At 72.1% G+C, this 57,063-nt stretch carries 51 protein-coding genes and 1 tRNA gene (2 of these 52 running past the window's edge); 24 read left to right on the plus strand and 28 right to left on the minus strand.

The features are described from left to right. The 8 genes from B5D66_RS12390 to B5D66_RS12425 all read left to right on the plus strand — a co-directional run. On the plus strand, positions 1–797 hold the 3' end of the coding sequence (locus B5D66_RS12390) for a YhgE/Pip domain-containing protein (protein WP_078761853.1). The gene continues 1,315 nt to the left of window position 1, outside the view; only the last 797 of its 2,112 coding nucleotides appear in the window; its start codon lies off the left edge, out of view; its stop codon occupies positions 795–797. A gap of 172 nt (positions 798–969) precedes the next feature. Beyond that, positions 970–2,127 carry a glycerol dehydrogenase gene (locus tag B5D66_RS12395; RefSeq protein WP_078761854.1) on the plus strand — a complete coding sequence of 386 codons (1,158 nt, stop codon included), beginning with the start codon at positions 970–972 and terminating at the stop codon, positions 2,125–2,127. 595 nt (positions 2,128–2,722) lie between these two features. Continuing rightward, on the plus strand, positions 2,723–3,499 hold the full coding sequence (locus B5D66_RS12400) for an ANTAR domain-containing response regulator (RefSeq protein WP_078761855.1): 777 nt from the start codon (positions 2,723–2,725) through the stop codon (positions 3,497–3,499). A gap of 153 nt (positions 3,500–3,652) precedes the next feature. Continuing rightward, on the plus strand, positions 3,653–4,393 hold the full coding sequence (locus B5D66_RS12405) for a GAF and ANTAR domain-containing protein (protein WP_159457258.1): 741 nt from the start codon (positions 3,653–3,655) through the stop codon (positions 4,391–4,393). Positions 4,394–4,508: 115 nt separating this feature from the next. Further along, the gene (locus tag B5D66_RS12410) at positions 4,509–4,781 is read left to right on the plus strand and encodes a GlsB/YeaQ/YmgE family stress response membrane protein (protein ID WP_078761857.1); all 273 of its coding nucleotides are present in this window, start codon (positions 4,509–4,511) and stop codon (positions 4,779–4,781) included. Between the two features lie 190 nt (positions 4,782–4,971). Continuing rightward, a complete protein-coding gene (locus B5D66_RS12415) occupies positions 4,972–5,232 on the plus strand; it encodes a GlsB/YeaQ/YmgE family stress response membrane protein (RefSeq protein ID WP_078761858.1) in 261 nt (86 codons plus the stop codon). Between the two features lie 557 nt (positions 5,233–5,789). Further along, positions 5,790–7,091, plus strand: coding sequence for an ATP-binding protein (locus tag B5D66_RS12420; protein WP_235000955.1), 1,302 nt, complete (start codon positions 5,790–5,792; stop codon positions 7,089–7,091). A gap of 134 nt (positions 7,092–7,225) precedes the next feature. Continuing rightward, positions 7,226–8,485 carry a tetratricopeptide repeat protein gene (locus tag B5D66_RS12425; RefSeq protein ID WP_159457259.1) on the plus strand — a complete coding sequence of 420 codons (1,260 nt, stop codon included), beginning with the start codon at positions 7,226–7,228 and terminating at the stop codon, positions 8,483–8,485. 212 nt (positions 8,486–8,697) lie between these two features. On the opposite strand, the gene B5D66_RS12430 is transcribed toward B5D66_RS12425, so the two are convergent. After that, complete coding sequence (locus tag B5D66_RS12430) at positions 8,698–9,588, minus strand: NAD(P)-dependent oxidoreductase (protein WP_078761861.1); 891 nt, start codon at positions 9,586–9,588, stop codon at positions 8,698–8,700. Positions 9,589–9,703: 115 nt separating this feature from the next. On the opposite strand from B5D66_RS12430, the gene B5D66_RS12435 reads away from it, so the two are divergent. Then, entirely contained in the window at positions 9,704–10,003 is a 300-nt protein-coding gene (locus B5D66_RS12435; RefSeq protein ID WP_078761862.1) for an NIPSNAP family protein, read from the plus strand. Positions 10,004–10,490: 487 nt separating this feature from the next. Here B5D66_RS12435 and B5D66_RS12440 read toward each other — a convergent pair whose 3' ends face one another. The 7 genes from B5D66_RS12440 to B5D66_RS12470 form a co-directional block, all read right to left on the minus strand. Next, positions 10,491–10,727 (minus strand): hypothetical protein, encoded by a 237-nt coding sequence (locus B5D66_RS12440; RefSeq protein ID WP_078761863.1) that lies wholly within the window; start codon positions 10,725–10,727, stop codon positions 10,491–10,493. Between the two features lie 143 nt (positions 10,728–10,870). After that, positions 10,871–12,331: an aldehyde dehydrogenase family protein gene (locus B5D66_RS12445; RefSeq protein ID WP_235000956.1), complete on the minus strand. Its 1,461-nt coding sequence runs from the start codon at positions 12,329–12,331 to the stop codon at positions 10,871–10,873. After that, entirely contained in the window at positions 12,324–13,247 is a 924-nt protein-coding gene (locus B5D66_RS12450) for a Rieske (2Fe-2S) protein (protein WP_078762066.1), read from the minus strand. The genes B5D66_RS12445 and B5D66_RS12450 overlap by 8 nt, the downstream gene beginning before the upstream one ends. A gap of 70 nt (positions 13,248–13,317) precedes the next feature. Continuing rightward, positions 13,318–13,551 carry a hypothetical protein gene (locus tag B5D66_RS12455; protein WP_078761865.1) on the minus strand — a complete coding sequence of 78 codons (234 nt, stop codon included), beginning with the start codon at positions 13,549–13,551 and terminating at the stop codon, positions 13,318–13,320. 37 nt (positions 13,552–13,588) lie between these two features. Beyond that, positions 13,589–13,846 (minus strand): DUF6343 family protein, encoded by a 258-nt coding sequence (locus B5D66_RS12460; RefSeq protein ID WP_078761866.1) that lies wholly within the window; start codon positions 13,844–13,846, stop codon positions 13,589–13,591. 59 nt (positions 13,847–13,905) lie between these two features. Further along, positions 13,906–14,646: a helix-turn-helix transcriptional regulator gene (locus tag B5D66_RS12465; protein ID WP_235000957.1), complete on the minus strand. Its 741-nt coding sequence runs from the start codon at positions 14,644–14,646 to the stop codon at positions 13,906–13,908. Beyond that, the gene (locus tag B5D66_RS12470) at positions 14,639–16,162 is read right to left on the minus strand and encodes a sensor histidine kinase (RefSeq protein ID WP_078761867.1); all 1,524 of its coding nucleotides are present in this window, start codon (positions 16,160–16,162) and stop codon (positions 14,639–14,641) included. Before B5D66_RS12470 ends, B5D66_RS12465 begins: the two co-directional genes overlap by 8 nt. Before the next feature lie 919 nt (positions 16,163–17,081). Between B5D66_RS12470 and B5D66_RS12475 the strand changes: the two genes are divergently transcribed. Continuing rightward, positions 17,082–17,639 (plus strand): hypothetical protein, encoded by a 558-nt coding sequence (locus B5D66_RS12475; protein ID WP_078761868.1) that lies wholly within the window; start codon positions 17,082–17,084, stop codon positions 17,637–17,639. Positions 17,640–17,652: 13 nt separating this feature from the next. On the opposite strand, the gene B5D66_RS12480 is transcribed toward B5D66_RS12475, so the two are convergent. The 5 genes from B5D66_RS12480 to B5D66_RS12500 all read right to left on the minus strand — a co-directional run bounded on the left by B5D66_RS12480 (position 17,653) and on the right by B5D66_RS12500 (position 22,953). After that, positions 17,653–18,057, minus strand: coding sequence for a hypothetical protein (locus B5D66_RS12480; protein WP_078761869.1), 405 nt, complete (start codon positions 18,055–18,057; stop codon positions 17,653–17,655). A gap of 185 nt (positions 18,058–18,242) precedes the next feature. Next, complete coding sequence (locus B5D66_RS12485) at positions 18,243–19,064, minus strand: carbohydrate ABC transporter permease (protein ID WP_200813627.1); 822 nt, start codon at positions 19,062–19,064, stop codon at positions 18,243–18,245. Positions 19,065–19,099: 35 nt separating this feature from the next. Next, complete coding sequence (locus B5D66_RS12490) at positions 19,100–20,032, minus strand: carbohydrate ABC transporter permease (protein ID WP_078761870.1); 933 nt, start codon at positions 20,030–20,032, stop codon at positions 19,100–19,102. Between the two features lie 14 nt (positions 20,033–20,046). Then, positions 20,047–21,312, minus strand: a complete 1,266-nt coding sequence (locus B5D66_RS12495; protein WP_078761871.1) for an ABC transporter substrate-binding protein — start codon at positions 21,310–21,312, stop codon at positions 20,047–20,049. A gap of 153 nt (positions 21,313–21,465) precedes the next feature. Continuing rightward, positions 21,466–22,953: a hypothetical protein gene (locus tag B5D66_RS12500; protein WP_078761872.1), complete on the minus strand. Its 1,488-nt coding sequence runs from the start codon at positions 22,951–22,953 to the stop codon at positions 21,466–21,468. Between the two features lie 419 nt (positions 22,954–23,372). On the opposite strand from B5D66_RS12500, the gene B5D66_RS12505 reads away from it, so the two are divergent. The 4 genes from B5D66_RS12505 to B5D66_RS12520 all read left to right on the plus strand — a co-directional run bounded on the left by B5D66_RS12505 (position 23,373) and on the right by B5D66_RS12520 (position 27,226). Continuing rightward, positions 23,373–24,599 (plus strand): LCP family protein, encoded by a 1,227-nt coding sequence (locus tag B5D66_RS12505; protein ID WP_078761873.1) that lies wholly within the window; start codon positions 23,373–23,375, stop codon positions 24,597–24,599. A gap of 124 nt (positions 24,600–24,723) precedes the next feature. Then, positions 24,724–25,518 carry a nucleotidyltransferase family protein gene (locus B5D66_RS12510; RefSeq protein WP_159457260.1) on the plus strand — a complete coding sequence of 265 codons (795 nt, stop codon included), beginning with the start codon at positions 24,724–24,726 and terminating at the stop codon, positions 25,516–25,518. Positions 25,519–25,542: 24 nt separating this feature from the next. Then, a complete protein-coding gene (locus tag B5D66_RS12515; protein WP_144390102.1) occupies positions 25,543–25,773 on the plus strand; it encodes a hypothetical protein in 231 nt (76 codons plus the stop codon). 631 nt (positions 25,774–26,404) lie between these two features. Then, entirely contained in the window at positions 26,405–27,226 is an 822-nt protein-coding gene (locus B5D66_RS12520; protein ID WP_078762069.1) for a hypothetical protein, read from the plus strand. Positions 27,227–27,682: 456 nt separating this feature from the next. On the opposite strand, the gene B5D66_RS12525 is transcribed toward B5D66_RS12520, so the two are convergent. Both B5D66_RS12525 and B5D66_RS12530 read right to left on the minus strand, forming a co-directional pair. Beyond that, complete coding sequence (locus tag B5D66_RS12525) at positions 27,683–28,432, minus strand: hypothetical protein (protein WP_078761876.1); 750 nt, start codon at positions 28,430–28,432, stop codon at positions 27,683–27,685. A 316-nt stretch (positions 28,433–28,748) separates the two neighbouring features. Continuing rightward, complete coding sequence (locus B5D66_RS12530; RefSeq protein ID WP_078761877.1) at positions 28,749–29,570, minus strand: hypothetical protein; 822 nt, start codon at positions 29,568–29,570, stop codon at positions 28,749–28,751. 608 nt (positions 29,571–30,178) lie between these two features. Here B5D66_RS12530 and B5D66_RS12535 point away from each other — a divergent pair. Then, complete coding sequence (locus B5D66_RS12535; RefSeq protein ID WP_078762070.1) at positions 30,179–31,849, plus strand: sensor histidine kinase; 1,671 nt, start codon at positions 30,179–30,181, stop codon at positions 31,847–31,849. On the opposite strand, the gene B5D66_RS12540 is transcribed toward B5D66_RS12535, so the two are convergent. From B5D66_RS12540 to B5D66_RS12555, 4 genes are all read right to left on the minus strand, one after another. Further along, positions 31,846–32,253: a pyridoxamine 5'-phosphate oxidase family protein gene (locus B5D66_RS12540; RefSeq protein WP_078761878.1), complete on the minus strand. Its 408-nt coding sequence runs from the start codon at positions 32,251–32,253 to the stop codon at positions 31,846–31,848. The genes B5D66_RS12535 and B5D66_RS12540 overlap by 4 nt on opposite strands. Positions 32,254–32,312: 59 nt before the next feature. Then, positions 32,313–32,975 (minus strand): response regulator, encoded by a 663-nt coding sequence (locus B5D66_RS12545; protein ID WP_078761879.1) that lies wholly within the window; start codon positions 32,973–32,975, stop codon positions 32,313–32,315. A gap of 656 nt (positions 32,976–33,631) precedes the next feature. Continuing rightward, complete coding sequence (locus B5D66_RS12550; protein ID WP_078761880.1) at positions 33,632–35,116, minus strand: amidase; 1,485 nt, start codon at positions 35,114–35,116, stop codon at positions 33,632–33,634. 55 nt (positions 35,117–35,171) lie between these two features. Further along, positions 35,172–36,152, minus strand: a complete 981-nt coding sequence (locus B5D66_RS12555; RefSeq protein WP_078761881.1) for a D-2-hydroxyacid dehydrogenase — start codon at positions 36,150–36,152, stop codon at positions 35,172–35,174. Between the two features lie 408 nt (positions 36,153–36,560). Here B5D66_RS12555 and B5D66_RS12560 point away from each other — a divergent pair, with 408 nt between their 5' ends. The 4 genes from B5D66_RS12560 to B5D66_RS12575 all read left to right on the plus strand — a co-directional run bounded on the left by B5D66_RS12560 (position 36,561) and on the right by B5D66_RS12575 (position 39,582). Further along, positions 36,561–37,043, plus strand: coding sequence for a DUF3830 family protein (locus tag B5D66_RS12560; protein ID WP_200813628.1), 483 nt, complete (start codon positions 36,561–36,563; stop codon positions 37,041–37,043). Positions 37,044–37,103: 60 nt separating this feature from the next. Beyond that, complete coding sequence (locus B5D66_RS12565) at positions 37,104–38,054, plus strand: maleate cis-trans isomerase family protein (RefSeq protein WP_235000958.1); 951 nt, start codon at positions 37,104–37,106, stop codon at positions 38,052–38,054. 28 nt (positions 38,055–38,082) lie between these two features. Next, positions 38,083–38,832: a maleate cis-trans isomerase family protein gene (locus B5D66_RS12570; protein ID WP_078761883.1), complete on the plus strand. Its 750-nt coding sequence runs from the start codon at positions 38,083–38,085 to the stop codon at positions 38,830–38,832. A 69-nt stretch (positions 38,833–38,901) separates the two neighbouring features. Then, positions 38,902–39,582, plus strand: a complete 681-nt coding sequence (locus B5D66_RS12575; protein ID WP_078761884.1) for a GntR family transcriptional regulator — start codon at positions 38,902–38,904, stop codon at positions 39,580–39,582. Positions 39,583–39,624: 42 nt separating this feature from the next. Here the strand turns inward: B5D66_RS12575 and B5D66_RS12580 are convergent, their stop codons facing one another. Further along, positions 39,625–41,094: an NAD-dependent succinate-semialdehyde dehydrogenase gene (locus B5D66_RS12580; protein ID WP_078761885.1), complete on the minus strand. Its 1,470-nt coding sequence runs from the start codon at positions 41,092–41,094 to the stop codon at positions 39,625–39,627. A gap of 193 nt (positions 41,095–41,287) precedes the next feature. On the opposite strand from B5D66_RS12580, the gene B5D66_RS12585 reads away from it, so the two are divergent. Both B5D66_RS12585 and B5D66_RS12590 read left to right on the plus strand, forming a co-directional pair. Next, complete coding sequence (locus B5D66_RS12585; protein WP_078761886.1) at positions 41,288–42,553, plus strand: aspartate aminotransferase family protein; 1,266 nt, start codon at positions 41,288–41,290, stop codon at positions 42,551–42,553. Positions 42,554–42,867: 314 nt separating this feature from the next. Further along, positions 42,868–42,940, plus strand: a tRNA-Arg gene (locus B5D66_RS12590). A 130-nt stretch (positions 42,941–43,070) separates the two neighbouring features. Here the strand turns inward: B5D66_RS12590 and B5D66_RS12595 are convergent. From B5D66_RS12595 to B5D66_RS26110, 3 genes are all read right to left on the minus strand, one after another. Then, positions 43,071–44,282, minus strand: coding sequence for a tyrosine-type recombinase/integrase (locus tag B5D66_RS12595; RefSeq protein WP_078761887.1), 1,212 nt, complete (start codon positions 44,280–44,282; stop codon positions 43,071–43,073). A gap of 603 nt (positions 44,283–44,885) precedes the next feature. Beyond that, complete coding sequence (locus B5D66_RS12605) at positions 44,886–45,284, minus strand: hypothetical protein (RefSeq protein WP_078761889.1); 399 nt, start codon at positions 45,282–45,284, stop codon at positions 44,886–44,888. Beyond that, positions 45,281–45,421 carry a hypothetical protein gene (locus tag B5D66_RS26110; protein WP_235000959.1) on the minus strand — a complete coding sequence of 47 codons (141 nt, stop codon included), beginning with the start codon at positions 45,419–45,421 and terminating at the stop codon, positions 45,281–45,283. Before B5D66_RS26110 ends, B5D66_RS12605 begins: the two co-directional genes overlap by 4 nt. A gap of 258 nt (positions 45,422–45,679) precedes the next feature. Here B5D66_RS26110 and B5D66_RS12615 point away from each other — a divergent pair, with 258 nt between their 5' ends. Beyond that, the gene (locus tag B5D66_RS12615; RefSeq protein ID WP_078761891.1) at positions 45,680–46,891 is read left to right on the plus strand and encodes an NsdA family TPR-like regulatory protein; all 1,212 of its coding nucleotides are present in this window, start codon (positions 45,680–45,682) and stop codon (positions 46,889–46,891) included. A gap of 1,176 nt (positions 46,892–48,067) precedes the next feature. On the opposite strand, the gene B5D66_RS12620 is transcribed toward B5D66_RS12615, so the two are convergent. From B5D66_RS12620 to B5D66_RS12640, 5 genes are all read right to left on the minus strand, one after another. Further along, positions 48,068–49,546, minus strand: a complete 1,479-nt coding sequence (locus B5D66_RS12620; RefSeq protein WP_144390103.1) for a hypothetical protein — start codon at positions 49,544–49,546, stop codon at positions 48,068–48,070. 116 nt (positions 49,547–49,662) lie between these two features. Then, positions 49,663–50,418, minus strand: a complete 756-nt coding sequence (locus B5D66_RS12625) for an ABC transporter ATP-binding protein (protein ID WP_078761893.1) — start codon at positions 50,416–50,418, stop codon at positions 49,663–49,665. A 9-nt stretch (positions 50,419–50,427) separates the two neighbouring features. Next, positions 50,428–51,306, minus strand: a complete 879-nt coding sequence (locus B5D66_RS12630) for an alpha/beta hydrolase (protein WP_078761894.1) — start codon at positions 51,304–51,306, stop codon at positions 50,428–50,430. Positions 51,307–51,309: 3 nt separating this feature from the next. Further along, entirely contained in the window at positions 51,310–54,003 is a 2,694-nt protein-coding gene (locus tag B5D66_RS12635; RefSeq protein ID WP_078761895.1) for a helix-turn-helix transcriptional regulator, read from the minus strand. 150 nt (positions 54,004–54,153) lie between these two features. After that, positions 54,154–54,543 carry an integrase core domain-containing protein gene (locus B5D66_RS12640; RefSeq protein WP_078761896.1) on the minus strand — a complete coding sequence of 130 codons (390 nt, stop codon included), beginning with the start codon at positions 54,541–54,543 and terminating at the stop codon, positions 54,154–54,156. 682 nt (positions 54,544–55,225) lie between these two features. Here B5D66_RS12640 and B5D66_RS12645 point away from each other — a divergent pair. Both B5D66_RS12645 and B5D66_RS12650 read left to right on the plus strand, forming a co-directional pair. Then, on the plus strand, positions 55,226–56,065 hold the full coding sequence (locus B5D66_RS12645; protein WP_078761897.1) for a type II CAAX endopeptidase family protein: 840 nt from the start codon (positions 55,226–55,228) through the stop codon (positions 56,063–56,065). After that, positions 56,062–57,063 carry the 5' portion of a sensor histidine kinase gene (locus tag B5D66_RS12650; protein WP_078761898.1) on the plus strand. Its footprint extends 159 nt past the window's final position, so the window shows 1,002 of its 1,161 coding nt (coding positions 1–1,002); its start codon is at positions 56,062–56,064; its stop codon lies beyond the right edge, outside the window. The genes B5D66_RS12645 and B5D66_RS12650 overlap by 4 nt, the downstream gene beginning before the upstream one ends.

A 57,063-nucleotide genomic window follows, 5' to 3' on the forward strand; every position in this document is an offset into this window, starting at 1 on the left:
CGCTGGAGGAGGGCGCGGTCCGGCTCGACGACGGTATCGGCGAGCTCAGCGACGGTTCCGCGACGCTGTCCGACGGCCTGGCCGACGGGGTCGAGCAGGTGCCCACCTACGACGACGCCTCCCGGGCCGAGCACGGCGACATGATGAGCTCGCCGGTGCGGCTGAGCAGCGACATCGACAACGAGGCCCCCGACTACGGCACCGGGTTCGCCCCGTTCTTCCTCCCGTTGTCGCTGTGGGTCGGCGCGATGGTGACCTACATGGTGCTGCCCGCGGTGTCCGGTCGGGCGTTGGCGGCCAACGCCCCCGCGTGGCGGATCGCCCTGGCGAACTGGTCGCCGGCGTTGGTCATCGGTGTCGCCCAGACGCTGGTGATGCTGGCGGCGCTGCGTGTCGGTCTCGGGTTGGACGCCGCCCGCTGGCCCGGCCTGGTCGGCGTGCTCGCGCTCACCGCCGCGACCTTCACCGCCGTCGTGTACTGGGCGAACGTGCGGTTCAACGCCGCTGGCCGGATCGTCGCGCTGGTCCTGCTGATGTTGCAGCTCACCTCGGCGGGCGGAACCTACCCGATCGAGACCAGTCACGGCTTCTTCCAGGCGATCGCGCCGTTCCTGCCGATGAGCTGGGTGGTCGCGGCGACCCGGCACCTGATCTCGGGCGGGGACCTCACCGTGGTGTGGCAGGCGTGCGGGGTGCTCGGCGCCTACCTGGCGGGAGCCCTGTTGCTGACATGGCGGTCGGTGGCCGGAAGGCGGGTCTGGACGATGGCGAGGTTGCATCCGGACCTGAAGCTGTAGCGTCGCGCGGCCGCGGTTCCCGGCCGACGGGTGAGGTTCGCCATGGCCGCCGCCCGCCGGGCCCGGAGTTTAGCCGCGCGGCACGTGGTCAGCCGGGCGGGTGAGGGCCGCCGTCGTCCGCGACGTTCGACGGCGGCCGAGTGCTATCCGTCCGACGACGAAGAGGTGTGTGATGGCCGGGACGAACTCGAAACCGACGACCCGCTCGCTGATCTCCCCGGCCCGTTACGTGCAGGGCCCCGGGGCCATCGCCGAACTCGGCTCCCATGTCGCGCGGATCGGCGCCAATCCGCTGCTGTTGTCCGATGACGTGGTGCGTGGATTGACCGAGTCCGCGATCACCTCCTCCTTCGAGGAGGCGGGACTGCCGGTGCGGTTCGAGGAGTTCGGTGGTATGCCCACCGCGGCGGAGGCCCGCCGGGTCGCCGAGATCATCGACAAGCACGGCGTCGACGTGGTCGTCGGGTTGGGGGGCGGAGCGGCGATCGACACCGCCAAGGCGGCCGGGGACAACGCGGGGATCCGCTGGGTGAGCGTGCCCACGGCGGCCTCCACCGACGCGCCCACCTCGGCGTTGTCGGTGGTCTACACCGAGGAGGGCGCGTTCGAGTCCTACCGCTTCTACACGCGCAACCCCGACCTGGTCCTCATCGACACCCGGCTCGTCGCGAACGCGCCGGCCCGGTTCCTCATCGCCGGTGTCGGGGACGCGCTGGCCACCTGGATCGAGGCGCGGGCGGTGCAGCGCGGCAACGGCCCGACCATGGCCGGGGGACGCGCCACCCGGGCCGGGACGACGCTGGCGCGGCTGTCGTGGGACATCCTGTGGGAGCACGCCCTCCCCGCGATCGAGGCGGTGCGGGCGAACCTGGTCACCCCCTCCGTCGAGGCGGTGGTCGAGGCGAACACGCTGCTGTCGGGGCTGGGGTTCGAATCGGCGGGTCTGGCCGCGGCGCACGCGATCCACGACGGTCTGACCGCGGTGCCGCACACGCACGGGCTGGCCCACGGTGAGAAGGTCAACATCGGGTCGATCACCCAGCTCATCCTGGAGGGCGCGCCGACCGCCGAGATCCGTGAGTTCATCGAGTTCACGACGCGGGTGGGGCTGCCGACCACGCTGACCGAGGTGGGCCTGGGCGACGTGGAGGACGACGTGCTGCGCACCGTGGTGGAGGCGGCGACCGCGCCGGAGGAGACCATCCACAACATGCCGTTCGAGGTGGTGGCCGAGGACGTGTTGGACGCGCTCAAGGCGGTGGAGCCGCTGGCGCGCTCGGTGCGGGCCGCGGCCGGCCTGCCCGAGCCGAAGGCGCCGAAACGGCACTGAGGACCGGCGTCCCCCGCCGCCGCGCCGTGGCGGGGAGACGCCGCCCTTCCGTGCCGACGTCCCCCGCACCGCCGTCCCGTCCGGTCACCCGTTTCCACGGGTGACCGTTTCCGGCCGCCCGGCCGAACGGGACGCGTCCCTGAAAGCTCGGCAAACCACACAGATGCCGTCGAAGTCTTCTTTCGCCCGAAACGGCATCACCACTCCAGATCCGGAGGTCTCGCCGCGAATCCCTGTCCTCACAGGGCTCCCGGCTCTTCTAGACTCTTTTCTTCAAGGTCCGGAAGCGTGGCCTTACTACTTCGGTGACCCTTGATCGTCCCGGACACCGGACGGCCTGTGAACCGACGGGTCGCGCACCGATGCCCGGGGATCCACGATCAGCCGACCTCATCAGCATCCCGATGGGGCGTTTCGCCGTGCGCAAGTGTCCTCCCCTACAGGGGGTGCGATCGCCTGCGCGGCGGGCAGGGACGGGTCACCGAGGAAGGCCACCGGCGGGACACGGACACGTCCCGCCGCGGCCTGGTGGGCGGGAACCGTCCGTCCGCCGTCGACCATAGGTGCCCGCGCGCCGTGGAGATCTCCGGACCCGATGAAGAACAGCCGAGCGAACGACCGTTCAGCAGCCACGGAAGGCGTCGCCCTTCCCTCAACAGAAGAACTGGTTACCGACCCCCGCCCCAACGGCGTGGGCGACACCACCGCGTTCGCCCGCCGCCTGGTCACCCTGGCGGAGGAGGTCGGCACGAGCGGCAGCGTCGAGGAGGCCGCACAGCGGGTCGTCGACGCGCTGGTCGGCAGTCTGTCCCTGTGCGACCACGCCTTCCTCTCCGCGCGTACCGGGAAGAACAGTTCCCCTGTGACCGCCTACAGCGACGACGTGGCCAAGCAGCTCGGCGACTCCCAGGTCTTCCTGGGCTCCGCGCCCCGCCTGCACGTCACGTTGGCGGACCCGGGATCCTACAGCCTCACCGACCACAGTGACGACTCGTGGAACGGCTTCCTGGAACGCGCGGCGGCGTTGAACATCCGCAGCCTGTACGCGGCCCGCCTGGCCAGCGCCGAGCGACGCATCGGCCTGATCACGATGTACTCGACGTCCCTCGAATCGTTCGACCGGCACGAGCCGGGCCTGATCACGGTCGCCATCGACCACATCGCGATCGAGCTCCAGCACCGCATCGAGGTGGCCAACCTCAACCGGGCGCTGAGCACCCGCAGCCTGATCGGGACGGCGCTGGGCATCCTCATGGAACGGCACGGCATCTCCGAACCCGAGGCGTGGAAGCTGCTGAGCAAGACCTCGCAGGAGCTCAACATCCGGTTGGTCGACATCTGCCGCCGTCTGGTCAACGGCTCCGAGGGGTGAGCGGCGACGACGATGGCCCCTGGACCGGATTGAACGTCCTGTTCAGGGGCAAGGGGGCCTATGACAGGGCTTCGCGCTCCTCCGGCACCGCCCCCGCTCGTGTCCACGGACGCCGGGCGTCACCGCGGAGCCACCGACCGGCCGAGGAGCGTCATGACCGACTCTTTTCCGCGGCTCCCCTCCCCGGGGGAGATCTATGATCTCCTGGTCTCGCTGGAGACCGTGGAGGAGCAGCTGAACGAACTCGCGCGGCTGTCGGTGCGCGTCCTGCCCGAACAGGTGCACTGCGGTATCACGATGCGTCACCGCGGCCGGACACCGGTGACGGTCGCCAGCAGCGACGCGGTCGCGCTCCAGCTGGACGAACTCCAGTACGGCTACGACGACGGGCCGTGCCTGCGCTCGCTGCGCACGGGCGAGCGCATCGTCGTCCAGGACATGGCCTCCGACCCTCGCTGGGGCGAGTACGGGATGCAGGCCGTGGCCAACGGGGTCCTGTCCGCCATGGCGGTCCCCGTGGAGGCGAACGGTGAGCGGCTGGCCGCGTTCAACTTCTACGGCGACAAGCCCCACATGTTCGACGATGACCGCATCACCGCGATCGAGTCCTTCGCCCAGCAGGCCACGGGCATGCTGCGGCTGTTGCGCCGCTTCTCCGACCAGGAGCACACGACCGGGCAGTTGCGCCAGGCGCTGATCTCGCGCGCCGTGATCGATCAGGCGATCGGGATCGTGATGGCCCAGGCCCGTTGTGACGCCGACGCCGCGTTCGAGATCCTGCGGCGGGCCTCCCAGCAGCGCAACCGCAAGCTCCGCGACGTGGCCGCGGACATGATCACCGCGATCACCGGCGAGCCTCCGAGGATGGGGCGGGAGTTCGTCGAGCCCGCGTAGAGGCGGATGACCGAGAGCGGCCCCAAAACAACGACATATCACCTGAGATGGGGTTATTTGCTGGTCATCGGGAAGAAATCGTACAAGGCTCTCTAGGAGAGATAGAGGTGCGACTGTGGAGATCACCGGCATCATCAGCGCGCTCGTCATCGGCCTGGTCATCGGCGCCCTCGCCCGGCTCATCCTGCCGGGCAAGCAGAACATCCCGATCTGGCTGACCATCCTCGTCGGGATCGTCGCCGCGTTCATCGGCACCGCCATAGCGGGGTTCTTCGGCTACGCCGAGACCCCGGGGATCGACTGGTGGGAGCTGATCACGCAGCTCGTCCTGGCGGTCATCGGCGTCTACCTGGTGGCCGGCGTCTACGCGGGACGCTCCAGGAGATAGACGGGACATCCATACGCGACCGAGGGCCCGGCGTCCACACGCCGGGCCCTCGCCCGTGCGGGACCACCGAGAGCGAACACCCCTTTCCCGACCTGCCGATTCGCCCACTTTTCCGGATGAGAAGTTGATTCGTCCCGCGTGCGGGCAGGGGTCGTGTCGACAAGGAAACGAGCGACCGGAAGGCAGGGACATGGAGATCGGCGGCATCATCAGCGGACTGATCATCGGTCTCATCGTCGGTGCGCTGGGACGGCTGGTCGTGCCGGGGAAACAGGACATCCCGATCTGGCTGACCATCGTCATCGGTATCGTCGCGGCCCTCATCGGCGCGGCGATCAGCGGTGGCCTCTCGTTCTGGCTGACGCTCGTCATCCAGGTGGTCCTCGCCGCTGTAGGCGTCTACCTCGCCGCGCTGATCCGCGGCCGGGGACGCGGGCACGCGCACGCCTGACGCGCACGACGACGTGGACGAGGACCCGGGCGCTCGACCCGGGTCCTCGTCATGTCGGGGCGTGGACCGGCCGGAACCGGGCGCGGGCGAGGTCGAGCCCCGATGCTCCCATCCCCGGGCGCGCGGGTCGGCGGTGGTGAACCACCCCTCAACCGGGCCGTACCGGGAGGCGGCGCCGGACCCGGCCGGTCCCGGGCCGCGCACCCCGTGTCCTGGCGGGATCTCGCGCGGTCGCGGCCGGCGGAGCCGGCGTGGAAGGACCGCGCCGCCGCGCCTGGACGGCGGGTGACATCGGCACCGCCGTGGCGGTGGCGGCCGCGATACCCGCCACCGACGCCGACCGTCTTACGGAACCGCGCGGCGCTCCTCGCGACGGAACCCGGCAGAGGAGAAGGCGACATCGGGATCCACGACCTTCCGGTCTCCCCCACGCATGGGCTTCGGCGGCCGGGAAGGTCCGCGCTATCACAGCCCCGGCCCCGCCTCTCGCGGCTTCCCCACCCACCACATCGGATTTTCGGCGCATCAAACATGTAACCGGCACACTTCCCGGTAATGTGCCGTCTCGTCAGCACGGCGAGTACGGCAGGACGAGCATGGACATCAGCCCGGCGCTCCTCGCGAGCATTCGCGCCGCCGCCGAGGCAGCGCCCGACAACGTGGAACTACGGGTCCACCTCGGGGAGCTTCTGCTGACCAGCGGGGACACGGCCGCCGCCATCACCGAGGCGGGCCGCGCCCTCATGGTCGACCCGCACTCGGAACAGGCTCGCTCCCTCATGGCCCGGGCCCTGGACGTCCCTCCACCTCCGGCGTCCCCCGCCCCCTCCGGCACCGGCCCCCTCTCCTCGGGATCGGACCGGGCCGCCCCCGAGGAGCCTCCCGCGCCGTCCGCCGGATTCGACTGGGCCGCCGCCGAAGAGGAGGTGCGGGGCATCGCCGAGCCGCGATTCCGCTCCCCCTCCCCCGGTGATCCCGTCCTCCCCGTCCACGACGTCGAACGCCCCACCCTCACCCTCGCCGACGTGGGCGGCATGGAGCACGTCAAACAGCGCCTGGAAGCCGCCTTCCTCGCCCCGATGCGCAACCCCGAACTGCGCCGCCTCTACGCCAAGAGCCTGCGCGGAGGACTGCTGCTGTACGGCCCGCCCGGCTGCGGCAAGACGTTCCTGGCCCGCGCGCTCGCCGGCGAGCTCGGCGCGCACTTCCTCTCCGTGGGCATCTCCGACGTCCTCGACATGTGGGTCGGCAGTTCGGAGCGCAACATCTCGGCGTTCTTCGACCAGGCCAGGCGCACGGCCCCCTGCGTGCTGTTCATCGACGAGCTCGACGCGCTCGGCCGTCGTCGTGGCGCCTCCTCCGGCCCCGGCTCCACCGTCCACCAGCTGCTCACCGAGCTCGACGCCGTGGACAGGGACAACGAGGGCCTGTTCGTCCTCGCCGCCACCAACCAGCCCTGGGACGTCGACCCCGCCCTGCGGCGCCCCGGACGCTTCGACCGCACGGTCCTGGTCCTTCCGCCCGACGCGCCCGCGCGCCGCGCGATCCTGGAATACCACCTGCGTGACCGGCCGATCGAGGGCATCGACCTCGCGAACCTGGTCGAACGCACCGACGGCTTCTCGGGGGCCGACCTCGCCCACGTGTGCGACACCGCCGCCGAACGCGCCCTGGTGGACTCGGCCCACAGCGGCGAGGTGCGGATGGTGAACATGGCCGACTTCGAGGCCGCGCTGGGCGACGTCCGTCCCTCCACGGGGCCGTGGTTCGACGCGGCACGCGGCGTGGCGCTGTTCGCCAACGAGGGCGGCGCCTACGACGACCTCGTCGCCTACCTACGGGGGCGCGGGCGGGGGTGACCCGTCTCCCGGCCCCGACGGCGCCGGACGCGCCCATGGCCGGGAGGCGCGGCGGTGGCGGCGGCCGGCTGAGACGGGCGGAGCGCGCCCTGCGACCACGCGCGGAACACCAGGCCGAGGAGAGGAGAGCCACCATGGACCCCACCGAGGATCCGCGCTCGCGGCGTCTCTCGGCACTGGTGCGGCTGCGCCGCCCCGAACAGGCCGAACGGGCCGCCCGCGAACTCCTCGCGGAGGCGCCCGACCACCCGCTCGCCCTGTTCGCCCTCGCCTGGGCCCAGCACACCCTCGGCGACCTCGACGGCGCGGCGCGTTCCGCCCAGCACCTCGTGACCGCCCACCCCGACCTGCCCTACGGATACGGCTGGTACGCCGCGTTGCTCGTGGACGGGCACGGACACCACGCGGAGGCGTTGCGCTACGCGCGGCACGCGGCCGGCCTGGCCCCCGACGACCCGTGGGCGCTGCGCGTCCTCGCGCTCGCGGCCATGGAGGTTCCCGGGTGCGGCGAGGAGGCGCTGGCCGCGGCCACCGAGGCCCTGCGTCTGGACCCTGATGCCCCCGACGGCCACGACACGCTACGGGCGGTCCACTGCTCCGCGGGCGAGTGGGGGAAGGCCGTGGAGGCGGCCCGGGCGGCCGTCGCCCTGGCCCCGGGCGACCCGGGGCTGCGGTTCCGGCTCGGCCAGGCGCTGCTGCGCCTCGACCGCCACGCCGAGGCCGGTGAGGCCCTTCTCTCGGCGCTGCGCGAGGCCCCCCTCAAGTGGACCCGCGCCACCTGGGGGACCCTGCTGAGCGTCGGCGTCCCCGAACCGCTGCGCGGCCTCTACCTCGACACCTGCGCGGCCCTGGGGCTGCCCGACCTCACCGTGCCCCACGCCGCCGGCGACGACCCCGACCTCGCCCAGGAACAGCTGGACGTCGCGTTCCGCCTGGCCTCCGCCGGATCGGCCCGTCGGGCCCGCGAGATCCTGGACGCCCTGGTCCACGACCAGCCGCACAACCCCGACGCCCGCGGCTGCCTGGGGGTGCTGCTGGAGGAGGCCGGCGAGCACGAGCGCGCCGCCGAACTCCTGCTCCCCCTGGTCAGGTCCGGCCACCACGACGTCGACGTCCACTCCTCAACGGTCCACGCGCTCTACGGCCTGGGGCGGCCCGGCGACGCCGCCGAGGTCGCGCGGGCCGCGTCCGAGCTGTTCCCCTCCGTCGATCTCTTCCCGTACCTGGACGCGGTGCTCCGCAACGAGTTGGGGGACCGGCGCGCGGCCCTGGCCGCCGCCGAACTCACCCTGTCCCGCAACCCCGACCATCCCGACGCGCCCGCCGAGCGCGCGATCGCGCTGCGCTCCCTCACCTGCGCGGCCGAGGAGGGGACGCCGCGCGGGACGCCGTGACCCCCGCAGGACGACGGAGGCGCCCACGCCCCGGGGCCGGCCCGATCCGGTGAAGCCGCGGACCGGTCCCGCGGCGGTTCCCCGCCGTCACGCCGGCCACGCCCTCACCCGCGCTCCCCGTGTCCGCGCCGTACGGACCGGCCGCGCCCCACGACCCGGGAGAAACCGGAGCTGACCGGCCCTCGGCCGGCCCGCCCGCGCGGGTGCCGGGTTCAACGCTCCCCGTCGAAGCTCGCCAGGTACGCGGCGGCCATGTCCCGTCCTCCGTGCCCCTCCCGTACCGCCCGTTCGAACCGCCGCGCGGTCGCCTCGGCGACGTCGAGGCGTATCCCCTCCCTTTCGGCCGCGTCCAGGATCAGCCGCGCGTCCTTCGCCGCGTTGGCCACCGAGAAGTCGGGGGTGAAGTCCTCTTCGAGGATGGCCTCCGCCTTGGCCCTGAGGTATCCCGCGTCCAGCGGGCCTCCGGCGACCGTTCCGAGGAAGTACTGGGCCTCCACGCCGAGGGCCCGGGCCAGGGCCAGGGTCTCCCCGGTGGCCGTGTTCAGGGCGAGCACCCAGTTGTTGACGACGAGCTTGAGCCGGCTGGCCGCGCCGGGGCCCCCGTCCAGCCAGACCGTCTCGGAGCCGATCGCGTCGAAGACCGCGACGAGCCGGTCACGGACGTCGGCGTCGCAGGCCGCGAGGACCTTCAGCCCTCCCGCCTCGGCCGGTCCGCGGGTCCCGACCACGGGCGCGTCCACGAACGCCATCCCCCGCTCGGCGGCCAGGTCGGCGAGGCGCGTGGCCGCCTCGGGGCCCACCGTGGTGGTCTGCGCCCACACCTTTCCCTCCAGGGAGACCCCGATGCCGCGCATCACCTCCTCCACGGCGGGACCGTCGGTGAGCATGGTGAGGACGATGTCGGCGGTCCGTACCGCGGCGGCGGGGTCCTCGGCGACGGTGATCCCCGCCTCCGCGAGCGATTCGGCCTTGGCGCGGGTGCGGTTCCACACGTGCACCGCCAGTCCCGCCGCGGCGATGTTGCGCGCCATGGGAGCGCCCATGACGCCGGTGCCGAGGACCGCGACGGTCGGGGCGGGCAACTTGTCGACTGATACGTGCATGCCCGCACGCTAACCCGGCTTCCGGCCGCTAACCGGAGGCACCACAGCGAACAGCCCCCGCTCGAATCCGGAACGTGCTGTAGCCGAAGGACTCCGACCATCCCTGGGGGCTCTCATGCCGGTCATCACGCAGCACCGTGTCTCCACCGTCCGCGACGGCCTGCTGGACGAGTGGGTCGAGCGGTGGCGCGCCGAGGTGGTTCCGCTGCGTCTGGAATTCGGTTTCACCATCGACGGAGCATGGATCGATCGGGATCGGAACCAATTCGTGTGGGCACTGTCCTATGACGGCCCCGAGAGCTTCGAGGAACGCAACCGCCGATACTGGGAGTCCGCCGAGCGGAAGGCGATGCGGCTGAACCCCGGGGACTACCTTCTCTCCACCGAGAAACGCGAGGTGATCCGCGTCTACTGATCCTCCTCGGGGGAACGGGGGGCGTCACCGTTCGCCGTTCCGGCGACGATCGCGGCCACCGATCCCGGCTCGAAACGCGCCCTTCGCGGGACGTTCACGGGGTGGTCCGACGCGCTCCGCCCTTGGCGGCGCGGGGATATATCGACATGGCGCACCGCCGTCCGGCGGTTCACGACGCCGGAACCTCGGGACGGGGACGCTTTCTCACGCGCCGATCGAGAAGCCGCGGACGCGGGCCTTCCCGCCGAAGTCCCCTCGTCCCGTCTTCCACCGCCCCGACTCCTCCAAGCCCGAAAACACGCACGGACAGAACGGTCCAGGCCGTGACCGCACCCCTCCGGCCACGCGGGGGCCGCGCGGCTCCCCGGGGGCGCCCGCGTCTCGTCCACCCGGCGACGGCGGGTGCCGCGCGCCGGTGGCGGCATCGGAGTGCCCCTGCCCCGCCGGGCGGGTGACGCCCCGTCCCGCGCCGGGCCGTGCGGGACGATCACCCGGGGAGGTCGTCGAGGGGGTCGAGGCGGACGGCGATGTGGCCGCCACGGGCGAAACGGCAGAGCACCGCCTGCACGGCGGCGGCGACCCGGGGGAGGGCGTGTCGGTGGCGGGCGCGGATATGGAGTTCGAGGGCGTCCCCACGGCCGAGGGGATGGGGGACCACGGCCACCACCTCGGGGATCCTGAGCACCCGTTGGGCGATGTCGCGCGGAATGACCGCCTGGCGCATGGGGATTCTCCTGTCCTGACACGGCGCGTGGCCGCCCCGACCGGGACGGCCACGCGTGAAGACAACGGGGAAGGGTCATGGCTCACCCTCATCATCCCGTGCCATGCGTCACACGTCTGCGCGGGTCCCCCGGGTCCGGACGGCTACCCCGGGTGCTTCGCGGGCTCGATGTGGACGACCTTGACCGTCGTCATCTCGTCCAGCAGCTCGGGACCGTACCCGAACCCCTGGCCGCTGACGCCCCTCGGCTGCGCCGCACCTCCCGGCGCTCCCCCGAAGACGGCGTTCACCTTGACGGTGCCCACCCGGAGCTCCCGCCAGGCCCGCTGCGCGTGTTCCATGGACGGGGTGAGGACGGTGGCGGCGAGCCCGTGGCGGTCGTCGCCGGCCTCGTCGAGCGCCTGGTCGAAGGAGTCCACCACGCGCACCGCCGCGACCGGACCGAACGTCTCCTCGCGCATCACCGTCATCGCCGGGGTGCAGCCGGTGAGGACCGTCGCCGGGTAGTAGGCGCCGGGGCCGTCCGGCATCTCGCCCCCGATGAGGCGGGTCGCGCCCGCGCGCACCGCCTGCTCGACGTGGGCGTGGACGGCGTCGCGGTGCCGCCGGTCCACGAGCGGCCCCAGCTCGACCTCGCCGGCCGCGGCCGACTCCGGGACGCGCCGCGCGGCTTCGGCGACAAGGGCCTCGACGAAGCGGTCGGCGAGCGCGCGGTGCACGTAGATGCGCTCCACGGAGGTGCAGATCTGTCCGCTGTTGGCGAAGCTGCCGATGGCGGCCTGGTGTGCGGCCCACTCCGGGTCGACGCCCTCGTCGACGATGAGCGGGTCGTTACCGCCGTTCTCCAGCAGCGCCTTGGCGCCGGTGTGCGCGGTGGCCTGCCGGATGGAGTCCCCGGTGGCGGTCCCCCCGACGTGGGCGACCACGTCGGCACGCGGGTCCGCGGCGAGCGCCGCCCCGACAGCGCCGTCACCGGTGAGTCCGTTGAGCACCCCCTCGGGCAGGCCCGCGGCGACGATCTCGGCGAACAGCGCGCCGGTGTGCGGGGCGCGCTCGCTGGCCTTGTACAGGACGGTGTTGCCGGTGGCCAACGCGGCGCCGACGATGCCGCAGCTCACGGCGACCGGATCGTTCCACGGGGTCAACGCGACCACGACACCGCGGGGTTCGGCGACCATCAGATCGGTGGCCGACCAGTCCCCGACGAGGCTGCGGCCACGGTGCAGCGGCCCCAGTTCGGCGTACTGCTCGAGCGTCCCCGCACCGGCGGTGACGCCCTCGCGCGCCTCCGCGACGGGACGGCCCGTCTCGCGGGCGTTGAGCACCGCGAGGTTGTCGACGTTCTCCCGCAACGCCGCTGCCGCGGCGCGCAGCGCGGCCCCCCGCTCGGTGGCGGGGGTACGCGCCCAGCCGGGAGCGGCCCGGCGGGCGCGTTCGAACGCCGTGTCGATGTCGGCGCGCGTCGCCATGGGGACACGGCCGACGGTGGAGCCGTCGCGCGGGTTCAGGATCGTCAGGTCACCGCCACCGACCGGATCGCGGCCGGACCGGACCTGCGGCACCCGGACCTGGGGCGCGGCCGGGGCGTGTGCCTGCTCAACCACGCGCGCTCCCCTTCGCGCGCGTCTTCTCCGCGGCGGCCTCCTCCGCGCGCTGCGCGGGTACCGCCACCCCCGCATCGGCCCGCCGCACGCTGACGATGCCGTCGCGTACGCGCGTGCGCAGCACCGGCTGCGAGGTGGTGGCCGGGCCGTTGACGACCGACCCGTCGGTGACGCGGAAGGTGCTGCCGTGCCACGGGCAGGTGACACACCCGTCGGCGTACTCGCCCTGCGAGAGCGGACCGCCCATGTGGACGCACTCGTCGGCCATGACGTGGACGTCGCTGCCGGTGCGGACGATGACCAACGGGATGTCACCGAGGACACCGTGGACCGGCCGCCCCTCGGGGAACTCCGACAGGGTGCCGATGTCGTGCCAGCCGTCGGGGATCCGGTCGGGAACGTGGTCGGCATGGTTGGCGCCGCCCGACAGCGCGTAGGAGATGTGCGCGCCGAGCAGGCCGCTGACGCTGACCACTCCCAGTCCGGCCATCCCCAGCGCCTTGCCGAGCCCGTGCCGCCCGCTGTGGCGGGCCAGGGACGACGCGCCGTACAGCATGGTCGCGACGGTGTTGAGACCCGCGTGGACGACGCCGACCCGCTTGTGCCGTTGCTGCTGTTGCGACCAGTCGGTCGAGCCGGCCAGCGCGGCGGGCAGGCTGGCGACCAGCCCGACGTCGACGAGCCGCCGCGCGGCCCGCTCCGAGCCGGGCGTGAAGTCGAGTACCGCCGCCGACAGCCACGCGCCGATCGGAACCTGTACGAGGAGGGGGTGCAGCGGGTGCCCCAGCTGCACCCCGTGTAGTACGTCGCGCACCCCGCCCTCGGGGATGCGGTCGGTGACCCGTTGCATGGCGGTGACCGCCCGGTCCAGGCCGGTGGCCCGCTCGATCCGGTGGATCCGTTCTCCCAGTCTCATGGGCGGGCGGCTACCCGCGAGTCCCGCGTTGAATCCCATGGCGCGCTCGTCCGGGCGGCGACGTGCCAGGTCAGGGTCTGGGGACGTGGTCGTGGGCGGAGCCTCCGGTCGAGGGCCCCTCGTCGCGGGAGCGGGCCCGCTCGTCGTCGTCCTCGCGCGGGATGTCGGTGGGCACCCCGGTCCCGGTCACCTGACGTCCCTCCTCGCGGGGACGCTGGCCCTCCTGTTCCTCGTCGTCGCGCAACAGTGGCGCGACATCGCGGTCGTGGGTGGTACGCGGCTCGTGGCCGAGCGGTTCGGACACGACGGCTCTCCTTTCCGGGGAACGGTGGACGCGGCGCCTACTCGAACAGCGAGTCGTACCCGGAACCCCGCCGGCGCCGGCGGACGATGACGACGCAGATGTCGACGACGCCGATGATCGCGAGCACCCCCAGCAGGACCGCGAGGATCATAAACCCGTTGACCAGGGCCAGGACCCCCAGCGCCACGCACATCACCACACCGAGGATGGCCAGCGCCAGCCGTAGGTTGAGAGCGCTTCGGGGGCGTTCCGGGGTTCCCCTCGCCGGCCGTCCCGGCCGTTCGCCGCCGCGCATCGGTCCTCCCATGTCCGGTCGGGGCCACGCGGTGGGCGTGGCCCTCCGTTCCCTTCCGGCTATCCGGACAGGGGACCGCCAAACCCACCCCCCGGATCGGTCCACCCGGGCAGGGAGCGGACCAGCGCGACCGCCTCCAGCTGTGAGGAGACCTCCAGTTTGGTGAGGATGGAACGGATCTGGGAGCGCACGGTGGCGATGGAGACGACCGAGTCCCGCGCGATCACCGCGGCTCGTCGGCCGGCCACCAACTCGTTGAGGACCTCACGCTCCCGAGCGGTGAGCCGCCCGAGCAGTTCCCGCCCCGTCCGCCGGTGCGTCCGCGCCCGTCGGTGGATATCGAGCAGGTGCTCGCGTTCCTGGGCCGAGATGACGGGGCGGCCCGCGACGGCGTCGACGATCATCCGGACCAGGTCGGGGAAGGGCGCCGACTTGGAGATCCAGCCCACGGCCCCCGCGGCGATGGCCGCGGCGATACGGGTCTTCTCGGTCGTCCCGGTCAGGATCAGCACGATCCAGCCCTCCGCGCGGAGGTCCTCCGCCATGAGCATCCCGTCCACCGGGACGCCGTCGGCGCCGCTGCCCAGGTCGAGGTCGAGCAGCAGAAGACCGGCCGGACCATCCGCTGCGGCGGCGCGCACGGAGTCGGGGTCGAGCGAGCGCGGCCGAAAGGCGGTGATGCCCTGCGCGCGCAGGGCGAGCTCCATCGTCGTGCTGAGCAGTTCGTGGTCGTCGACGATGAGGACGCGGGACGCCGAAACGGTGTTGCGCGCCGCGCCCCCGGAACCGGGGTCAGGCACCGGCACGGTCACCTCCGAGCGTGTGCGGGCGTTCGCCCCGTGCCGTCCCGTGCGCCAGAGGCGCCCATCCCTGACGCACGGGACGGGCGGGCAGATCGACGAGGACGGTGCAGCCCGGTTCCTCGGGAGGGGCCGAGACCAGCCGTAACCGTCCCCCGTGGGCGGACAGCAGCTCGCGGCACAGGTGCAGGCCGATGCCCTGCCCGGGCGAGCCCTCCCGTTTGACGCCGCGGCGCAGCACCTCTTCCTGCTGTCCCGGGGGCACTCCGGGACCGTCGTCGTGGACGCGGATCCTGATCTGATCTCCGGTCCGGTAGGCCGTCACGGTCACGCGCGCGCCGGGGGCGTGCCGCTCGCAGTTGGCGAGCACGTTGGTGACCACCTGGGCGATGACCCGGTGGGGGGCCGTCGAGGCGAGGTCCTCCTCCACCGACAGGTCGATCCGCATGCCGGTGGTACGCCGGATCAAGACGAGCTGCCGTAACAGGCCGGCCAGTCTGACGGGCTCCTCCGGCCGGGAGGACACCCCCTCGTCGAGCAGGGCGCGCATGCGGCCGAGTTCGGCCGACAGCGCGGCGCGCAGCGCCGCCCGGTCCAGTTCGACGTCCCCGCCCTCGCCGAGCGCGAGCAGGTGGGCGACCCCGTCCACCCCGGCCAGCGCGTTACGCAGCTCGTGGACCTGCTCCGACATGCGTTCGCGGGTCTGGGACGCCTCGGCCCGGGCGTCGCGTAACTGTTCGCGGTCGAGGGTGATCTGGCGGTGGACGAGGAAGGCGACCCGCAGGACGACACAGAGGATGAGGAGGAGGCCCACCAGGCGCATCCCGGGAACCAGCAGGACCGAGGAGACGATCGGCTCCCCCAGCAGCAGCCGGGGAGCGTGCCCGCTGATGATGGCGATCACGCCGACGCCCGTCCAGGCGGATACGGGACGGTAGCGGATCAGCCCCGAGGCGATCATGAGGAGCCCGGCGTCGACCCACAGCAGCGATACCGCCGCCCCCATGAGCGGTGACGTGACCAGGGGTGCGGCCACCTCGGGCGCCGAGGCGGCGGCGAGCACCGCGACCAGGGTGCAGCCGAGCGCGATGGCGACCCCGCGCGAACCCCCCGCCGGGGTCCGAAACCCCGGAAGTCTCCAGGGACGCGGCCGGTCGTAGGGGGAGGCCGAGGCGAGGAGGAGCAGCGCGGTACACAGGCCGGCGGCGTGCCGGGCCGTCGCCAGCAGGACGGTCGCGGTGTCTCCCCCGTCACCGGCGGCGGTCGCGGGCACGACGACGAGCGCGTAGACCGCCATCGCCGCCGAGATCCGGCGCAGCGGCGGGTGTCCGCTGATGCGCGCGGTCAGTTCCGCGAGGAAGGAGGTGGCGACCGCGGTCCCGGAGGCGAACATGGCCAGGGTGGCGGGCACGTCGCCGCTGACCCTCTCGGTCCCGGTTTCGACCTGCTGGAGGACCATCGCCGTGGCGGCGACGGCGGGAAGCGCGAGGGAGATTTCGAAGACGAGTTTTCGCACGTTGCTCGGGGCTCTTTCGGCGGAGGGAACGCGATCGGGGGCGCCGGGCCGGTGGGCATGGGCCGGTCGCCCCCGCAGAGCTCGCCGGACGGACGGAGCCGGGGGGAGGACCTCCGTGGAGGAGGCGGGAGGGAAACCGGTCTGTGACGGAAATAGCGGAGACCGCCGTGACGTAACCCGAGGAAAGACGGAAAAAGAAATCGGTTGGATGGGGATTTGGTCCCCTTTTCGGCGCTCGTCCATCGCTATTCTTTTTCGTTGGCGAAACGTCATTGAACGATGACATAGCGCGATCATCCATACGGTTCCCCTCGCCCTCGGGCTCGCTCCGTCCGGGTTCCTCTCGTAGCAGTCACTCCAGGCCACGTCACATGGCGTTGCCCGCCGGGCGGCGACACGGGACCCGCTCTTCAGGTCCGTCTCCAGCGTCCGGCGGGGGCACGCAGGAGGCACCCTACGGAATCACCTCGCCGGACAGGAGAGTTTTCCGGGAAACACGCTCACCGAATTCCACGCCGGGGCGGTCGGGGCCGGGAATTCGTTCCCGCCTTCCCACGCCGTCCCACCGTCGCGAGGATCGGGGAATGGGCGTCCAACCGCCTCTGCCGTCGGCCATGGACGGCGGCGACGTCATCGACTTTGAGGATGACGTGGCGGCATGGCCACGGGCAGAGTGGGGGGTGCCGGCCGGGAGGACGGACGGGGTGAAGAGCGCAGCGGGACGGACGTCGTCTCCCCGCCCCGCGCGCCACGCCCCTCGGCCCGCGGCGCGACGTTACGCGGACGGTCCCTCGCCGCGCAGAGGGCCGGATTCTCCGTTGTCCGCCGCGGGCCGCCCCGGCCCGGTAGCCTCTCGACACGGCCATATCGGGCCTGTCACAGCCGCTGCGTTCCTGTTCGAAAGGACCACAGTTCTCCCGTGGCCATCGTTCCCAAGGTCCTCGCCGCCATCGGGGCCGCCGCCGTGGCCGGGATCGCCGCCGCCGTGACCGGTGCGACATACGCCTACTTCGCGCACGCCGACCGGGACGGCGCCCCCCTGGTGACCACCTCCGAGGGACGTTCCGCCCTGTCCCGGCCCGTCATACGCCTGAGCGGCGCCACCCCGGTCGGACTGACCGATCCATGGGGCGACATGTGGTACAGGGTGCGGATCGTCAACGCGGGCCCCTCGCGCGCCGAGATCGACGCCATCGGGATCGCCGGTCCCGTCGTGGACGGTCCGCTCCCGGCGGAGTCTCCCCTGGAGGTCCGCGCCCTCCTCAAACCCGCGTCATGGCGGCCCGGCTCCTGGGACTCCCCCGCCTGGGAGCCGCTGACCCCGGGCCCCCTGGAGAACGTGCCCGGGCCCCGCGCGCTGGGGCCGGGCGAGACGGCCCACCTGTACTTCCAGTTGCGGCCGGCCGGCGACGGAGCACCGGAGCCGGCCGCGGACACCACGGCGTCACTACGTTTCCGGGTGTCACTGGAGGACTGAGCGCCCCCGCGACTCAGTCCCGTGGAACCCGCTTCTTCGGCGGCGTGTCCTCGTCCACGGCGTGACGGCGCCGGGGGTCGAGCCTCGACGACGAGATGTCCGCCGCCTCCTCCGACCCGGACTCGAACACCAGGGGGTCGGGGGCCGGCCTGATCAGCAGCTCGGTGTCGTCGTCGAAGGCGATCTCGATACCGGCGTCGGTCTCGGTGATGACGGTGGATCGTTTGAGGCGCTTTCCGGCGACCTTGCCCGCCGCGATGATGCGTTGGCGGTCGCGCGCGGTCAACGCGCCCATGACAACGCACTCGTGGGCACCGAGACCGCTGGTGATGCGATCGACCAGGTCACGCTGCGGCTCGGCGCCATGGATGTGGGGAAGGCGGACGGGATCGGGTCCGGCCGGTTCGGGAAGGGGCATGAGGGGTCCGCTCCGACGGGCGGAGACCAGATGCGCGTCCCTGGTGTGGGGAGACACCGGTACGGCACGGCTCCGACGAAAAACAAGGAATTTCTCGCGATGCGCGGTAAACCTTATAAGCGATTTCGCGTCCCCAGCAGGCCGTTACTGCGATACGTATCCGACGTGTTACGAACAGTTCTCCTCTACCGTCGGATCCCCGCCTCCGTCGCGCCGTAGACGATGTGCCGCTGAAGCAGGACGAAGACCAGGACCAACGGGGCCACCGACACCGCGGCCGAGGCGAACAGGCCCTGGAGGTCGGCCGTCTGGGCGGTGAGATGGGTGGACAAGACGACCTGAACGGTCCACATCGAGGCGTCCTGGGCGATGACCAGCGGCCACAGGAAGGAGTTCCAGCTCTCCACGAAGGAGATCAGGCCGATCGCCGCCAGGAACGGCAGCGAGTTCGGCAGCACCACCCGCCAGTACGTCCCCCAGTAGCCGAGCCCGTCCACCCGCGCGGCGTCCTCCAGCTCCCGTGGGAATGCCAGGAAGTACTGCCGGAACAGGAACGCGGTGAACGCGCTGAACAGGCCGGGGACGATGAGCCCCCGCCAGGAGGAGACCCAGCCCAGGGACGACACGACGACGAAGGTGGGGACGAAGGTCACCGCGGCCGGGATCATCAACGTCGCGAGGACCACGAGGACGAGCTTGCCGGCATGCCGGTAGGGGACCCGGGCGAGCGCGTAGCCCGCGGCCGAGCACACCAGGAGCCGTCCGGCCGTCTGGAGGACCGCGACGACCGCGGAGTTGCGCAGTCCGGTGGCCATGAGCGGGTCCCGGCCGGAGAAGAGGGCCGCGAACCCTCCCCAGTCGAGCTCGCGCGGCAGCGGTGACCAACCGGGCGAGGTGATGTCGGCGTCGGTGGACAGCGCGTTGCGCAGGATCAGCAGGTAGGGGAGCAGGAACAGCAGCGCGACCAGCGTCAACGTCGCGTACAGGACCACGGCCCCCACCGTCACCCGCGGCACGCGACCCGCGAACCGTCCCGCCGCGCTCACCGCGGCCCCCGGCCGATCCCGAGAAGCCGCCCCTGGACGAGGGTGACCGCCGCGATGAGCAGGGCGAGGATCACCGCGCCCGCGCTGCCACGGCCGAGGTCCTGCCCCGACCCCAACGCGGTGTAGTACAGGTAGACCAGCGGCGGGCGGGCGTAGGGCGGATAGGTCCCGTCGGCGCCCAGAAGGTTGTAGAACTCGTCGAACGCCTGGTAGGCGGCGATGAGATTGAGCAGGAGCACCGCGATCGACGTGGCGCGCAACTGCGGCAGCGTGATGTGGCGGAAGGTGGTCCACCCGGGGGAGGCCCCGTCGACGTAGGCGGCCTCGTACAGCGAATGCGGGATGCGCTGGAGTCCGGCCAGGAAGATGAGCGCGTAGAAGCCGACCTGGAGCCACAGCCGCAGGGACACCAGGACCGGCCAGTACCAGGGCGGGTCAGTCACCGCCAGCCAGGCGATCGGGGCGGCGCCGAAGTGGCCGATCACCGTGTTGGCCAGTCCCGAGGGCAGGCCGTTGAAGATCGTCAGCCTCCACACCAGGGCGGCGACGACGTAGGAGCAGGCTGCGGGCAGGAAGCAGGCCGTCCGGAACAGGGGGCGGGCGCGCCGCGCCCGGTGCAGGAGCAGCGCCAGTCCGAGCGAGAGGGCGAAGGTCAACGGCACGACGAACAGCGCGAACAGCGTGAAGGTGAGAAGGCTGTCGAGAAAGGCCCGAGAGGTGAGCATGCGCGCGTAGTTGGCCAGGCCGACGAACTCGGTGGGGGTGACGGTGTTGCGCGCCTCGAAGAAGCTGAGGTAGATGCTCCACAGCAGGGGGAGGTGACCGAAGACCACCAGCCCCGCGAAGAAGGGACCCGCGAGGATCCAAAAAGCCCACGCGGGCCGGTCGGTGATCCCCTCCCACCCTCTCCGCCGTGGCGTGCCGTTCATGTCGCCCGCCCGTCTCAGTCGAACAGCGCGTCGAGCTCGTCCTGGACCGTCCGTGCCGCGCGTTCCAGCTCCTCGCGGGGTGCGGCACCGCCCTTGACGATGTTGCCGAGCGCGTCCTTGAAGGCGGCGTCCATGGCGGAGGTCCATTCGGGCGGGCTGGAGGGCCGGCCCAGCTCGTCGACGTAGTCGACGGCGTCGGCGGCCGGACCACTGGCGAGCCGGCGGGCCGAGGAGGCGATGGAGCCGCGGGGCGGGATGTGCAGGCCGTAGCCGAGGTTGAAGTCCTCCTGGAGGTCGGTGCGCTCGATCCACAGCCAGTGGATGTAGTCCTTGGCGAGATCGGCCGCCCCGCCCTCGGCCGCGGCCATGGCGCCGAACGCGCCGACGGGGACGGAGTCGGCACCGGCCTCGGTGAACCTCGGCCAGGGCAGCACACCGTAGTCGCCGGGGAACGCCTCCTCGATGCGCGGCAGCGCCCACAGCCCGGTCCACTGCATCGCGGTGAGCTCCTGGACGAACGCCGCGGGATCGGCCCAGTCGGTGGGGGCTCCGAGCAGCAGCGTCCCCTCCTCGTAGAGGTCGCGCAGCCGCTCGAACGCGCTGGCCGCCGCGGGATCGGCGAACCCCGGCCGCCGGTCGGCGGTGACCTGTTCGAGCCCGACCGACCACAGCATCATCGGCCCGGCCACCGAGACGCCGGCGTCGTTGCCGAGGAACAGCCCCTTGCGGCCGTCACGGGTGAGCGTGCGCGCGGCGTCGGCGAGCGCCTCCCAGGTGCGGGGCGGCTCGGTCCCGGCGTCGTCGAGAAGGCTCTTGCGGTAGACGAGCACCTGGGTGTCCACAGCCTGTGGAATTCCATAGACGGAACCGTCGACGGTGTGGATCGCCAGCGCGGCCGGGGAGAAGTCGTCGCGGACGTCGGCGATCAGGTCGTCCAGCGGTTCCAGTAGACCGGCCCTGACCAGGTCGACCTTGGTCTGGTACTCGAAGACATCGGGCGGAGCTCCCCCCTGGAGTGCCGCCAGCAGGCGCGTGGCGTAGTCGCCGGGAGTCCACTGCACCCGCACCCGGGCGCGGTCGTAGGACGCCGCGTAACGCTCGACGGCCTCGCGCACCCCCTCCTCGCCGTACTGGTGGTACCAGTGCACGAGCGTCCCGGGGTCGCCATCGGGACGGCCGGTGTTGTCGCCGCACCCCGCGGTCGCGAACGAGGCCGCCACGGGCGCCGCGGCCAGGCCGAGGAAACGCCTGCGGGACATCGGGGAGGATCCGGACGTCATCGGCCCCGCCCTTCCTTGTGCCGGGAGCGCGTCGCGGGAGACGGCGGACGGGTGCCGGCGGGTCACCACGGCCGCTCCCCCGACGGCCAAGTATGACAGTGGCGACTTCCCTTCGTGAGGGAATCGGTACTTTGCGTAGCCGAGAGCGGTCCGTCACCCGATCGGGCAGGGGACCCCGTCCCTTCCGGCCTCCGGCGTCCACGGAGGAACGTGGATGGCCCACGGCCCCGCCTCGCCGGCCACCGGGTACACGTTCCACCCCTCCGCCCACTGCGGCGCCGGTCCTCCCCCTCGGGTGAGCAGGGCGGTGGGCGTGCGGCATGACAGCGCGAGCAGTCCTTCCAGCGTGTGCGTGCCGTTGTGGCCGCCGACCGCCGCGGAGGCGCATCCCGCCCGGTAGGCGATCGGGATCGCCTCGGTCCCCGTGAGCACGCACGGCGGATCCACCCCCAGGCGGTCCAGTTCGGCGATGACGGCCCCCTGGTCCCGCCGCACCTCGCCGTGCACGCCCACCCAGTGCCGCAGGATCACCCCCTGGATCACCAGGTGCGCCAGGAGCCCCACCGCGATCACCGCGACGATGACGGGCCGCCAGCGGGGACGCGCCGCCTCCACCATCCCCACGACGCCCAGCGCGGCCGGCAGGAACAGCAGCGCGTAGGACGGCAGCAGGAACCGTGGCGCCGCGTAGCCGATGAAAAAGACGTAGGTGACCGCCAGGCAGACCCCGACGGTCAGGGGCAGCCATCCCGCCGCGGCCCTGCGCGCCCGCACCGCCGTCCTCACCCCCGCCGCGACGAACAGGGGCAGCACGAGCCACCACAGCACGGCCGGCCAGCGCACGCCGTCCGTGCACGGCCGGCACAGCAGGGGACCGTCCAGCGCGGAGGCGGCGAGCGGCAGCGCGAACGTCGGCCCGGCGCCGCCCTGGATCTCGCCGGTCCGCGCGATCCGCGCGGCAAGACCACCGTGACCGCCGGTCCACGCCTCGACCATCCACGGCAGCACGCCGACGAACGCGCCCGCGACCACCGCCGCGGCGAGCCCGGTCCGCCGCCAACGGGGGACGAGCAGGACGGCCGCCGCCAGGGGCGCGGTCAGCCAGAACGCCTCACCGGGCCGCATCAGCCCGGCGACCGCCAGCGCCACGGCCAGCGCCCACAGGGGTGACCGCGCCCCCGGCCGCCGCGCCGCGTCCAGGAACCACCCGGTCGCGGCGGCACAGGCCATCGCCGCGTAGGTGTTGGGCATCGCCGCGCCCGCGTAGAACAGGGCCGGCCACAGTGTCGCGTACCCGAACGCGGCCAACGGCACGGCCCAGGGCCGGGGGAGGACCCACAGCCAGGGGAGGAACCCCGCGAACATCGCGAGCGCGCCCGCCGCCGCGAGGAAACAGCGCAGCGCCACCACCGACGCCGTGACCGTCACGACCGGCGCGGCCAGCACCGACACCCCCCTGGCGCGGGGCGCGCTGAAGAAGGGGGCGGGACGGTGCGGATCGTACTGGCCCACGTAGACGGCCTCGTCCCAGCCCAACGGCAGCCCGGCCGGGACGAGGGTCACTCCCGCGACCGCGTATCCGACGCAGACGGCGCCGAGCGCCCAGGCCGCGCGGCCCACCGATGGTCGTCGCGTCCTCATGTCCGCCGCCCCTTACCGGGACTTTCCCGGAGAAACGCGACAGATGGCTATGGCTTACTCTCTTCGGCCGTCGAATCGGGCCGGAGCCGGACGGCGTGGGGACGGCCACATTCGGCCGCGCCCCGATCCCCACCGGGACTTCCGCACGTCACCGCGGGATCATCGCCGGATCACGATCCGGACGACCCCGGTGCCGGAACGATGGCGCCCCCTCCTCTCCGGGCACGGGTAAGACGGCAATCACCGGCCCGGGCGCGCGATCCGCGATGGATTCTCGTAAGATCGGTCAACACGCCATACGGGTCCTCCCCCTCCCCCGCGGCGCGCTGCACGTCTCAGCGCGGACCCGTTGGTCCTCCTCGCCCCTCACGGCACCTCCAGGTCCTGTGACGCCCGCCGATAGAAGGCACCCCTTATTCATGTCCGATGACGCCTCCACAGCCACGCCCGACGCCGCCGCCCCGCCCCGACGGCGGTGGAAACGTGTGCTCGGCTGGACCGCCGTCGCGCTGGTGGTCGTGCTCCTCACCGGGGTCGGCACGGCCTACGCCTACTACCGTTCCCTGCGGGGCAACATGGTCCAGCACGACCTCGCCTCAGCGCTCAACGAGGAGGAGCGCCCGCCCAAGATCGGCGACGACGTCAACATCCTGTTCATCGGCTCCGACATGCGCACCGGCGGCAACGCCGAGTACGGCGGACGGGACTTCGTCGGCGAGCGCTCCGACTCGCTCATGCTCGCCCACGTCTCGCCCGATCACGGCGTCACGGTCGTGAACTTCCCCCGCGACTCCCTGGTCCAGCTCCCCGAGTGCGCCCCCTACGAGGGGACCGAGGGCACCACCGGCTACTACGGGATGATCAACGCCGCCCTGTTCCACGGCGGGCCGCCGTGCGTGGTCAAGACCATCGAGACGCTGAGCGGGATCCGCATCGACCACTTCGTCCACCTGAGCTTCGTCGGCTTCCGTGACATGGTCGACGCCATCGGCGGCGTGGACATGTGCATCCCCCAGCCGATGAAGGACGAGCGCGCCAAGCTCGACCTGGAGGCCGGGCAGCAGCGTCTCACCGGTGAGCAGTCCCTGGCGTTCGTGCGCGCCCGCTACGAGATCGGCGACGGCGGCGACATCGGCCGCATCGACCGGCAGCAGATGTTCCTCGGCGCGCTCGCCGACGAGGTCACCAGCAGCGACGTGCTGACCAGCCCCAGCAAGATGACCGCGCTGCTGGGGGCCGTCACCGACCACACCGCCACCGACGCCGAGTTGACGCTGGACAGGATGATCTCCATCGGCTCCACGCTCGCCGACGTCGACCTGCGCGACATCACCTTCTACACCGTTCCCTGGTTCCAGGCCCCCTACGACCCCAACCGGGTCGTGTGGAACGAGGAGAAGGCCGCCGAGCTGTTCGCGGCGATCAACGCCGACGAGCCGGTCGACGATGCGGCGTTGGAGAGCGGCGCCCCCGAGGAGCCGAAGCCGTCGCCGTCGCAGACGCCGACCGCCTCCTACCCGGCCGAGCCCGCCGCCGAGGACCCCGCGGGCGGCACCTCGGCCCTGCCCAGTGAGGCCATCGAGGGCAGGGACGCCACCGCCAACCCGTGCTCCAACGGCCTGGGCACCGGCACCGAGGAGCAGTAGCCCTTCCTCCTTCCTTCGCCCCCGTCACCGGACCACCGGCGACGGGGGCGTTCCCATGGGCGGCCCTCCAAAAAGCGGCTGATGACGGCCGCTTTTCTGTTACCACTGACCCATGCCCCTTCCCATGAGCAAGTCGCAGGTGGTCCGGCTTGGGGAACGTCTGATCTCCTCGGCCTCTCCTTCCGAGGACGACCTGACGGATCTGAGCCGGCTGCTGCTCGCCTACGACGAAGCTTTGGAATCCGCCCTTGGCACCGTGCGCGGCCTGGGCTTTACTCCCTCGTCCCGGGTCAAGAACACGGGGACGGTCCTGGAGAAGCTGAGGCGGCACGGCGGGTCCTGGCTGAAGAGCATGCAGGACCTCGCGGGAATGCGAATCGTGCTGGACGGCGGGAGAAGGGAACAGGATCGCGTGACGGAGACGCTCATGGGGGTGTTCCAGGAGGAAAGCCGCGCACCGCGTCTCGTCGACCGCCGAAAAGACCCCAGTTCCGGCTATCGAGCGGTCCACGTCATCGTCTACCCCGGTGGGTTGCCCGTCGAAATCCAGGTGCGGACACGCTGGCAGCACGAGTGGGCCGACATGTTCGAGAAGTTGTCCGACCTCGTCGGGCGGGGTATTCGCTACGGAGAACCTCCCGAACACCGGCGGCACCGGCTGGCCGACCACGCAGAAAGCCTCACCCCCGAGCAAGAGACGGGTCTTGACCTCCGGTACGACACGGCCTATCGGAGGCGCGCATCCATGGTCGATCTGGCGATCGCCGTCAGCGACGTGATCTCCACTCTTGAGCAGGCGGAGGCAGCGGGTGTCGGCGAAGGCGATCCAGGCGTCCAGGAGGGGTGGCGGCGGGTGCACGACTACCTCGCGAAGCTCCGGGAGGACATGAATGAGATGGCTCTTGCCAGGGATGTCTAGAGGCTCTTCAGGTATCGTCGAGCCATGACGAATGTTCTCGTGGTGTATGACCGTTCCTCGGGACGTGTCCTGCGTGAACAGGAGTACGAGGGCCGCAGGGACGCCTTGGAGGCCCGGTTCGCCGCCGAGAAGGAGTACCGGGGCCGTCCCTCCGTCGAGATCGTCGTTCTCGGGGCCAGTGACCGCGAGGCCCTGCGGCACAGCCATGGGCGGTACTTCCTCGACTTCGACGCCCTGGCGGCCCGCATCGCCTGAGGCGGCGTCCCGACCTCGGTCGTGTTTCCAACCGTCTGCGGGCCATTGCCCTGTGACCGGCGCTTCCCTACCAGGTCGTCCTCCCGTGCTCCAACGGCCTGGGCACCGAGGAGCAGTAGCCCTTCCGCTTCCTCCGCCCCCGTCACCGGACCACCGGCGACGGGGGCGTTCCCGTGGGCGGCCCTTCTGCGCCGAGACGGCCGGATCGCGGCCGCCGGACTTTCCGGCCCCGGCGGCACGATCTACGGGGCCGGCCGGCCACCCGGTTCCCCACGCTCGGGCCGTGGACCGTACCGGGGCACGACGCCGCGAACCCGTCATCGCCCCGAATGCCGGCGAGGGCGGCCCCGGACGGGAGCCCCCCGCGCCGGTGGGGCGCACCACCTTCCCGACCTGGCCGTGGGCCACCGCGCGGCCGCCGGAACCGGGCGACGCGCCGGACGGACCGAGCGGGACCGGAGGGGGCGGACACTCGTCGACAGCCGCCATCGCGAGATCCCCTCCTGGACGACGGCCCGGCCCCTGGCGGGGTGGCCCCGCCAGGGGGACGTGACCGGAATCACCGCTCGACGTTACGAGGCCGTCACGTGTGGTCGTCGAAGCGCAACGTGACCGGGGCATCGTTACCGGCATGGGTCACAGCGGATTCGACCACGCCCGCCACCACGCTCCCCGGCGACGCCCGGGTTTTCTCGGCCGGGAACTCCTCGAACTAGGCGCGCTCCTGCTCGCGGCGGGCGCGGCCCACACCTTCGTGCTCGCGCTCGGTCACAGCGACCACGGGGCGGCGGTGCTGCCGGCGCTCGGCGCGGTGTTGATCGTGATCGCCTCGGGACACCGCTGGTGGCAGCACCACCGCGCCCCGGCCGAGCCCACGGCGTCTGCGGCCGGCGGGCGGGAGGAGCAGTTGTGGCGCATCCGGGTCGGCGTCACCGACGTTCCCGGAGGGCTGGCCACGCTGACCGCCGAGCTGGCGCGGCTCGGCGTCGACATCCGGCTCGTCCAGGTGTACCCGGGCTACACCGACGCGGTCGACGAGTTCCTGGCCACCGCGCCGCCCGGGATCGGTCCCGGGGAACTGGCCGACGCGGTGGTCCGGGCCGGCGGGCACGACCCGGTGGTCCGGACCGCCGACGCCCACGAGCTCAGTGACACCACGAGCCGGACGCTGGCGCTGGTGTCGGGGCTGGTGACCGACCCGGCGACCCTGCCGTCGGCGCTGGCCGACCTGTCCGCCGCGCAGAAGGTGGAGCTACGTCCCGGGCCTCCCGAGGGGATGGCCCCCGACGACGTGTCCGGCGCGGTGATGTGCCTGCCCGCCCCCGAGGGCGGCGTGCTGGTGGTGCGCCGGGAGGGGATCCCCTTCACCCCGGTGGAGTTCGCGCGCTGCCGCGCCCTGGTGGACGTGGCGGCGCTGCTGGGCCGATCCCGGCGGGCGAGCCGGGAGAAGTGAGCCGAGGGCGTCGGGCGCCGAACCCTGCGGGAACGTGAAACGGGGTGGCCGCATCCGCGGCCACCCCGTTCCTCCCAGCGGGCGTCCGCCCGGATCGGCCACTGGGAAGCGCCGAAGCGGTGGGCCGGACCGGCTCCGGCCACGGGGCCTCGCCCGTTCGGTGCGCACGGCCCCTCGACGTGCGCACCCATCCGGCGGGACGCCGGGCACCGGGTCCCCCGTGGTCCACGGTGGCGGCGTCTCCGATGCGGTGTACCGGTGTCGCCGCGGGCGTCCTCGTCCGGTCCTGTGACCGAAAGACGGTTCCGGCTCGTCGCTCCACCAGCCAAGGTAGTGGCACGACGCCGGTGGAGCGCGCTCCTTCCACGGATGTGGGGGGTGTGTCCTTGCCCCCACCGGCCGCGGAGCGTGACCGTCCCGGCCCCCGCCGGGGCGGTCACGCGCGCCGATGGTGGACTACAGGCCCAAGGGCAGGGTCATCTCGCCGAGCGGGGTGCCCTGGGTGATCCCGTCAAGCAGGCCGCCCACGCGCTCGCCCTCTCGGGGCGCGCCGGCGTCGCCGGTGGCCGCGCCCCGGTCGAGCGGCGTCCCGCCGGGGAGGAGAGCACCGAGCAGACCACCACGGGGCCGCTCGCCGGTCGGCCGGTCCCCGGTGCGCTCACGGGAGGCGGCGTCCTCGACGTCGCCGCCCGCGTGGTGCCGGATCCCGGGCGTGACCTCGGTCTGGCCCGGCTGGATCTGGACAAGCCCCCCGAGCGGGCCCCCGCCCACCAGCGAGTCCGTGGTCCCCGCGAGCCTGCTGACGGAGAGGGACGGGGCGTCGCCCATGTGGTTGATCCGCTGGATCGGCCCGTTGGTGGCCGGGGTGCCCAGCGCGTTGTCGCCGACGGAGGGCTTCAGGGTGACGGGTCCGCTTCCGTCGAGTCCGGTGGCCGAGCCCAGGGCGGCGGGGTCGATCAGCTCACCGCCCCCACGGGGCCCGGTGCGCAGCCCTCCCATCTCGCCGCCGACCTCTCCCACGGCGTGCAGGGCGGCGCCGGGAGCGCCGGCCACGGTCGGGGTCACGTGCTGGGCGGCCATGCCGGGAGCGCCGGCGATGGAGCCGACCACGTCGGCGGACGCCGCGCCGGCGCCCAGGGCGATGAATCCGGCGGCGCCGGCGCCGATGAGGGCGAGCTTCACGGGGGTGGACGTGAGACGGAACATGGTCGAGGTCCTTTGCAGATGTGTCGTTAAGGAGGTGTCGATCCCTCCGGGACGGCGTCCCGGAGGGCGGGCGTCTCGGTGGGGAGCGCACCGCGGGAGTGGGTTGACCAGGGGGCCGCGGCCGGCCGGGGCGCGCCTGGGGGACGCGCCGGCGGGGCCGGGTCAGTCGAGGGGTCGAGCGGACCGCCGACTGACGTGAATCCCGTGTCCCGTCGCGTGCACGGGACTCACGTCAGCCCCCAGCCGGATACGGCTGGGACGGGAGAGCTCAAGAGCGCAAAAGCCGATCGGCCTTTGGCCGAGCGCGAGACGGGCGCTAGTCGGGGGAGAACGACGGATCGTCGACGGGGTTGTGCGGCATGCCCCGCTCGGCTCCGCCGATGACGGCGCGGCCGGAGGCCGCGGGACGGGGCTCGGGGACCGTCGCGAGGTATCCCGTGACGAAGGTGAACGGGGCGCCGGCCTGTTGGGGGGCCGCCGGGGCGGTGGCCTGGGCCGGGGAGCGGTGGAGGTCGCGCTCGGGACCGGCCGTGTCGTCGCGCAGGTCGGCGCGGCCGTGTCCCACCTCGCCCGTTGTCGCCGTCGTGGCCGCGGGCGTGGTCTCGACCGTGGTGGCGGCGAGGAGGGGAGGCGCGGAGGGGCGCGGTGTCTCGGGTCCGTCCTGCCGGGGGACGGGCCGGGGCTCCCGATGCGCTGGGGCGGTCTCGGGCCGGGGCGCCGTGGTGGTGGGCTGGCCGGGGGCCGGGTCGGAGACGCCGGTGACCGCGGTTTCCACGTCGGCTCGGGTATGGCGGGCGAGGGCGGCCACCGGCGCGAGGTCGGCGACCGGCCCGATCCCGGCGGGGGCCACGATCTCGTCGACGACCTCGATCGGGTGGGACGCCAGGTCGGTGACGGGGTCCCCCGTGGTGGTCGTCGAGGGGATGAGGGCGCGGGTGGCCTCCTCGACGGCACCGGTGGTGTCACCGAGAAGGGCTTCGTCAAGGGTGTCGGCGGTGGCCGGGGCCGCGCCGAGGAGCCAGGCCGCGGCGGCGATTCCGGCGAGGACCAGCAGACGCCACGAGATACGCCCGTCGGCGGCGCGCGCGGCGACGACGGCGCGCGGTCCGCGCTGCGTCGTCCGGCCGTCACACGCCACGGCGCATCATCTCCCTTCGGCGGGATGGGCGGTTCAGGACCGCCCATCCGGTTACTGATCGTGACCGTAGCATGATCCTGCGTGTCCGCAACCCTGTTCGGGAATTCTCCGGCGGCTTCTTCGCGATCGACCAGTCCCCAGGCTCTCACCAGCGCTTTTACTGGATCCCCTGGAAGGCCGCGCACCCGAGAAAGATGATTTTTCGCTTTCAGGACTAAAGTCCACACATTTCCTATCTTTTGGCTGCTTTCCAACGCCATTTTGGAACGATGTGCTGGATCCAGGCGCCGGGAACGGGAAGGCCCGGCGCCGCCACGGAGGGGAGCGGTCACAGCCCCACCGACCCGGAACAGAGCAGCTTTCCCCTCATTTCCCCTCGTCTGCTCGCGCGGCCCCCACCGCATTTCGGACCCGGTGGAGACAGACCCCGGCGATCGCGCGGATACCGGGTTGCGTGACCGCTCCTCGTCGGCCCCACCAGTCCCGGTCGTCCCGAAAAGGACGGTCCCGCCCTCCCTCATCGCGTATCGGGATAGCGTGTACACCGGAGGTGTGGACACGTGCCCGAGCCCCACGACGATTCCGGGCAGCGCCCCTTGCTGCCCCAGATGCGCCTCGACGATCTCCTTTCGGAGCTGCACACCCGCCTGGAGGCCGCACTGTCCACACGCGACCGCGTACGGTCCCTCCTGGACGCGGTGGTGTCGATCGGCAGCGACCTCGACCTGGCCACCGTGCTGCGTCGGCTCACCGAGGCCGCCGCGCACCTGGCCGGGGCGCGCTTCGCCGGATTGGGCGTGATCGGCGAGGAGGGGCACTTCGTCGAGTTCATCCCCGTCGGCATCAGCGACGAGCAGGCGCAGCGCATCAGCCGTTTCCCCCACGGCGACGGGCTCCTGGGATTTCCCACCCGGCAACGCGCCCCCTTGCGGCTCAGCCGGGTCCAGGACCACCCCAGCGCCACCGGCTTCCCCGAGGGTCATCCCCCGATGACGACCTTCCTCGGAGTGCCGATCCAGGTACGCGACGAGGTGTTCGGCAACCTCTACCTCACCGACAAGGAGGACGGCGGGGAGTTCGACAAGGAGGACGAGGCCATCGTGACGGCGCTGGCCACCGCCGCCGGTGTCGCCATCGAGAACGCCCGCCTGTACGAGGAGACCCGACAGCGCGAACGCTGGCTGTCGGCGTCCACCGAGATCACCACACGGCTGCTGTCCGGCGTCGACACCGACGAGGTGCTGGGCTACCTGGCCCAGCAGGCGCGCGAGATGTCCAACGCCGACATCGCGGTGGTCCTCCTGCCCGACGCCGCCGACGAGAACCTGGTCGCCGAGATCGCCGACGGCCCGCTCGCCAAGGAGATCATCGGCACCCCCGTGGTCATCTCCGAGACGCAGTGCGGCGCCGCCTACCGCGAGGGCAAGGCCATCGTCATCCCCGACCTGCGCTACGCCAACTGCCCCATGCTCAGCCACCGGGGATTCCGGCCCGGCCTGCTCATCCCGTTGGGAACCCCCGAGCACACCCGGGGCGTCCTGCTCCTGGGCAAGTCCGGCGTCCGGGCGCCGTTCGACAGCTCCACCCGAGGCATGCTCGACGCCTTCTCCGGCCAGGCCGCCGTCGCGCTGGAACTCGCCGAGGCCCGCCAGGACGCCGAACGGCTGGTCGTCCTGGAGGATCGCGACCGCATCGCCAAGGACCTGCACGACACCGTGATCCAGCGGCTGTTCGCCTCGGCGATGACCCTGATGAGCACGCTGCGCCTCGTCGACGACGCCGAGGCCGGCGAACGCCTCCAGCGCACGATCGACGACCTCGACGAGACGATCCGCGAGATCCGTTCGACGGTGTTCGCCCTCCAACACCCGCCCACGTCGACCGACATGTCGCTGCGCGGGCGCGTCCTGGCCGCCGTGGAGACCGCCGGTCGCGCGCTCGGCCGCCGTCCGGGACTGACCTTGGACGGGCCGCTGGACACCTCGGTGCCCGAAGAGATCGCCGAACACCTTCTCGCGGTGCTGCGTGAAGCCCTGTCCAACGCCACCCGCCACGCGCACGCCGAGGAGGTCAACGTCCGCGTCACGGTGGACGGGGAGCTGTCCCTGGAGGTCCGCGACAACGGTGTCGGCATCCCCGAAGGGGGCCGGCGCAGCGGCCTGCGCAACATGGACGAGCGCGCCCGCGCCCTCGGCGGGGAGTTCACCACCACGCCGCGCGAGGGCGGCGGGACCGTCCTTGCGTGGCGGGTCCCGCTGCCCTGCGCGTCCGACGACTAGCCGGGGATACGCCGCCCGGTCACCAGCTCGATCGCGATCCGCAGGAAGTGCGTGCGCGGGCCGGGCGCCCAGGGACGCAGCGGCAGCCGCTCCAACTCGGCGCGCTGCGCGGGGTCCTCGACCGCCCGGCACGGGCCGACCACCATGACCGACCATCCGGTCCGGGCCTCGATGTCGAACTCGTCGACCTCGAAGGCGACGACCGCGTCGCGTGTGGCGCGCGCCAGCCGGGACCCCTCGGAGGTGCGCACCACGATGTCGGAACCGTGGACGAGGAAGTTGACCGGTTGCACCGCGGGAAGCGCGCGCTCGGTGAAGACGATGCGCCCGATCGGCGCCATGGCGAGCAACCGTAGGCACTCAGCGCGTTCGAGTACCTCCATCCCCGCGGTGTCGATCCCCATTTCCCCCGTCTCCCCCCATGTCTCACCAGCCGTGCGCTGCGGCCGGTCCGGCCACAGGATCACGACTTCCTACTGCGCATCTGGGCGATGAGCACGGCCGCCTGGGTCCGGCGTTTCAGGTCGAGCTTGGCCAGCAGGCTCGACACGTAGTTCTTCACCGTCTTCTCCGCCAGATAGAGCCTTTCCCCGATTTGGCGGTTGGTCATGCCCTCGCCGATCAGTTCCAGGATCTGGCGTTCCTGCGGGGTGAGGGCGGCCAACGGGTCGGGCTCCGCGGTCGCGCCGCGCAGGCGTTGCAGCATGCGCGCGGTGCTCTTGGGGTCGAGCAGCGAGCCCCCGCCGGCGACGGTGCGGACCGCTCCCACCAGGTCGGCGCCGTGGATCTGCTTGAGGACGTAGCCGGCCGCCCCGGCCATGACCGCCTCGAACAGCGCCTCGTCGTCGGCGAACGACGTGAGCATGAGGCAGGCGATGCCGGGATCGCGCGAGCGGACCTCACGGCACACCTCGACCCCCGACCCGTCGGGCAACCGCACGTCGATGACCGCGACGCTGGGGCGCACCGCCGGGATGCGGCCCACCGCCTGCTCGACGGTGCCGGCCTCGCCGACGACCCTCATGTCGCCCTCCCCCTCCAGGAGGGCCGCGACCCCTCGTCGCACGACCTCGTGATCGTCGACCAGAAAGACCGTGATCGGTTCCGGCGCGGCCGTACTCGTCATCTCGCCTCCGCCTCCTACTCGTCCCCTGCAATGACGGTAACGCGCCGCCCGACAGCCGATCGCGCCGAAGGGCTCGTTCCCGCCAGGACCAAGGTCCCGAAAGGGACGAGAGGGTTTTCACGTTCGGTCACCCACCGTGATCTGGGACAACCTCGCGCCGCCAGCGCCCCGTCGCGGCCTTCCCGGCCGCCCCCGGCGAGGACGGCGAACTGCGCGAACCCCGGACGTGACCGACCGTATCGGCCTACGATTGGGCGCGACGGCCCCGGAACCCGTCCCGGTCTCCCGGCCGGACGGTCCAGGTGCGCTTCGCCGTCGAGGGGCCGGCCCGGACGTTGAGGGGCTCCGGGCCGGGAACGGTGTCGCGCGCGGCGTGGACCACGCGGTCCCGGAGCCGCGCCACCCGGCCGACCCCCGTCAGCGCGGTGCACGGGAATACCGGCCGGGTGGCGTATGTTGTCAGGTGGTGCGGGGCGGTGCGGTAGTAAGTGTCCCCCGGGCTCACAATTCGCCTTCGCGGAATACCGCGTCCGGCTCTCGCCACGGCGGGACGTCCGGGCGGTCTCATGGAGCCGCGTTGTGCCATCCGCCGTGAGGCGACCGCCGTGCCGTTCCCACCTCGTCCGCCCCCGCCGGTGTCACCGGCGGGGGCGTCGTCATGTCCGGGCCGGGCCGTGGCCGTCCGGTGGCGCCGGCCACCACTCCTGGGGGCGGGCCCGTTCGAACGCCCGCGCCGCCGCGAGGACGAGCCCGTCGGCGTGGCGGGCGCCCACGATCTGGAGGCCGACCGGCAGCCCTTCGGCCGTGAACCCGCACGGCAGGCTCGCCGCGGGCTGCTGGGTCAGGTTGAACGGGTAGCTGAACCCCGCCCAGGAGGTCCAGCGGCGGCTCGGCCACCGCCGCGGCGTCTCGCGCCCCGCCTCGAACGCGGGGATCGCCGTCGCCGGGGTCAGCAGCAGGTCGTAGGTGTCGTGGAAGCGGCCCATGAGCTCGCCCAGCGACATGCGGGTCGCCATCGCCGTCAGGTAGTCCTGCGCCGAATAGGTCAGCCCCTCCTCGACGATCTCCCGCAGTCCGGGGTCCAGCAACGCGCGCCGCTCCTCGTCCAGGGCCTCGGTGGCCTTGGCCGCGCCGGAGAACCACAGCACGTGGAAGTCCCCGACCGGATCGGCGAACCCGGGATCGACCGGCTCGACCCGCGCGCCGAGCTCGTCGAAGACCGCCGCGGCGGCCGCGACCCGTCCGGCGACGTCCGGATCGACCTCGACGTGGCCCAGCGTGGGACTGAACGCCACGCGCATCCCCGTCAGCGGGCGGTCCAGCCCTCGGGCGAACGACTCGGCCGGCCGGGCCAGCGCGGCCCAGTCGCGGCTGTCCGCGCCGCACAGCACGTCGAGCATGAGCGCGGCGTCGGCCACGGTCCGCGTCATCGGACCGGAGTGGGCGAGGGTGCCGAACGCGCTCGCCGGATAGTGGGGGACCAGGCCGTAGGTGGGTTTGAGCGCGACCACCCCGGTGAAGGACGCCGGGATGCGCACCGAACCGCCCCCGTCGGTCCCCGTGGCCAAGGGGCCCATCCCGCGGGCCACGGCCACGGCCGCTCCCCCGCTGGACCCGCCGGGCGTGCGGGAGAGGTCCCAGGGGTTGCGGGTGACACCGGTCAGCGGGCTGTCGGTGACCCCCTTCCACGCCAGTTCGGGGGTGGTGGTCTTACCGAAGAGCACCGCCCCGTGCTCGCGCAGCCGGGCGACGGCCGGGGAGTCCTCCGGCCACGGCCCCTTCGGGTCGATCGTGCGCGAGCCGCGCAGCGTCGGATGGCCGCGGGTGAGCATGACGTCCTTGATCGAGGCGGGGACACCGTCCAGGAGTCCGCGCGGCTCCCCGCGGCGCCAGCGCTCCTCGGAGGCCCTCGCGGCGACGCGCGCCTCGTCGGCCATCACCAGGCAGAAGGCGTTGAGCGCCGGGTTCTCCCGTTCGACGCGCGCCAGGACGGACTCGATCGTCTCGACCGGTGAGAGCTCGCCCGCGCGGTAGGCGGCGAGCAGTTCCACGGCGGTCAGGTCGGCCGGGCAGGTGAGGTCGCGTCGCACTCCCGCGGGGAGCGCGGACCGGTCGGTGGTCCCCTCGGTTCCGGTGGTCATGACAGCCCCTTCTCCTCGATGCGTACCGGTTGCGCGGCGGCCGGCCGCGACGGTCTCAGCCGCCTCTCACATAGCCCCGCCGCTTGTCGACGACGTTGCGCAGCGGCTCCCCGGCGAGGAAGCGGCCGAGGTTGTCCAGGAAGAGGTCGACCAGCTCCTCCCGCCACCCGAGGACGTCGCCCGACATGTGCGGGGAGACGATCACCCCGGGCAGGTCCCACAGAGGGGAGGAGTCCGCCAGCGGCTCGTGGTCGAACACGTCGAGCGCCGCGCCCGCGATGGTCTTCGAGCGCAGCGCGGCGACCAGGTCGTCCTGCACGACCAGCGCGCCGCGGCCGACGTTGACCAGCCGGGCCGTGGGTTTCATCCGGGCCAGGGCCGCGGCGTCGACCAGCCCTCGGGTGGCCGGGGTGAGCGGTGCGGCCAGGATGACGTAGTCGGCCCGCGGCAGCGCGGAGGCGAGCTCGTCGGAGGCGACGACGGTGCCGAAGTCGGGGTCGCCGTCGCGGGCGGTGCGGCCGGCGCCCTCCACCGTCATGCCGATGGCGGTGAGCCTGCGGGCGATCGCGCGCCCGATGGGTCCGGTTCCGACGACGAGCGCGTGCCGTCCCGCGACACGTTCGGTCTCGCGGTGCCGCCAGGTCCGCCGCCGCTGGAGGGCGAGGGTGCCGGGAAGGTCCTTGGCGAAGGCCAGCACCAGGCCGAGCACGTACTCGGCCATGGGCTCGTCGAACACCCCGCGGGAGTTGGTGACGACGACGTCGCTGTCGACGAGGCCCGGGAACATGAGGTTGTCCACGCCCGCGGTGGCGGCGTGCACCCAGCGCAACGTGTCGGCCTTGGGCCAGGCCGCCGCCAGGGCCTCGGAGAACAGGTCCCAGATCAACAGCGCGGTCGCGCCGGGCAGGGCCTCGGCGAGCCGGTCGGCGGTCGCGTAGCGCACGCTCCCGAGCCCGGGGTGGGCGTCGATGCGCTCCCGCCCGGGAGGCAGGTCGGCGCCGTGGAGGACGACGAGGTTCGGGGATCTGCTGGTCACGAGGCGGCTCCCGGATCGTGGCGGGCACGGCGTTGGAGTATCGACGATTCCCGTTCCGCGAGCGCGGTACCCGTGTTCGCGGGGCGCCGCCGCGGGCGGCCGGGCCGGCCCGCCTCCCTCCCCACCGGTACCGGGACTTTCCGTCACGGGGATGTAACAGACAGGCGCCCGGAGGCCATTGACACGCTAGGGAGCCTTCGTATGATTGTCAACAATCCGCGTATCCGCAGTCCTGCGGCGAATTCGACAGTGTTCCTGCTGGTCTCGCCCCTCTTGGCGAGCCCCGACCGGCCCTGCCCGGCGGGACCGCGCCACCCTCCGGTGGCGCCGACGCGACTCAGCCACCGCGTCCGCACCCACCCGAAACAGCCCGACGACGAAAGGGCCGATCCGACTATGCCCAGGTACATGACCATCAGCCTGGAAAAGCGCGGCGTCAGCTGCGTGGCGGAGCTCCTGGACAAGGACGCCCCCCGCACCTGCGACGCCGTCTGGGCGGCCCTCCCCCAAGGGGGCGACGTCTACCACGCCAAGTACGCCCGCAACGAGGTCTACACGATGGTGCCCCGCTTCGCCGACCAGGAACCCGGGCGCGAGAACACCACCGTCACCCCCATCCCCGGCGACGTCGTCTACTTCTCCTTCGACGAGGGCATGCTCGACCGCCGCTTCAAGGAGGAGAAGGGCATCGACTCCCTGCCCGGTGTCATCGACCTCGCGATCTTCTACGGCCGCAACAACCTCCTGCTCAACGGCGACGTCGGCTGGGTCCCCGGCAACGTCTACGCCACCATCGTCGACGGGCTCGCGCCCATGGCCGAGGCGTGCAACGACGTGTGGCGTTCGGGCGGTGTCGGCGAGCGGCTGGTGTACCGGCGGCTGGAGGAGTGACCCGGTCGGACCCGCGGACGCGGGACCGGTCGGACGAGAAACGAAGGAGGTGAGTGACCGATGCGGACCGATCTGACAACCGGCCGTGGGCCGAGTGGTGACGAGCAGGAGGAGCTGGTCATGGAGCAGTGGGTCGAGGCACCGACGGCCCTCGCGCCCCCGGCGCCCACGGCGGACACGGCCGCGCCCATCGTCAACGGGTGGGCCGCCGGGCCGGCCCACCTGGACGCGCACGGGCCGTCCCGGGCCTTGGACAACGTCGTGGAGATCCCCGCGCTCGTCGAGCCGCCCGGACAGTCCGGTGTCGGCGTGGTGGCGCCGTTCGACTTCGCGCTGGACCGGGAGCTGTGGCGGTGGACGCCCGACGACGTCTCCCTGTACATCACCCGGCTCCCCTTCGTCCCGGTCCCGGTGACCGTGGACATGGCGTCGGCGTTGAGCGACGACGGCAACGTACGCCGGGCGACCCGCGACCTGCTCGTCCCCGAGCCCCTGGTGGTCGGTTACGCCTGCGCCTCTGGAAGCTTCGTCCACGGCGCCGCGGGCGAACGCCGGTTGCACGCCGGCATCCTCGAAGCCGGCGCACCCGCCGCCGTCACCACCTCCGGAGCGCTCGTGCGCGCACTGGAGGCGTTGCAGGCACGCCGCGTCGCGGTCGTCACGCCCTACGTCGACAGCGTCACCGAACGGCTGCTCGCCTTCCTGTCCGAACACGGCGTCGACACCGTCTCCAGCGTCGGGCTCGGCCTGCTCAACCACATCTGGAAGGTCACCTACTCCGAGGTCGCCCAGGCCGTGCGCGACGCCGACCGGCCCGACGCCCAGGCCGTGTTCATCAGCTGCACCAACGTGCTGACCTACGACATCATCGCGCCGCTGGAACGCGCCCTCGGCAAACCGGTCATCGCCGCCAACCAGGTGACGATGTGGTCGGCGCTCGCCGCGATCGGCCGCCGCGCGATCGGCGCCGGACAGCGGCTCGTGGACGCCACCGACCGCACCGCGGCCTGATCCGCCCCCGAGTGAGGAGAAGCAGCCCATGACGGCCACGATCGGTTTCCTGTACCCCGGCCACAGCGCCGAGGACGACTACCCGGACTTCCAGGAACGTCTCGGCGGCGATGTCGCGCTGCGGGTCGTGCACACGCTGATGCGCGAGGACGCCCACCGCGTGGACGCGCTGTTGGACATCGGCGGGGCCGACGTGCTCGCCGAGGGGGCGCGCGCCCTGCGGGCCGCGAACGTCGACGCCGCGGTGTGGGCGTGCACCAGCGGCAGCTTCGTGTTCGGCCGCGACGGCGCGCGCGCACAGGTCGAGGGGGTGCGCGCGGCGGCCGGCGCGCCCGCCTCCAGCACCTCGTTCGCCTTCGTCAACGCGCTGGCCCACCTGGGGGTGGGGCGGGTCGCGGTCGCCGCGACCTATCCGCAGGACGTCGCGGAGCGGTTCGCGGGGTTCCTCGGTGACAGCGGGGTCGAGGTCGTCGCGCTGGCCGAGCGCGGGATCGTGACCGCCGCCGAGGTCGGCACGCTCACGACCGCCGACGTGCTCGACTTCGTCGCGGCCGGGGACGTCCCCGCCGCCGAGGCGGTGCTCGTCCCCGACACCGCGCTGCACACCGCCGGTGTCCTCGAGACGCTGGAGGAACGGACGGGCAAACCGGTGTTGACCGCCAATCAGGTCAGCGTGTGGGAGGGGCTGCGATTGGCCGGCGTCACCGGGCCTCGAAGCGGTCTGGGCACCCTGCTCCGGTCAGGCGTTCCGTCCGATTTGGCACAGGTGAGAACATGAAAAAGTGATCCGATGCGCCCCGGAACGACCTTCCGGGGCGCGCGAACGATCTGAGAGGGCGTGGAAGTCATGACCGCTCCGGGCGAGCTCGAACCGGTTCCCCGGGAGTCCACCGCCGCGCTGATCGCCAACCAGCTGCGCTCGGCGATCATGTACGGATCGCTGGCACCCGGCGACCAGCTCGGCGAGACCGACCTGGCCGGCCGCCTCGGCGTGAGCAGGGGACCGCTCCGCGAGGCCATGCAGCGCCTGGTGCAGGAGGGGTTGCTGCGCAGCGAGCGGCATCGGGGGCTGTTCGTCATCGATCTGACGCCCGACGACGTGCGCGACATCTACACCGCGCGGCTCGCGGTGGAGCGCTGCGCCTGCGAGCTGATCATGCGGGGCAACCGCGGCGAGGCCCTGGCCCGGCTCACCGTGGCGCTGAACGCCCTGGTCGAGGCGGCCGAGACCGGCGACCGGGTGGCCATCAGCGACGCCGACCAGGCGTTCCACCGGACCCTGGTGAGCTGTTCGGGCAACTCCCGGCTGGAACGCATGGCCCAGACCCTGCTCGTCGAGACCCGCATGTGCCTGACGGTGATGCAGGAGGTCTACCCCGAACCCGCCGAACTGGTCGAGGAGCACCACAAGCTCGTCGAGGCCATCTCCGAGGGGGACGAGGACCTCCTGCTGCGCCTCATCGAGTCGCACATGCTGGAGACCGTCGACCGCATCAACGGGTCCGGTAACGGCGTCACCACCGGCTGACCGCTCGGGGGCGGAGACCGCCCGCCCCCGAGCGCGCACCGGTCAGTCGATTCCCGCGATCCCCACGTACTTGGTCTCCAGGAACTCGTCGATGCCGACCCGGCCGCCCTCGCGGCCCAGGCCCGAGTGCTTGACCCCGCCGAACGGCGCGGCCGGGTTGGACACGATCCCCTGGTTGAGCCCCACCATGCCGGTCTCCAACGCCTCCGAGACCCGGAAGGCGCGGCCCAGGTCCCGGGTGAACAGGTAGGACACCAGGCCGTACTCGGTGTCGTTGGCCGCCGCCACGGCCTCGCTCTCGGACTCGAAGGAGATGACCGGGGCGACGGGGCCGAAGATCTCGGTGTGGGCCAGCCGGCTCTCCTGGGGGACGTCGGCCAGCACGGTCGGCCGGTAGAAGTAGCCGGCGCCGTCGCCCGGCCCGCCCCCGACGAGCACCCGCGCGCCGCGGCCCACCGCGTCGTCCACCAGGCCCTGGACCTTCTCGCGCGCCCGCGCGTCGATCAGCGGCCCCACCTGGACCCCTTCCTCGGTGCCGCGCCCCATCCGCAGCGCCGACATGCGCTCGCCGAGCCGGCGCGCGAACTCCTCGGCCACGCCGGCCTGCACGTAGATGCGGTTGGCCGCGGTGCACGCCTCGCCGATGTTGCGCATCTTCGCCAACATCGCCCCCTCGACCGCGGCGTCGAGGTCGGCGTCGTCGAACACCAGGAACGGCGCGTTGCCCCCCAGTTCCATGGAGGTGCGCAACACCTGGTCGGCGCTCTGCTTCAGCAGCGTGCGGCCCACCGCCGTGGAACCGGTGAACGACACCTTGCGGATACGGCCGTCGGTGAGCAGCGGCTCGGTGACGCCGCCCGCGTCACTGGTCGGGATGACGCTGAGCACGCCGTCGGGCAGCCCCGCCTCCTTCAGCACTGCGGCCAGCGCCAGCGCCGACAACGGCGTCTGCTGGGCGGGCTTGAGCACCATCGTGCACCCGGCCGCGACCGCGGGGCCGATCTTGCGGGTGCCCATGGCCATCGGGAAGTTCCACGGCGTGATGAGCATGGCCGGGCCGACCGGGCGGCGCATCACCAGGAACCGGGAACGGCCGTCGGGTGACACCGAGTAGCCGCCCTCGATGCGCACGGCCTCCTCCGCGAACCAGCGGAAGAACTCGGCGGCGTAGGCGATCTCGCCCTTCGCCTCGGCGAGCGGCTTGCCCATCTCCAGGGTCATGAGCAGGCCCAGCTCGTCCTGGCGGGCCATCAGCAGCTCATAGGCGCGGCGCAGGATCTCACCGCGCTCGCGCGGCGGGTGGGCGGCCCAGGTGGGCTGGGCGGCGTCCGCGGCGGTCAGCGCCGCGAAGGCGTCGTCCACCCCGGCGTCGGCCACCTCGCACAGCACCGCGCCGGTGGAGGGGTCCTCCACCTTGAACGTCGCCCCGGAGGCGGCGTCGCGCCACTCGCCTCCGATGAACAACTGCTTGGGCACCTGGTCGACGACCTGTGCCTCGCGGTCCGCGGTCATGTCGGCCCCCTTCCGGGCTCGTGGTCGTGCTCGCTCCGCCCCTCCGGGCGCGGTTCCGCCTCCTACGTCTTCCCGGCCGGCGGATCCGCTAACAGGGCGCGGGCACGGGGCGCGGCGCGTCTGGACACCGCCATGGCCGGGATGATTCCATAGCCGAGACGATTGTCAACAATCCTACGGAAGAGGTCCGAGCATGGCCGAGCAGCCGGTACGGCTCTCGCCCGCCCTCAAGCAGGCGACCCCGGTCCTCGCCGCCCGCGGCGAAGGCGCCTACATCTACGACGAGGACGACCGCCGCTATCTCGACTTCACCGCCGGGATCGGCGTCACCAGCACCGGGCACTGCCACCCCAGGGTGGTCGAGGCCGCCCAGCGCCAGGTCGCCACGCTCGTCCACGGCCAGTACACGACCGTCATGCACCGCCCCCTGCTGCGCCTGACCGAACGCCTCGGATCGGTGCTCCCCTCCGGACTGGACCGGCTCTTCTTCGTCAACGCCGGCAGCGAGGCGGTCGAGGCGGCGCTGCGCCTGGCCCGGCAGGCCACCGGACGGCAGAACGTCATCGCGTTCCAGGGCGCCTTCCACGGCCGGACCATGGCCGCCGCCTCGATGACCACCTCGGGCGTGAAGATCCGGGCCGGCATCGGGCCGCTCATGCCGGGGGTCGCGGTCGCGCCGTTCCCCTACGCCTACCGCTACGGGATGACCGAGGAGGAGGCCGGCGCGTTCGCGCTACGCGAGCTCGACTACCTGCTCGCCACGGTCAGCTCGCCGCTCGACACCGCGGCCTTCTTCATCGAGCCGGTCCTCGGCGAGGGCGGCTACGTCCCCGCGCCGGCGTCCTTCCTGGCCGGGCTGCGCGAACGCGCCGACCGGCACGGCGCCCTGCTCGTCGTCGACGAGGTGCAGACCGGCTTCGGCCGCACCGGGCGGTTCTGGGGCCACGAGCACGCCGCCGTACGGCCCGACATCCTCATCACCGCCAAGGGCCTGGCCAGCGGCTTCCCCCTGTCGGCCATCGCCGCGCCGGACGAGCTGATGGAACGGGCCTGGCCCGGTTCCCAGGGCGGCACCTACGGCGGCAACGCGGTGGCGTGCGCGGCGGCCCTGGCCACCCTCGACGTGATCGAGGAGGAGGGGCTGGTCAAGAACGCCGCGCAGATGGGCGAACGACTGCGCGAGGGCCTGGTCCGCGTCGCCGACGCCCACCCGGTGATCGGTGATGTGCGCGGGCTCGGCCTGATGCTCGGAAACGAGTTCACCGCGCCGGACGGATCCCCCGACACCGACACCGCGGCGCGGGCCCAGCGGGCCGCCGTCGAACACGGACTGCTGCTGCTCACCTGCGGGCCGCACGGCAACGTCGTACGGATGATCCCGCCGCTGATCGTCACCGAGGAACAGGTCGACGCCGCCATGGACGTCTGGGAGCGCGCGGTCGCCGACGCGACGGCCTGACCCGGGCACCTGCGGTCCCGGGCGCGTGCCGGCGGCCCTGCGTGCGCCCGGCCGGGGTCCGGACAACGGCCGAGGCCGGGCCGGGGGCGAGAGCCCTCCCCGCGCCCCCTGGTCGCGTACCGTCCTCGCCGGGGGCGCAGCCTTCCGCCACGCCCCGCCCGCCGGCGACGACTCCCAGAGGCGTGTGTAGCCTCGCTCACACCCGCTCCCGGAGGTGCCGTTCACGGTCCGAACCCTCTCCGGAGCTGTGCTAGAGTTTTTCACGTCGCCAGGGGGACCGGACAGGGAAGCCGAGGCGACGGACAACAGAACAAGCACTCGTAGCTCAATGGATAGAGCATCTGACTACGGATCAGAAGGTTGGGGGTTCGAATCCTCCCGAGTGCGCCGCCATGAGACAGCGAAGATGAGGCCCTGCCTGGTAAAACAGGTGGGGCTTCGTCTTTTCTCGCGCTTCCCTGCGAGGATGCCGTGGGCTCCCGGTACGCATTCGGTACACATGGCCCGGGGGCCTTCCCTAGGCGGCCCGCTTCGCCGCGTTGTTCACCGCCTCGACACGGCGGAGGTCGATCACGTCGGCGACCTCGTCGAGTCGGTCCGGCCACAAGTGCCCGTAGGTATCGAGCGTCATCGACGGCTTGGCGTGGCCGAGCATCCGCTGAACGACGTAGACGTCCGCACCACCCGCGATCGAAAGCGACGCCGCAGTGTGGCGGAGCTTGTGGATCGTGAGCCCGATCCCGTCGAGCCCCGCGTTCTTGCGCGCCTTGTTGAACTCCCGGTTCCGCCAGTTCCGGATACGGAGCGGCTTATCCCGCCCAGTACGGAACACCAGCGCGTCAGGTTCCCGCCCGGCCACGAGGGGGCGTAGCTCTTCGACGAGCGACCGGAGCAGGGGTACGACGCGGCGTTCTCCCGTCTTCGGCGTGTCCTCGTACAGTTCCCCGTCGACCTCGTTGAACGCCGTGGTGACCTTGATGCGCCGACGGTCGAGGTCCACATGCTTCACCCGGAGCGCCGACGCTTCCCCCCAGCGCAGCCCCGTGTATGCGAGCAGGAGAATCAGCGTCCGGTTCACTCCCGCCGTGGCGGTCGGCCTGCCGTACTTCGTGCGCAGCTCCCCGGCAGCAGTCGCAAGCGCCTCGACCTGTTCATAGGTCAGGTAAACGTGATCGCTCGGCGGGAGCTTCGGCAGTGGGACCCCCTTCGCGGGGTTGACCGAGAGGCGCCGAGGAACACACCAGTCCAGCACCATGGACAGCACCGAGTGGACGGTGCGCGTCTGAGATGCTCCGAGGTTCCTCCCTCCCTCCTCCTTGGGCTTCTGGAGACCGGCGAGCCACGCGGCGACGTCGTCGAACTCGATCGACTTCACCGGGAGATCACCCCACCGGGGAAGGATGTGGTCTTCGAGCACGTCCCGGTACTTGGACCGTGATGAACGCTTGAGCGCCTGTGCGTCGATCCACTGCGCCGCGACTTCACGGAACCGGATCTTGCCCGCCGACGGGTCGCGGTACGACCCCTCGGCAAGTCCGTTCTCGATCTCGGTCCGGTAGTTCTCTGCCTGCGGCTTCTTGGTGAACACCTTCGCCTTCGGCTTGCCAGCGGGGTCGTACCAGCGCACCCGCCACCGGCCCGGTGGCGTGCGCTTCGCGGCCTTCGCCTTCTCGACCGCCGCGCGGTACGCCGCGTGCTCGTTGCGGTCTTCGACCCAGACACGTGCCACTACTCGTCCACCTTCCTCTGTCCTCTCTTGTCCTGCACGGTCAGCAACCCCCGATCCCGCGCCCGGGTGATCCATCGGTTCGCCGTCGACTTCGGAAGGCCGAGAGCCTCCCCGACGGCCGGGACGGGCGCATGTCCGAAGATGAGCGCCATCCGGTAGAGGTAGGCCACCCACGTCAGCGCTTCCTCTGTGGGGCCGTGTTTGCCGAGGTCCTCCGGCAGCGGGCCTCGGCTGAGAAGCGTGAACCCTTGCAGGGCCGATGACACCCCGGCGTTCAGCACGGACAGAACCGGGATGGACCGAAGTGCGTCGCCAGTGGCCTCATCTCCCGATTCGGACTCGACGGTCAGGCTCTGGCACTCGTACCTGGATATCCCCTTGGTGTTTCCGTAGTTGGGATCGCCGCGGGCCCCTCAAAGGAGTCGGGCGGGTTCAAAGGGGTCTCCGCTTTTCATGGTCTGTAGTTGCCCCAGCGCGACACGTCCGTCTCCGGGTGGTGCATGCGAACGGCCCCCGGCCTTCCCCTCTTCGACAGGCCGGGGCCGTCCGTCCAGCCGGCTACCGGGGAGGAACCGAGGCCGCTCCACCGGTGTCCGGCCGTTCTCAGCCCGCCTCGTGGCTCGGTGTCCCCAAGGCTCGGCCGTAGGCGGGTGGCGGGGCGTTCATCTGCTCTTCAAGCCGCTCGGGCGTGGTCTCGTGCAAGGTCATCGCCGCTCCCGCGGCCCCGAGGTTGGTGGCCACCCAGGCGGCGGGCCGGCCGTGTTCGTCGAGAGAGCGCCACACGCGCCAACGGCCGGTGTGCTCGGCGTTGAGCCGTCGCAGGGTCGCCTCGTCCGGGCAGATGGGGACATGGCACACGGCCGTGGCATGTCCGGCCCGGACGGCGTAGACGTCGGAATCGGGTGCGCGTTCGACGAGCTCCAACGGCCTGTCCATGGCGCGCGCCCATTCCCGCAGTTCCACGAGATCGTCGAACACCAGCGGGTCGAGACGGTCGCTCATCGCGCGCCCACGCCGCGGTGGTGGCCACCGGCACGCTGCCAGAGCAGCCGGGCGAGTGTGTCGAGCCGGGGCGAGATGGGCAGGCCGGACGTGTCCATGGCGTAGAACCAGCCGGACGTCTCGCCGTACCAGATCAACGTGCGCGGGTGAGCGGCTTGAAGCCGCGCGGCTGCGGCGTGACCGGCCGCGTGTGCGCGGGAACGCCCCCGCCGCCCCGGCACAACGGAGGGAAACGGTTTAGGGTCGGACATGTCATCAGCTCCTGATTAGCTGGTGGCCACGCCCCCGGACGCCTGATCCGCGTCGCGGGGGTCGGTTCGTTCCCCAGCCTTGCCGAACAGGGGGGAATGGGGATCGGCCTACCTGTAGGCCAATCTGTAGACCAGACTGGAGCCATGCCCCCCGAGACGTTCGGTGCGATGATCTGCCGAGCGCGTAAGGAACGCGGTTGGTCGCAATCCAGACTCGCTGAAGAACTGGCCCAGGTGTCCGGGCGTTCGACCGTCACCCGCCAAGAGGTCTACCGCTGGGAGAAGGGGCGCCGCGTGCCCCGCTTCTGGCTTCCGCACATCGCGACCGCGCTCGACATTCCACGGGACCGCCTCGAACGCGCGATAGCCGCGAATGGCGCCTCTGATGACTCGCCTGACCCGGCAGCGACCCTGACCACGCTGCTGCCCGATGGAGACCCGCTGACGCCGCTGACGGCCTCGACCGGCCGGCGCGTCGGCGCGCAGGACGCGCGCGACCTGGCGGCACGGGTGCACGGGCTGCGGCTCGCTGACGACGTGCTCGCCGGTCGCGACCTGGTCTCGCCCGCTCGCCGGGAACTGGCCGCCGCGCTCCGGCTCTACCAGGAGGGAAGGCACACCGAGGCGGTGGGCAGGTCCCTTCTGGTCGCCATCGGGGAACTGGCCCAGATCGTGGGGTGGATCGAATCCGACGCCGGACACCACGACCGCGCAGAGGCGACCTACCGTCTCGGTGTGTCCGCCGCGCGCGAGGCCGGGGACCTGACCCTTGCCGGAAACGTCGCCGGCTCCCTGGCCTACCAGTGGACGAACACCGGACGCCAGCGGGAAGGGCTCGCCCTCGCGCGCGCGGCACTCGACGACGCCGGGCCGGACGCCCCTGGTAAAGCACGAGCCCTGTTCTTCGATCGTGTCGCGTGGGCGCACGCGAGCATCGGGGAAGCCCAAGCCGCCATGCGGGCGCTTGAACACGCACACGAGGCACTGGTAGCCGCAGAGCCAGAAGCCGCGCCGGAATGGGCGTACTGGGTGAGCGAGGACGAGCTTCGCGTCATGGACGCGCGGGTGTACACAGAGCTTCGCCGGCCGCTGCGCGCCGTCCCCCTACTACGGGATGTGCTCAACCGGTATAACGCCGCCCACGCCCGAGAACTCGCGCTCTACCTGTCGTGGCTCGCGGTCGCCTACGCCGACGCCAACGAGCCGGAGGCGGCCGCGGAGACGACGGCGCGGATGTTCGCCTTGTCCGCCGATGTCGCCAGTGACCGCACGGCGGAGCGTTCCCAGGTCGTGCTCTGTCGTCTTGCCGACTTCGAGGACGTTCCCGAAGTCCGCGCCGTATTAGGCGTCGCGTGACCTGCCCCCGCCACTCCCTGCCGGGTACCCAACGAAAGCACTCGGCAGGGGATGAGTAGAACCTTCCGACGAACTTCCCATCCACCACACGCAGCGCCTCAGACTGCGCCATGCGTTCGGGCAGGAAGAGCCACCTTACCTGGGCTGAAACGGCTCCCCTCCGCGTACACATTCAGTACATACCAGCGCGAGAGCCCCAATGATCCCGGGGGAAGAACCGGGAGGAGTTTTCGCAGGCGACCACGGGTCGACCGGCATCCTCGCGAGTCCGGAAGTCCCCTCGACCGAACAGAAGGTCGGGGGTTCGAATCCTCCCGAGTGCGCCACATGAAATCACGGAACGAGACCCTGAGCTGCGGCTACAGGTCAGGGTCTCGTTTCGTGTCGGCGACTCCGACGGCGACTGCCGGGCCTCGCATGACAGTAAGACGCCGACAACAGGCCCTCTGGCCTGCGGCTACACGAAGCACTGGGCTGGGTGCAAAAGAAGTCGGAAGGTTGCTCCTTCTTTCACGCGCGGCCATCCCCACGGGCTTTTCAGCGCTGGGCACCGGGATGGCGCGGAGCGGATGTGGTCGTCGAGTGGCAAGCCGTCCCCGTCGACCCGCACCCTCATGTGTGGGAGGTCACCAAACGGCATGGACCGGCGGATCGACCGCGGCGTTCCGCCGAGCCGAGCGGACCATGGCGGTGAACCACCCCGGGAGTACGCCTGAACGGGGCCACGTTAACTCGGCCCGGCGGACCCCGCACCGCGGCGGCCGGTTCGGTGCCGTCACCGGCCGCTCCGTTCCCACCGGCGACAACACCGCCGGAATCCCTGCCTTGGTCCAGGCCTGCGACGACGAGCCCGAGAGCCGCCTGCACGAGGGGGCGGGCCCTCGGCCGGCGCTCAGCGGCCTCGGTCGGCAGGGCTGAGCGTGGCTGTTCGCCCGAGCCCTCCAGCGGGCCATGGCGTGGACGCGCCTGCGGGTTAAACACCGCGGAGAGGACGATGAGCATTTCGGCGTAGGTTCGGGCGGTGGTAGGGGCGTCGCGGAACCGGTCCGGGAAACCGCGCCCCGCCTCCGATGGGGCACAGAGTTCCGCGGAGCCCCCACGCGCCGCGTACACCGGTGCACCTCACGGCGTCGCTCCGAGCCGACCGTGTCGGAGAGTATCCAGCGGTCGGGTGAGTCAGCTCCTGGTGCCGGTGGCTGCGCGCAGGACCGCGGTGTCGCGGGCGGCCATCGCCTCCAGCAGGCCGGCGCCGCGCTGCCGGAGCAGGCGCACGCTGAGCGCGGGTGTCACGCCCAGGACGATGGCGGCCAGCAGGCCGGCGACCAGGACGCTCCCCCACCACGGACCACCGATAACGCCGGGCAGGATGGCACCCAGCAGGACTACTGGGAAAATCGTCATCTGCCCGCCCGTCGGATCGCCCGCTTGCTGCCCCGGGTAGACGCGATCGCGGGCGTCGGCGCCCACGGCCGGCATCACGAGCGCGAGCAGCGGTGCCCCGGCGCAGCCCGCGGCGGCCGCGGCGATGGCGCCGCCAACGGCGGCGCCTCCCAAGGGAGAGCCGGTCGCGGCCCACAGCACAGCCGCCAGTGCGATGGACGGCAGGCCGAACATCAGCGCCCACGCCGCCATTCGCCCGTGCACGTCGGCCTTGAGGGCGCCCGGTGTGGTGAGGAGTTGCCACTGGGCCGTGCCGTCCAGGGCGTAGGTGTTGACCGCGGCCATCGCGCCGAACACGGCTGCCGCCGGGCCGACCAGGGGCAGCGCCCAGATCCAGTCGGTGGCGGCGATGACGAGCGCCATCAGCAGCGGTGTCAGCCAGGCGCTGCGCAGCTCGACGCCGCGCGCCGGGTCCCGCAGCCAGGTGGCCAGCTCTCGCGAGACGACCGCGGCCACCTGCGGCGTCGTGAACGGCAAGGACAGCGCACGTCCCGGTACGGCGGGCCGCCGCGCTCTCGCCTGGCGAGGCGGCCGGCGCAGGACGCGAACCGTCAGCGCGATCCAGCAGAGCTGCAACAGGGCGCCCAATGTCAGCAGTGCGGCAAGTGGCAGCAGGACCGGCCCCGCACCGGCGCCGTCGCGGGCGGCGAGTGCCGCGCCGTACCCCCAGCCGGTAGGCGATGCGGCGAGCACGTCGACCATCGGCTCGGGCAGTCGCCCGGCCGTGGGGATCACCAGGGTGGTGTCCCCCACGCCGAGGAGCGGCAGCAGCCAGGCCGCGACCGGCACCCATCCGGCGAACGACAGCGCGAGCATGATCGCGGTCTGGACGGCGGCCAGAGTCATCCCGACCCGGGTCTGCAGCAGCCAGGCCGCCAGTGCCGCCACCGTCTTGCCCGCCCAGACGAGCAGATACAGCTGGGCCACCACCGCGGCCACGGCGGCCGCCACCGCCACCGTGCCGCCCGGCGCGGCCAGCACCACCAGCGACGACAGGCACGCCAGTGTGATCAGCGGGCCGACGCCCAGCAGTTCGGTCCACGACAGCGCCCGCGCCAGCCGCCACTGCCGCAGCGGGTAACCGCGCAGCCACTCACGGGAGATCACGGAGGGGTCATGGCGGGGCTGGGCCAGCGGCCCGAACAGCCACATGCCACCCCAGACCGTGAGCGCCACGGCGATCCAGCCCTCGTGGATCACGCCTCGGGTGCTCAAGGACGCGCCCGCGATCACCAGGGCCGCCAGGATCAGCCCGGCGACCAGGCTGAAAGCGCGCTCGTTGTGTGAGCCGTTGCGGAACAATCGCAGCTTGAGCGCGAACAAGGCGCGGGTCATGCCAGCCACTCCAGCGTACGCACCGGATCGGCGCCCACCAGCTCGACGAACCGCTCGTTCAGCGTTGAGCCCGCGGCCACCTGCTCCACCGGCCCCTCGACCAGCACCCGGCCGCCGGCCACCACCGCCACCCGACGGCAGTTGCGCTCGACGAAGTCCATGATGTGGCTCGACAGCACCACCGTGCCGCCGGCCTCGACGTACTGCTTGAGCACCTGCTCGATGGAACGGGCCGAAACCGGGTCGATCGCCTCGAACGGCTCGTCCAGCACCAGCACCCGGGGCCGGTGCAGGAGCGCCAGCGCAAGATTGATCTTCTTGCGCATGCCCGTGGAGTACTCAACGATCAGCGTCCGGGGAACCGCGTCGAGCCCGAGGATCTCCAACAGGTCGCCCGCCCGCGCCCGCCAGCCGCCGTCCAGGCCGCGCAGCCCGGCGCTGTAGCGCAGGACCTCGACGGCGGTCAGCCGTTCGGGCAGGGACAGCCCGTCCGTCATGACACCGAGCTGTGCGAGTGCTGCCTCGCGCGCGGTGCGCAGATCATGGCCGGCGACCCTGACCGTGCCCGCGGTCGGACGGCGCAACCCGCACATGGCCGTCAGGATCGTGGTCTTACCGGCGCCGTTGGGGCCCACGATGCCGTAGAACATCCCCGGTGGAATAGTGAGGTTGAGCCGGTCGACGGCGAGCACGGTGCCGAAGCGCTGAGTCAGGCCCGCCACTTCGACGGCGGGGACGCAGGAATTCCGCAACAGACTCCCTCACTCGGCCGTGTGCGTGAGGATCGCATCGGCCAGCTCCCGGTGGGTCTCCAGCGGCAGCGTGTGCCCCATACCCGCCACGATCATCAGCCGCGCACCCGGGATCTGCTCGGCGATGACCGCACCGTGGCCCGGCTTGGCCGGCTCGTGGCTGCCCTCGATGACCAGCGTGGGCGCCTTCACCTGGTCCAGCACCCCCACCGGCTCGAAATCAGGATCGGCCATCGCGGCCAACCGATGGTTGGCCACTGCCGATAGGTCGCGGGCCCGGTCGTAGACGCGTTCCTGCAGCCGGCGCGCCGCGTCCTCGTCGAAGGGCAGCCCGGTGCCGTGCAGCACGCGCTGCTCGGCGATCATGCCGTCGATCCGCGCACGCCTGCTCTCCGGCGGTGGGGCGGCCATCAACGCGCGGTAGAAGGCCACGAACTCCGGCGTCGGCTCGGGCAGGCTGCCCTCGGGCTGCGGCTGGCCCGTCAGTGCCCGCATAAGGACCTGGCCCTCGCCGCCGCCGAGTGGCGAGGAGGCGATGGCGGTCAGCGAACGCACCCGCTTCGGCTGTTCCACCGCGATGAGCTGGCCGAGCAGACCGCCCGCTGAGTGGCCGACCAGGTGCGCGCTGTCCAGGCCGTGGGTGTCCATCACGCGGTAGACGTCGTTCTTGATGTCGTTCCAGGTGTAGGGCTCCGTCGCGAAGTCGGCGGTGCCTGACATGCCGGTGTCACGGTGGTCGTACCGGATCACCCGGCGGCCTCCGGCGGTCAGGCGACCGACGAACTCGTCCGGCCACAGGACGCCCTGCGACATCGAACCCATGATCAGCAGGATCGGCGTGTCCGTCGCGGCGCCGAACTCTTCGCTCCAGATGTCTGTGCTGCGCATGTCTCAGAGCATGCCGTCTTCGGGTGCGGACGCCTTCTGTAGAACTACTAGTCGCGCCAGTTCCGTACGGGAGCTGATGCCCAGCTTCGGATAGATCTTGTACAGGTGGTACTCGACCGTACGCGGGCTCAGGAAGAGCCGGGCGGCGATCTGCTTGCTCGACAGCCCGTCGGCGACCAGGCCCGCGATGCGCAACTCCTGCGGGGACAGGGCGTCGCGCACGGGTGTGGGCGGTGCCTGCCCGCTCTCGCCCGCCGCCCGCAGCTCCTCCCGCGCGCGCCGGGCCCACGGCCGGGCACCTGCCTGCTCGAAAATCTCCCACGCCATCCGCAGGTGCGCTCGCGCCTGGCCTGGGCGCTGCGCGCGCCGCAGGCGTTCACCCAGCAGCAGAGCCGTTCTGGCCGCCTCGAAAGGGTTGGTGTGCAGCCGCAGCGCCTCGCCGAAGGCGTCCTCCGACGATTCGGCCAGGCCCCGGCAGCGGGCCAGCAGCGCGCGGGATTCGGACGTCGCGGCGTGCTCGGTCGATCGCTCGTAGTCCGAAAGCGCCGCTCGGGCACCGGCCTCGTCGCCCGCGCCCACCGCGGCCTCGACGCGGTCCGGCGCAGTCCGCCACACCACGGTCGGATGTCCGGCGCCCGGTCCCGCCGCGGCGATGGCCGTGAAGCGGTCGTGCGCCGCCGCGAACCGGCCCAGGCACAACTCCAGCAGTGCCAGCGCGTACGACGCCACCCCCGCGCTCAATCCCACCCGGTGGGGGATGGCGATGGCCAGCGCCTCGCGGGCCTGCCGCTCGCATGACTCCGCCTCGCCCCGCAGCGCCGCCAGCACGGCCAGGTTGGCCAGGTGCGCGGCCACCGTGTTCTCATATCCGGCCTCCCGGGCCAGCGCCAGGCCCTCTTCTGAGACGGCCTGGCTGCGCGACAGCCGACCGGCGAGGCGGTCGGCTGTCGCCACGAACTCCAGCACGACGGGCAGCTGCCCGGTCATCCCCGACACCCTGGCCACACGCCCGGCCCGCTCGGCCATCTCGGTCGCCAGGTCCGATTCGCCCAGAGCGCTGGCCGCGGCCGTCGCCCACAGGCGGCCCGCCGCGTCCTCCAGCTCGCCGGCCCGCGCCAGTGCCCGCCGCAGGAGGCCCGGCCCGGCAGGGTCGCCGCTCAGCGTCAGCCCGATCCCGGCCACCGTGTCCCGCAGGAACCCCTCGGGGTGCGCCGCCGCCCGTCGGCCGAGCTCGACGATGGCCGCCGTGTCGCCGACGTATGAGGCCGCCTCCACGGCGTCGGCCAGCATGTCCAGGGTGTCGCCCGCGGCCAGGATCCGCACGGCCTCGGCGGCATTGCCCGAGTTCAGCTCGAACCGGCCCCGAAGCTGGGCGATCTCCATGGCGAGGGTGGTGTCCCCCTCGGCCCGTTCGCGCGCCTCGGCCAGCAGCGACTCCGCCTGCCCCGGGCGGCCGCCGAGCCAGGCCGCCACGGCGGCGTCCTTCAGCCGGACGGCGCGGGCGCGCGGCCCGGGGGTCAGCTCGGCGGCCCTGGACAGGGCGGTGGCGGCGGCACCGTATCCGCCGCGGTCACGTGCCCGCGCGGCGGCCTCCGCCAGCGCGAGAGCGACCGGCTCGGTCTGTCCCAGGGCGGCTCCAGCCAGATGCCAGGCCCTACGGTCGCCCGCGGTCTGCTCCGCCAGGGCGGCGTGCACGTGGCGGACCTCGGCGGGGGTGGCCGCCTCGTGGACCGCGGATCGCATGAGCGGGTGACGGAAGCGCACGTCGGTGCCCGAAACCTCGGCCAGCCCGCTCTCCTCCAGTTCGGCGAAGGCCGCCGCCACCACTGACGCCGCCGCCTCCGATCCCGCCCCGGCCACCAACCGCTCGGCGCTACGCAGGACCGCCTCAAGGTCGGCCTCGACGGCGGCGAGCAGCGCGACCAGCCGCGCGGGGGCCGACAACGCGGTCACCCGGCCGCCGAAGAGCCGGGCGCCGCCGGGCAGCGGGTCGGGCAGCGGCTGGCGGCCGGCGAGTTGCGCGGGCGTCAGCCGGGCCGCGATCTCGTTCAGGGCCAGGGGGTTCGCCCCGGTCAGCGTGATGAGTTCCCGTCTCACCGAGGCGGCCAGGAGCAGCCCGTGCCGGGATTCCAGCAGCTCGGCCGCAGCATCCTCGGGCAGGCCGCGCACGTCCACCGTCGTCGGCACTCCCTTGACTGGAGCGTCGCCGCGGACGGCGATCAACATCGCGATCCGTTCGGTGGCCAGCCGCCGGGCGGCGAACAGCAGCGCGTCGGCCGAGGCCCGGTCGGCCCATTGGAAGTCGTCGACCACGCAGATCAGGCCCTCCGGACCGGCGGCCTCGGCCAGCAGCGACAGCACGCCGGCGCCCAGGAGGAAGCGGTCGCCCGCACCGTCGGCGGAGTGCCCCAGGATCGCTCGCACGGCGTCGCGCTGCGGCCCGGGCAGCGCCTCCAGCGATCCCGCTACCGGCCAGAGCAACTGGTGCAGTGCCGCGAACGCCAGGTCGGACTCGGACTCGACGCCGCTGGTCCGCAGCACCCTCATCGCCTCGCCCCGCCCGGCCGCCGCGTCGAGCAGGGCGGTCTTGCCCGCGCCGGCCTCACCCCGGAGCACAACCGCCCCGCCGCAGCCTTGGCGGGCCTGTGCGATCACCTCGTCGAGCGCACTGAGTTCCGCAAACCTTCCGTAGAGCACAAAAACCCACTGTAGAGGGGCGATCGGAATACGGATCGCCGCTCCGGGGAGACGAACGGGCGGCGCCTGATCGGCTTCCCGTCCCAGGGCGGCTCATCCTCGACACCGCCGAGAGCGCGGGGCTGTCCGCGCTGTCTCGTGTCGGGTTCTTTAGAGGCGCGGAATCAACGCCTCGTCCTGTGTTGACCCGTTCTGTTGCCGGTAGAAGCCGTCCACGAACTCCGCTGGGAGGATCAGGCCGATCTCGCCGTGCAGGCGGCGGTGGTCGAACCAGTCCACGTACCCGGCCACCGCGATCTCCCCCTCCCCCAGGTTCTTCCACGGGCCGCGGTCACGGATCAGCTCGGCCTTGAACAGCGAGTGCGACGCCTCGGCCAGAGCGTTGCCGTAGGAATCGCCGGTGGCGCCGACGGAAGCCACCACGCCCGCCTCGGCCGACCGCTGGGTGCAGCGCACCACCGGATACTGCACTGCGCGGTCGGAGTGGTGGACCAGCCCGTCCAACCTGCGCCCGACGTGCTCGCGGTTCCACACCGCCATCTCCAACGCGCCAGCGCCGGATCGGGGCGCAACGACCGCGGCCCATCACCCGGCGAGAGAACACATCGATCACGAACGCGGCGTAGACCCACCCGGCGAAGGTGCGGATGTAGGTGATATCGGCGACCCGCAACCGGTTCGGAGCATCCGCGGTGAACGCTCTCTCGACCAGGTCCGGGCGCATGTCCGGTCCCGGGGCCGGGGTGGTGGTGCGCGGGCTCCTGCCGCGGGCGATGCCCCGCGAACCGGCTTGGCGCGTCAGCAGGTGAACGGTGCGGCGGGCCGCGCGGTGGCCCTGCCGGTTCAGCCCGGCGTGGACCTTGTCGACCCCGTAGCCGGTGCACCTGCCGGATCTCGACGGTGGTGGCCGCATCGGTGCGCGAACGCAGCGACGGCCCGCCACCGGATGCCACGGCGCCCCGTGTCCCCGGTGAACACGTGATCCGTCTCCGTCCAGGCCCCCGCGACGCTTGAGGCGTTGCCTCCCCGGGTACACCCACCAACGCCCGAGGGCCCCGGCCGGCCCCGGTGACGGCGGGTCGGGGCGGAGCCACCCGAGGGCTTGTCCCCCATGCGAGCTACAGCCAGGTGTCCACCGTGAGGTGACGATTTCCGGCTGCCGGATCCGTAGCGTTCAGTGCAGCCCGCGGCGCATCGGTCGCGGCCCGGCAGAAGGGTTTCCATGAGGTTCGTCTGGCAGTTCCTGACCGTGATGGCGATATACGCCCTGGGCGGCATCAGCGTCAGCGCGGTGGTGGAGAACGACTGGCTCACGCTCGTCCTCGGCATAGTGGTCGCCATACTGATCGTGCTCGGGTACAGGTGGGTGGTGCGGCGGACCGAGCACCGGCCCGCCACGGACGCGGCTTGGAAGGGCGCCGCCTCCCGGACCGGCTGGGGCGTCCTGATCGGCGTCGGCATGTTCGCGGCCGTCATCGCGATCCTCTTCGCCTCCGGGTACTACGACGTCATCGGTCTGGGCTCGGTGACCGGCACGCTGGGGCTGCTCGGCTTCATGCTCGCCGCCGCGGTGACCGAGGAAGTGGTGTACCGAGGCGTGCTGTTCCGGATCGTCGAGGAGCACATCGGCACGTACTTGGCCCTGGCGCTGACCGGCCTCGTGTTCGGCCTCTCGCACCTGTTCAACGAGCACGCGACCCTGTGGGGCGCCATCGCCATCGCGATCGAGGCCGGCTTCATGCTCGCCGCCGTGTACGCCGCCACCCGCAGCCTCTGGGTGGCGATCGGCGTGCACTTCGGCTGGAACTTCGCCGCGGCCGGCATCTTCAGCACCGTGGTCTCCGGCAACGGCACCAACCAGGGCCTCCTGGAGGGCACGATGTCGGGTCCGGCGCTGCTCACCGGCGGCGACTTCGGACCGGAGGGCAGCGTGTACTCGGTGGCCTTCGGGGCGTTGCTGACCCTGGTGTTCCTGTGGCTGGCCCACCGGCGTGGAAACATCGTGCCCTTCGGTTCCCGGCGGACCGCGGGAGCCGACTCCGCCGCTACACTGCCCCGGTGATCGATCGTCGACGTGTCATGGAGCTGTGGCACCGGCTCGATGTCACGGTCCGGGATCTCCCGCTGGGGATACTGCTCCTCGTGGCGTCGACCGTGCCGGCGCTCCACGGCAACGGGACGGAGGTCGGCGGCCTGCCGACCCGTCCCGCTGATCTGCTGGCCGGTGTGGCGGCCGTCCTGCAGTGCCTTCCGCTCGCCGTGCGCCGGCGGTGGCCGCTCGTCTGTCTCATCCTGGTGTCGGGCGGCTTCGTCCTCGACCAGTTGCGCGGCTACCACCTCGTGGCCGGCACCGCGCTGCCCATCGCGCTGCTGAGCGCAGGGTCGTATCTGGAGCGGTACCGGCGCAGCACCATGATCGCCTCGTCCGTGGCGTTCGCGGCCCTGGCGGTCGCGCTCCACCACCTCGGGCCCGGCAAAGGGGTGGCCGAGTTCCTGTCGTTCTACCTGGTGCTGGCCCTTATATGGGGCGTCGGCGCGGGGCTGCGCTCCGCCCGGATCGCGGAGGCCGAACGCCGCATCCACGTCGCCGAGGCCGCCCGCGCCGCCGAGCGCACCCGGATCGCCCGCGAGCTCCACGACGTCGTGACCCATCACGTGACGGCGATGGTGGTGCAGTCCGAGGCCGCCCGGTACCTGACCGCCTCGCCCGACCGCCTCGACCAGACCCTGGTCGCCATCAGCGACACCGGCCGGCGGGCCATCACGGACCTGCGGCACCTGCTCGACCTGCTCGACCCCGACCACGGCACCGGTGGCGAGGACAGGACACCACCCGTCGGCCGGGTGCTCACGCTCGTCGAGCAGACGCGGCTGGCCGGGCAGCCGGTGGAGCTGACCGAGGAGGGCACGCCGCCGACCTCGACCGGCAGCGCCGACCTCGTGGCCTACCGGGTCGTTCAGGAGGCCCTGACGAACGCGCTCAAGTACGACCACGGCGGCCGGACCTCGGTCCTGGTGCGCCACAGCGAAAGGGACATCACCGTGGAGGTCGGCACGGAC

This window comes from Marinactinospora thermotolerans DSM 45154 (assembly GCF_900167435.1).
Lineage (GTDB): Bacteria > Actinomycetota > Actinomycetes > Streptosporangiales > Streptosporangiaceae > Marinactinospora > Marinactinospora thermotolerans.

Bases quoted from the DNA above. Each gene is read 5' to 3' on its own strand.
- B5D66_RS12395 (WP_078761854.1), top strand. From the start codon at position 970: ATGGCCGGGACGAACTCGAAACCGACGACCCGCTCGCTGATCTCCCCG.
- B5D66_RS12495 (WP_078761871.1), bottom strand. From the start codon at position 21,312: ATGACGTCCGGATCCTCCCCGATGTCCCGCAGGCGTTTCCTCGGCCTG.
- B5D66_RS12425 (WP_159457259.1), top strand. From the start codon at position 7,226: ATGGACCCCACCGAGGATCCGCGCTCGCGGCGTCTCTCGGCACTGGTG.
- B5D66_RS12440 (WP_078761863.1), bottom strand. From the start codon at position 10,727: ATGCGCCAGGCGGTCATTCCGCGCGACATCGCCCAACGGGTGCTCAGG.
- B5D66_RS12435 (WP_078761862.1), top strand. From the start codon at position 9,704: ATGCCGGTCATCACGCAGCACCGTGTCTCCACCGTCCGCGACGGCCTG.
- B5D66_RS12585 (WP_078761886.1), top strand. From the start codon at position 41,288: ATGGCCGAGCAGCCGGTACGGCTCTCGCCCGCCCTCAAGCAGGCGACC.
- B5D66_RS12640 (WP_078761896.1), bottom strand. From the start codon at position 54,543: ATGGCGGTGTGGAACCGCGAGCACGTCGGGCGCAGGTTGGACGGGCTG.
- B5D66_RS12560 (WP_200813628.1), top strand. From the start codon at position 36,561: ATGACCATCAGCCTGGAAAAGCGCGGCGTCAGCTGCGTGGCGGAGCTC.
- B5D66_RS12500 (WP_078761872.1), bottom strand. From the start codon at position 22,953: ATGAGGACGCGACGACCATCGGTGGGCCGCGCGGCCTGGGCGCTCGGC.
- B5D66_RS12450 (WP_078762066.1), bottom strand. From the start codon at position 13,247: ATGAGACTGGGAGAACGGATCCACCGGATCGAGCGGGCCACCGGCCTG.
- B5D66_RS12480 (WP_078761869.1), bottom strand. From the start codon at position 18,057: ATGCCCCTTCCCGAACCGGCCGGACCCGATCCCGTCCGCCTTCCCCAC.
- B5D66_RS12565 (WP_235000958.1), top strand. From the start codon at position 37,104: ATGCGGACCGATCTGACAACCGGCCGTGGGCCGAGTGGTGACGAGCAG.
- B5D66_RS12570 (WP_078761883.1), top strand. From the start codon at position 38,083: ATGACGGCCACGATCGGTTTCCTGTACCCCGGCCACAGCGCCGAGGAC.
- B5D66_RS12430 (WP_078761861.1), bottom strand. From the start codon at position 9,588: ATGCACGTATCAGTCGACAAGTTGCCCGCCCCGACCGTCGCGGTCCTC.
- B5D66_RS12540 (WP_078761878.1), bottom strand. From the start codon at position 32,253: ATGGGGATCGACACCGCGGGGATGGAGGTACTCGAACGCGCTGAGTGC.
- B5D66_RS12490 (WP_078761870.1), bottom strand. From the start codon at position 20,032: ATGAACGGCACGCCACGGCGGAGAGGGTGGGAGGGGATCACCGACCGG.
- B5D66_RS12515 (WP_144390102.1), top strand. From the start codon at position 25,543: ATGACGAATGTTCTCGTGGTGTATGACCGTTCCTCGGGACGTGTCCTG.
- B5D66_RS12575 (WP_078761884.1), top strand. From the start codon at position 38,902: ATGACCGCTCCGGGCGAGCTCGAACCGGTTCCCCGGGAGTCCACCGCC.
- B5D66_RS12505 (WP_078761873.1), top strand. From the start codon at position 23,373: ATGTCCGATGACGCCTCCACAGCCACGCCCGACGCCGCCGCCCCGCCC.
- B5D66_RS12645 (WP_078761897.1), top strand. From the start codon at position 55,226: ATGAGGTTCGTCTGGCAGTTCCTGACCGTGATGGCGATATACGCCCTG.
- B5D66_RS12535 (WP_078762070.1), top strand. From the start codon at position 30,179: ATGCGCCTCGACGATCTCCTTTCGGAGCTGCACACCCGCCTGGAGGCC.
- B5D66_RS12605 (WP_078761889.1), bottom strand. From the start codon at position 45,284: ATGAGCGACCGTCTCGACCCGCTGGTGTTCGACGATCTCGTGGAACTG.
- B5D66_RS12460 (WP_078761866.1), bottom strand. From the start codon at position 13,846: ATGCGCGGCGGCGAACGGCCGGGACGGCCGGCGAGGGGAACCCCGGAA.
- B5D66_RS12580 (WP_078761885.1), bottom strand. From the start codon at position 41,094: ATGACCGCGGACCGCGAGGCACAGGTCGTCGACCAGGTGCCCAAGCAG.
- B5D66_RS12545 (WP_078761879.1), bottom strand. From the start codon at position 32,975: ATGACGAGTACGGCCGCGCCGGAACCGATCACGGTCTTTCTGGTCGAC.
- B5D66_RS12630 (WP_078761894.1), bottom strand. From the start codon at position 51,306: ATGCGCAGCACAGACATCTGGAGCGAAGAGTTCGGCGCCGCGACGGAC.
- B5D66_RS12525 (WP_078761876.1), bottom strand. From the start codon at position 28,432: ATGTTCCGTCTCACGTCCACCCCCGTGAAGCTCGCCCTCATCGGCGCC.
- B5D66_RS12400 (WP_078761855.1), top strand. From the start codon at position 2,723: ATGAAGAACAGCCGAGCGAACGACCGTTCAGCAGCCACGGAAGGCGTC.
- B5D66_RS12550 (WP_078761880.1), bottom strand. From the start codon at position 35,116: ATGACCACCGGAACCGAGGGGACCACCGACCGGTCCGCGCTCCCCGCG.
- B5D66_RS12510 (WP_159457260.1), top strand. From the start codon at position 24,724: ATGAGCAAGTCGCAGGTGGTCCGGCTTGGGGAACGTCTGATCTCCTCG.
- B5D66_RS12405 (WP_159457258.1), top strand. From the start codon at position 3,653: ATGACCGACTCTTTTCCGCGGCTCCCCTCCCCGGGGGAGATCTATGAT.
- B5D66_RS12520 (WP_078762069.1), top strand. From the start codon at position 26,405: ATGGGTCACAGCGGATTCGACCACGCCCGCCACCACGCTCCCCGGCGA.
- B5D66_RS12615 (WP_078761891.1), top strand. From the start codon at position 45,680: ATGCCCCCCGAGACGTTCGGTGCGATGATCTGCCGAGCGCGTAAGGAA.
- B5D66_RS12415 (WP_078761858.1), top strand. From the start codon at position 4,972: ATGGAGATCGGCGGCATCATCAGCGGACTGATCATCGGTCTCATCGTC.